General features: G+C 73.5%; 49 protein-coding genes and 2 pseudogenes (1 of these 51 only partly in view). 40 read left to right on the top strand and 11 right to left on the bottom strand.

Going from position 1 to position 57,671, the window contains the following annotated elements:
- On the top strand, positions 1-35 hold the 3' end of the coding sequence (locus ACFOVU_RS01260; protein ID WP_378529393.1) for a hypothetical protein. The gene continues 169 nt to the left of window position 1, outside the view; only the last 35 of its 204 coding nucleotides appear in the window; its start codon lies off the left edge, out of view; the stop codon is at positions 33-35.
- On the opposite strand, the pseudogene ACFOVU_RS01255 reads toward ACFOVU_RS01260, so the two are convergent.
- The 3 genes and pseudogenes from ACFOVU_RS01255 to bla all read right to left on the bottom strand — a co-directional run.
- Positions 32-157: pseudogene (locus ACFOVU_RS01255) on the bottom strand (IS481 family transposase); the annotation flags it as partial. The gene ACFOVU_RS01260 and the pseudogene ACFOVU_RS01255 overlap by 4 nt on opposite strands.
- Positions 158-384: 227 nt before the next feature.
- Positions 385-870, bottom strand: a complete 486-nt coding sequence (locus ACFOVU_RS01250; RefSeq protein WP_378529392.1) for a phosphotransferase — start codon at positions 868-870, stop codon at positions 385-387.
- An 86-nt stretch (positions 871-956) separates the two neighbouring features.
- Complete coding sequence (gene bla, locus ACFOVU_RS01245; RefSeq protein WP_378529391.1) at positions 957-1,880, bottom strand: class A beta-lactamase; 924 nt, start codon at positions 1,878-1,880, stop codon at positions 957-959.
- A gap of 367 nt (positions 1,881-2,247) precedes the next feature.
- Here bla and ACFOVU_RS01240 point away from each other — a divergent pair, with 367 nt between their 5' ends.
- The 13 genes from ACFOVU_RS01240 (at position 2,248) to ACFOVU_RS01180 (ending at position 19,681) form a co-directional block, all read left to right on the top strand.
- Positions 2,248-3,048, top strand: coding sequence for a TlyA family RNA methyltransferase (locus ACFOVU_RS01240; RefSeq protein ID WP_378529390.1), 801 nt, complete (start codon positions 2,248-2,250; stop codon positions 3,046-3,048).
- 555 nt (positions 3,049-3,603) lie between these two features.
- Positions 3,604-4,542, top strand: a complete 939-nt coding sequence (locus ACFOVU_RS01235; protein WP_378529389.1) for an NAD kinase — start codon at positions 3,604-3,606, stop codon at positions 4,540-4,542.
- A 97-nt stretch (positions 4,543-4,639) separates the two neighbouring features.
- Positions 4,640-6,340: a DNA repair protein RecN gene (gene recN / locus ACFOVU_RS01230; protein WP_378529388.1), complete on the top strand. Its 1,701-nt coding sequence runs from the start codon at positions 4,640-4,642 to the stop codon at positions 6,338-6,340.
- Positions 6,341-6,459: 119 nt separating this feature from the next.
- Positions 6,460-7,665 (top strand): putative cytokinetic ring protein SteA, encoded by a 1,206-nt coding sequence (gene steA / locus ACFOVU_RS01225; RefSeq protein ID WP_378529387.1) that lies wholly within the window; start codon positions 6,460-6,462, stop codon positions 7,663-7,665.
- Positions 7,662-8,852: a copper transporter gene (locus ACFOVU_RS01220; protein ID WP_378529386.1), complete on the top strand. Its 1,191-nt coding sequence runs from the start codon at positions 7,662-7,664 to the stop codon at positions 8,850-8,852. Before steA ends, ACFOVU_RS01220 begins: the two co-directional genes overlap by 4 nt.
- Before the next feature lie 126 nt (positions 8,853-8,978).
- Positions 8,979-9,956 carry a hypothetical protein gene (locus ACFOVU_RS01215; protein WP_378529385.1) on the top strand — a complete coding sequence of 326 codons (978 nt, stop codon included), beginning with the start codon at positions 8,979-8,981 and terminating at the stop codon, positions 9,954-9,956.
- Between the two features lie 178 nt (positions 9,957-10,134).
- Entirely contained in the window at positions 10,135-11,769 is a 1,635-nt protein-coding gene (gene murJ / locus ACFOVU_RS01210) for a murein biosynthesis integral membrane protein MurJ (protein ID WP_378529384.1), read from the top strand.
- 68 nt (positions 11,770-11,837) lie between these two features.
- Positions 11,838-12,917: a glycosyltransferase family 4 protein gene (locus ACFOVU_RS01205; RefSeq protein ID WP_378529383.1), complete on the top strand. Its 1,080-nt coding sequence runs from the start codon at positions 11,838-11,840 to the stop codon at positions 12,915-12,917.
- 360 nt (positions 12,918-13,277) lie between these two features.
- Complete coding sequence (locus ACFOVU_RS01200) at positions 13,278-14,288, top strand: TerC family protein (protein ID WP_378529382.1); 1,011 nt, start codon at positions 13,278-13,280, stop codon at positions 14,286-14,288.
- A gap of 269 nt (positions 14,289-14,557) precedes the next feature.
- Positions 14,558-17,392 carry an excinuclease ABC subunit UvrA gene (gene uvrA / locus ACFOVU_RS01195; protein ID WP_378529411.1) on the top strand — a complete coding sequence of 945 codons (2,835 nt, stop codon included), beginning with the start codon at positions 14,558-14,560 and terminating at the stop codon, positions 17,390-17,392.
- A 40-nt stretch (positions 17,393-17,432) separates the two neighbouring features.
- Positions 17,433-18,008: an RDD family protein gene (locus ACFOVU_RS01190; protein WP_378529381.1), complete on the top strand. Its 576-nt coding sequence runs from the start codon at positions 17,433-17,435 to the stop codon at positions 18,006-18,008.
- A gap of 579 nt (positions 18,009-18,587) precedes the next feature.
- Positions 18,588-19,139: an RDD family protein gene (locus tag ACFOVU_RS01185; protein ID WP_378529380.1), complete on the top strand. Its 552-nt coding sequence runs from the start codon at positions 18,588-18,590 to the stop codon at positions 19,137-19,139.
- Positions 19,140-19,285: 146 nt separating this feature from the next.
- Positions 19,286-19,681: a Rieske (2Fe-2S) protein gene (locus tag ACFOVU_RS01180; RefSeq protein ID WP_378529379.1), complete on the top strand. Its 396-nt coding sequence runs from the start codon at positions 19,286-19,288 to the stop codon at positions 19,679-19,681.
- A 66-nt stretch (positions 19,682-19,747) separates the two neighbouring features.
- On the opposite strand, the gene ACFOVU_RS01175 is transcribed toward ACFOVU_RS01180, so the two are convergent.
- Positions 19,748-21,037: a mechanosensitive ion channel family protein gene (locus ACFOVU_RS01175; RefSeq protein ID WP_378529378.1), complete on the bottom strand. Its 1,290-nt coding sequence runs from the start codon at positions 21,035-21,037 to the stop codon at positions 19,748-19,750.
- 204 nt (positions 21,038-21,241) lie between these two features.
- Here ACFOVU_RS01175 and uvrC point away from each other — a divergent pair, with 204 nt between their 5' ends.
- The 10 genes from uvrC to ACFOVU_RS01125 all read left to right on the top strand — a co-directional run bounded on the left by uvrC (position 21,242) and on the right by ACFOVU_RS01125 (position 31,884).
- Positions 21,242-23,341 carry an excinuclease ABC subunit UvrC gene (gene uvrC, locus ACFOVU_RS01170; RefSeq protein ID WP_378529377.1) on the top strand — a complete coding sequence of 700 codons (2,100 nt, stop codon included), beginning with the start codon at positions 21,242-21,244 and terminating at the stop codon, positions 23,339-23,341.
- On the top strand, positions 23,331-24,239 hold the full coding sequence (rapZ, locus tag ACFOVU_RS01165; RefSeq protein ID WP_378529376.1) for an RNase adapter RapZ: 909 nt from the start codon (positions 23,331-23,333) through the stop codon (positions 24,237-24,239). The genes uvrC and rapZ overlap by 11 nt, the downstream gene beginning before the upstream one ends.
- Positions 24,240-24,552: 313 nt before the next feature.
- Positions 24,553-25,479, top strand: coding sequence for a gluconeogenesis factor YvcK family protein (locus ACFOVU_RS01160; RefSeq protein WP_378529410.1), 927 nt, complete (start codon positions 24,553-24,555; stop codon positions 25,477-25,479).
- Positions 25,480-25,539: 60 nt separating this feature from the next.
- On the top strand, positions 25,540-25,917 hold the full coding sequence (locus tag ACFOVU_RS01155) for a DUF488 domain-containing protein (protein ID WP_378529375.1): 378 nt from the start codon (positions 25,540-25,542) through the stop codon (positions 25,915-25,917).
- Between the two features lie 344 nt (positions 25,918-26,261).
- On the top strand, positions 26,262-27,242 hold the full coding sequence (gene whiA / locus ACFOVU_RS01150; protein ID WP_378529374.1) for a DNA-binding protein WhiA: 981 nt from the start codon (positions 26,262-26,264) through the stop codon (positions 27,240-27,242).
- Between the two features lie 429 nt (positions 27,243-27,671).
- Positions 27,672-28,676: a type I glyceraldehyde-3-phosphate dehydrogenase gene (gene gap / locus ACFOVU_RS01145; protein ID WP_378529373.1), complete on the top strand. Its 1,005-nt coding sequence runs from the start codon at positions 27,672-27,674 to the stop codon at positions 28,674-28,676.
- A 122-nt stretch (positions 28,677-28,798) separates the two neighbouring features.
- Entirely contained in the window at positions 28,799-29,986 is a 1,188-nt protein-coding gene (locus tag ACFOVU_RS01140) for a phosphoglycerate kinase (RefSeq protein WP_378529372.1), read from the top strand.
- A 61-nt stretch (positions 29,987-30,047) separates the two neighbouring features.
- A complete protein-coding gene (gene tpiA, locus ACFOVU_RS01135) occupies positions 30,048-30,827 on the top strand; it encodes a triose-phosphate isomerase (protein WP_378529371.1) in 780 nt (259 codons plus the stop codon).
- A gap of 328 nt (positions 30,828-31,155) precedes the next feature.
- Entirely contained in the window at positions 31,156-31,392 is a 237-nt protein-coding gene (gene secG, locus ACFOVU_RS01130; RefSeq protein ID WP_378529370.1) for a preprotein translocase subunit SecG, read from the top strand.
- Between the two features lie 120 nt (positions 31,393-31,512).
- Positions 31,513-31,884 carry an RNA polymerase-binding protein RbpA gene (locus ACFOVU_RS01125; RefSeq protein ID WP_378529369.1) on the top strand — a complete coding sequence of 124 codons (372 nt, stop codon included), beginning with the start codon at positions 31,513-31,515 and terminating at the stop codon, positions 31,882-31,884.
- Between the two features lie 83 nt (positions 31,885-31,967).
- Here ACFOVU_RS01125 and ACFOVU_RS01120 read toward each other — a convergent pair whose 3' ends face one another.
- Together ACFOVU_RS01120 and ACFOVU_RS01115 are read right to left on the bottom strand one after the other, a co-directional pair.
- On the bottom strand, positions 31,968-32,729 hold the full coding sequence (locus ACFOVU_RS01120; protein WP_378529368.1) for an IclR family transcriptional regulator: 762 nt from the start codon (positions 32,727-32,729) through the stop codon (positions 31,968-31,970).
- A 37-nt stretch (positions 32,730-32,766) separates the two neighbouring features.
- Positions 32,767-32,937 carry a hypothetical protein gene (locus ACFOVU_RS01115; RefSeq protein WP_378529367.1) on the bottom strand — a complete coding sequence of 57 codons (171 nt, stop codon included), beginning with the start codon at positions 32,935-32,937 and terminating at the stop codon, positions 32,767-32,769.
- Positions 32,938-33,010: 73 nt separating this feature from the next.
- Here ACFOVU_RS01115 and ACFOVU_RS01110 point away from each other — a divergent pair, with 73 nt between their 5' ends.
- The 9 genes from ACFOVU_RS01110 to ACFOVU_RS01070 all read left to right on the top strand — a co-directional run bounded on the left by ACFOVU_RS01110 (position 33,011) and on the right by ACFOVU_RS01070 (position 43,296).
- Positions 33,011-34,000 carry a LysR family transcriptional regulator gene (locus tag ACFOVU_RS01110; protein ID WP_378529366.1) on the top strand — a complete coding sequence of 330 codons (990 nt, stop codon included), beginning with the start codon at positions 33,011-33,013 and terminating at the stop codon, positions 33,998-34,000.
- A 102-nt stretch (positions 34,001-34,102) separates the two neighbouring features.
- Entirely contained in the window at positions 34,103-35,653 is a 1,551-nt protein-coding gene (gene hutH / locus ACFOVU_RS01105) for a histidine ammonia-lyase (protein ID WP_378529365.1), read from the top strand.
- Positions 35,654-35,686: 33 nt separating this feature from the next.
- Entirely contained in the window at positions 35,687-37,357 is a 1,671-nt protein-coding gene (gene hutU, locus ACFOVU_RS01100) for a urocanate hydratase (RefSeq protein WP_378529364.1), read from the top strand.
- Between the two features lie 91 nt (positions 37,358-37,448).
- Positions 37,449-38,675: an allantoate amidohydrolase gene (locus ACFOVU_RS01095; RefSeq protein WP_378529363.1), complete on the top strand. Its 1,227-nt coding sequence runs from the start codon at positions 37,449-37,451 to the stop codon at positions 38,673-38,675.
- Complete coding sequence (locus ACFOVU_RS01090) at positions 38,675-40,090, top strand: formimidoylglutamate deiminase (protein ID WP_378529409.1); 1,416 nt, start codon at positions 38,675-38,677, stop codon at positions 40,088-40,090. Before ACFOVU_RS01095 ends, ACFOVU_RS01090 begins: the two co-directional genes overlap by 1 nt.
- On the top strand, positions 40,087-41,280 hold the full coding sequence (hutI, locus tag ACFOVU_RS01085) for an imidazolonepropionase (protein WP_378529362.1): 1,194 nt from the start codon (positions 40,087-40,089) through the stop codon (positions 41,278-41,280). The genes ACFOVU_RS01090 and hutI overlap by 4 nt, the downstream gene beginning before the upstream one ends.
- A 153-nt stretch (positions 41,281-41,433) precedes the next feature.
- Positions 41,434-41,658: a hypothetical protein gene (locus tag ACFOVU_RS01080; RefSeq protein WP_378529361.1), complete on the top strand. Its 225-nt coding sequence runs from the start codon at positions 41,434-41,436 to the stop codon at positions 41,656-41,658.
- Positions 41,655-42,068 (top strand): type II toxin-antitoxin system VapC family toxin, encoded by a 414-nt coding sequence (locus tag ACFOVU_RS01075; RefSeq protein ID WP_378529360.1) that lies wholly within the window; start codon positions 41,655-41,657, stop codon positions 42,066-42,068. The genes ACFOVU_RS01080 and ACFOVU_RS01075 overlap by 4 nt, the downstream gene beginning before the upstream one ends.
- Positions 42,069-42,204: 136 nt before the next feature.
- Positions 42,205-43,296 (top strand): GNAT family N-acetyltransferase, encoded by a 1,092-nt coding sequence (locus tag ACFOVU_RS01070; RefSeq protein WP_378529359.1) that lies wholly within the window; start codon positions 42,205-42,207, stop codon positions 43,294-43,296.
- Positions 43,297-43,370: 74 nt separating this feature from the next.
- Here the strand turns inward: ACFOVU_RS01070 and ACFOVU_RS01065 are convergent, their stop codons facing one another.
- Positions 43,371-44,867, bottom strand: coding sequence for an amino acid permease (locus ACFOVU_RS01065; protein ID WP_378529358.1), 1,497 nt, complete (start codon positions 44,865-44,867; stop codon positions 43,371-43,373).
- Positions 44,868-45,222: 355 nt separating this feature from the next.
- Positions 45,223-45,483: a hypothetical protein gene (locus ACFOVU_RS01060; protein WP_378529357.1), complete on the bottom strand. Its 261-nt coding sequence runs from the start codon at positions 45,481-45,483 to the stop codon at positions 45,223-45,225.
- Between the two features lie 345 nt (positions 45,484-45,828).
- Here ACFOVU_RS01060 and ACFOVU_RS01055 point away from each other — a divergent pair, with 345 nt between their 5' ends.
- Positions 45,829-46,287, top strand: coding sequence for a DoxX family protein (locus tag ACFOVU_RS01055; RefSeq protein WP_378529356.1), 459 nt, complete (start codon positions 45,829-45,831; stop codon positions 46,285-46,287).
- 126 nt (positions 46,288-46,413) lie between these two features.
- On the opposite strand, the gene ACFOVU_RS01050 is transcribed toward ACFOVU_RS01055, so the two are convergent.
- The 3 genes from ACFOVU_RS01050 to ACFOVU_RS01040 form a co-directional block, all read right to left on the bottom strand.
- Positions 46,414-46,701 (bottom strand): TFIIB-type zinc ribbon-containing protein, encoded by a 288-nt coding sequence (locus tag ACFOVU_RS01050; RefSeq protein WP_378529355.1) that lies wholly within the window; start codon positions 46,699-46,701, stop codon positions 46,414-46,416.
- Positions 46,702-46,856: 155 nt separating this feature from the next.
- Positions 46,857-48,074 carry a hypothetical protein gene (locus tag ACFOVU_RS01045; protein WP_378529354.1) on the bottom strand — a complete coding sequence of 406 codons (1,218 nt, stop codon included), beginning with the start codon at positions 48,072-48,074 and terminating at the stop codon, positions 46,857-46,859.
- Between the two features lie 201 nt (positions 48,075-48,275).
- The gene (locus ACFOVU_RS01040; protein ID WP_378529353.1) at positions 48,276-48,524 is read right to left on the bottom strand and encodes a hypothetical protein; all 249 of its coding nucleotides are present in this window, start codon (positions 48,522-48,524) and stop codon (positions 48,276-48,278) included.
- A 190-nt stretch (positions 48,525-48,714) separates the two neighbouring features.
- On the opposite strand from ACFOVU_RS01040, the gene ACFOVU_RS01035 reads away from it, so the two are divergent.
- From ACFOVU_RS01035 to ACFOVU_RS01010, 6 genes and pseudogenes are all read left to right on the top strand, one after another.
- On the top strand, positions 48,715-49,641 hold the full coding sequence (locus ACFOVU_RS01035; protein WP_378529352.1) for a hypothetical protein: 927 nt from the start codon (positions 48,715-48,717) through the stop codon (positions 49,639-49,641).
- A gap of 84 nt (positions 49,642-49,725) precedes the next feature.
- Entirely contained in the window at positions 49,726-50,064 is a 339-nt protein-coding gene (locus ACFOVU_RS01030; protein ID WP_378529351.1) for a hypothetical protein, read from the top strand.
- Between the two features lie 796 nt (positions 50,065-50,860).
- Positions 50,861-53,074, top strand: coding sequence for a CRISPR-associated protein (locus ACFOVU_RS01025; RefSeq protein WP_378529350.1), 2,214 nt, complete (start codon positions 50,861-50,863; stop codon positions 53,072-53,074).
- 66 nt (positions 53,075-53,140) lie between these two features.
- The gene (locus ACFOVU_RS01020; protein ID WP_378529349.1) at positions 53,141-55,039 is read left to right on the top strand and encodes a hypothetical protein; all 1,899 of its coding nucleotides are present in this window, start codon (positions 53,141-53,143) and stop codon (positions 55,037-55,039) included.
- Between the two features lie 454 nt (positions 55,040-55,493).
- On the top strand, positions 55,494-56,348 hold the full coding sequence (locus ACFOVU_RS01015; RefSeq protein WP_378529348.1) for a hypothetical protein: 855 nt from the start codon (positions 55,494-55,496) through the stop codon (positions 56,346-56,348).
- Positions 56,345-57,671 (top strand): annotated as a pseudogene (locus ACFOVU_RS01010) (hypothetical protein); the annotation flags it as partial. The gene ACFOVU_RS01015 and the pseudogene ACFOVU_RS01010, both read left to right, overlap by 4 nt.

The following is a 57,671-nucleotide window of genomic DNA, read 5'->3' as shown; positions in this document are numbered from 1 at the left end:
CCAGCGCGCTCTCCGCCCTGGACCGCGAGGACTAGCCGTACCGACCTGAGAGGTCGGGAACGCGGGAGGCGGGAGTGCCGTCGAGTGCGACGTCGAACCGGTGGTGGTCATATCCGTGCAGTCATCCGGGGAACGCCTCCCGCCGTTCCCCCTCGGACCTGTCAGGGCATAGACGCACTCCCGGTTCAGGCGCACTTGAAGCGTTCGACCATGCTGTTGGAGTCTGAAGGGTCTGAAGGGGTCGGCGCCGTTGTGCGCGATCTGGGCCGCCACCGCCGCGGCCCGTCATACGGCCGATCCGCTTGCCGGGGCGACGGTCCCGGAAGGCCAGCGATCGGGTCCCGGTCCGGCCGGCCGGGCTTTTAGCCTCGGGCCAGCGTGGTCTCACAGCCGGGATCCCAGTACGGCGATCTCGGGCGCGGGGTCGAAGCCGTGCTCGACCAGCCAGCGGACCGCCCCCAGGCTTCGCAGCGACCACCATGCGCGGATCACGTCGAGGTCCACATCGGTGCCGTAGCCGGCGACGACGTCGCCGAGGCGCTCCTCGTGTCCGAGTGTCAAGGTGGCGAGGTCGAACAGGGCATCGCCCTGGGTCGCCTCGGACCAGTCGATCACGCCTGTGATCTCGTCACCCTTGACGAACACGTGGGCGACCTGGAGGTCGCCGTGCGTGAACACCGGTGTCCACGGCCGGAGCGCTGCCTCGGCAACCCGACGGTTGCGCGTGACCACGTCGGTGGGAAGAACGCCGTTCGCCTGATCGGCGTCGATCTTCAGGAACACGTCGCCGACGCGCAGGGTCGCCCGCTCGTGATGGGCGACGACGACCTCGACCTTGTCCACATCGGCGATTATCGCGGTGATGGCCACCGGGCGTCACCGGGTTCATCGCGCGCGGCCGCGCGGCCGCCCGCCCACCCCGCCCCTCCGTCGGCACGGCCCGGGCGGGCGGACGGCTACGCCAGGGTGTCGATGACGACCTCGGCGGCCTCGGCGATGAGTGCGTCGTCGTGGTCGGCGTCCTCGGCGTCGCGGCTGGACATGACCGCGAGGACGATGGGGTCGCCGTCCGGCGGCCACAGGATGCCGATGTCGTTGCGCGTCCCGTAGTTGGCGTTGCCCGTCTTGTCGCCGACCTCCCAGCCCTCGGGCACCCCCGCGCGGATCAGTGCGTCGCCGGTGGTGTTGCGCTTGAGCATGTCGATGAGGATCTCGCTCTTCTCCTCCGGGAGCGCATCACCAAGGGTGTAGGCCCGCAGGGTGGTGGCCATGGCCTGCGGTGTGCTGGTGTCGCGGTCGTCGCCCGGCGCCCACTCGCTGAGGCCGGGCTCGATCCGGTCCACCCGGGTGACGTCGTCGCCGACCTCCTCCAGGGCGGCGTCGAGGCCGCCCGGCCCGCCGAGTTCCTCGAAGAGGAGGTTGGCCGCGGTGTTGTCGCTATAGCGGACGGCGGCATCGCTGACCTCCAACAAGGTCATCCCGGTGCCGACGTGCTCCTCGGTGATGGGGGACCAGTTGACCAGGTCGTCCTCGGTGTAGGTGACGACCTCCTCCATCTCCTCCAGCGAGTTCTCGCGCAGCAGGGCGCCGACCGAGAACGCCTTGTGCGTGGAGGCGTAGGCGAACCGCTCGTCGGCGCGGTAGGCGACGGTCTCGTCGCTTCCGGTGTCGACCGCGTAGACGCCGAGCCGGGCGTCGAAGTCGCTTTCGAGCCGCTCGAACCCCTCCTCAAAGGGGGTGGGGGAGCCCGCCGGGGACCCCTCGGGGGTCGCCGATGTGGGCGCGTCGGCGCCGCCGCCCGCCGCGCAGCCGGCGAGGAGGGCGAGCGCGGCGGTGGCCGAGGCCACCGTTCCGGCGCGTCGCGGGTGCGGGATCGGCATGGTTTGATCTCCCTCTTTGGTCCGTTCGTAATGAATCGAACGCTCACGGTCACGGTGTCGTCGGACGGCGTGAGCGGGCTCCGCCCGCGCAGCCGGCCGCCGGAGCCGCGGCCGGTGGCCTCGTGCAGCAGTCTCGCGGCGGGCACCGATGCCGTCCAAGACAAAAAGGAGCGGTTTCATGCGAAAGCGGCATAGGGCCCGGGTGGGGGCACGCGTCGCCGCGGTGCCGCGGCGGGGGAGCGGGCCACGGGCCGGTATCGTCGCGTTGCGCGGTGTCCCCGGTGACAGCGGTATCCCCGGCGGCACACGCGCGCCCCTCACACCACCGCCACGCACACGCACACGCAGATAGGCACGCCGCTCTCCCATGGCCAAACGCAGCCGGCTCGACGCCGAACTCGTCCGCCGCGGGCAAGCCCGCTCGCGCGGGCACGCCGCCGAACTCATCGACGGCGGCCACGTCCGCGTCGCCGGGGTGCTCGCGACCAAGCCCGCCACCCAGGTCGGCACCGACCAGCCGATCGTCGTCAAGACGCCCGACGACGCCCCGGTCTACGTCTCCCGCGGCGCGCACAAGCTCATCGGGGCCCTCGACGCCTTCGGCATCGACGTCCGGGGCCGCCGGTGCCTGGACGCGGGCGCGTCCACGGGCGGGTTCACCGACGTCCTGCTGCGCCGCGGCGCAGCGCACGTCGTCGCCGTCGACGTCGGGTACGGGCAGCTCGCGTGGTCGCTGCGCAGCGACGACCGGGTCACCGTCAAGGAGCGGTGCAACGTCCGCGACCTCACCCCGGACCAGGTCGGCGAGCCGCTGCCGGACCTGGTGGTCGGCGACCTGTCGTTCATCTCCCTCAAACTCGTCCTGCCGCCGCTCGTGGCCTGCGCCGACCCCGGTGCCGACTTCGCCATGATGGTCAAGCCCCAGTTCGAGGTGGGCAAGGACCGGGTCGGCGCCGGCGGCGTCGTGCGCGACCCGCAGCTGCGCGCCGAGGCCGTGCGCGACGTCGCCGCGCACGCGCTCACCCTGGGGCTGGGTACAGCGGGGGTGGCCGCCAGCCCGCTGCCGGGTCCCTCGGGCAACGTCGAGTACTTCCTGCGCCTGCGCGCCGACGCCGCCCCGCTGGAGGAGGCCGACCTGCGCCGCGCCATCGCCGAGGGCCCGCAGTAGCGCACACCGGGAGCCCGGCGGCCGGCGCGCTCCCGGCGCCGCCGTAGGGACGCCCCGGCGCCCCAGCGGGAGGCCCCGAACAAGGGTTCGCCCCGCGGACCGAACCGCTCGCCGCCCGCATCCGTGTGTTCCCCGCACGGGTTCCTCGGCGCGGTACCCGTGCCGTCGCGCCCGGCCCCTGTCCAGGGCCGGGCGCGACGGCGGTTCCAGAGGTCCCCGGCAACGGGCTCACCCGGGCCGCGGGCGGCGCGGCGATCCTGCGGGGTGTGTCCGCGCCGTCTGGAACGATGGACGTTTGCCCGGCCGCCGTCCACCGGCCGGGCACCGGGCGTCCGCGCGTGGTGACCGCTGTTCGGCGGTTCGCCGGCTCGCGGAGGTCCGATGAACCCGTATCCGGACGGGACGCTCGCCTCGGCGGCACCCCGGCCGGGCGCGGATGTGGATAACGTCGTTACGAGCGCACGGCCGTGCCCGCAGGCCCGGCCGCAGTGGCCCGGCCCGCTGGGCCGGGCGGCGCACCCCACGTGTTACCCCAGGCAATGCGAGGAGACGCCCATGACCGGCCCTGGATCGGCTGAACGCAGCGTGCTGCTGGTCGCACACACCGGCCGAGCCGCCGCCCTGCGCAGCGTCGAGCTGGTGCACCGCAGCCTCACCGAGGCCGGGTTGACCGTCAGGATGCTCGACTCCGAGGTGGACGAGTTCAAACGCGAGGGCTTCGTCCTCCACCCGGTCGAAATCGTCCAGCGCAGCGCCGCGGCCGAAGGCGCCGAACTCGTTATGGTGCTGGGCGGCGACGGCACGCTGCTGCGCGCCGCCGAGATCGCGCGGCCCGCAGGGGTGCCGCTCCTCGGCGTCAACCTCGGCCACGTGGGCTTCCTGGCCGAGGCCGAGCGCGAGGACCTCAACGCCACCGTGCGCAGCGTCGTCGCCCGCGACTACCTGGTCGAGGAGCGCATGACCCTCGACATCGCCGTCTACAACGGGGGACGCAACGGCACCGACCCGCCGGTGCGCAACTGGGCGCTCAACGAGGCAACCCTGGAGAAGGCCACGGCGCGCCGCATGCTGGAGACGGTCCTGGAGATCGACGGCCGCCCGCTGTCGCGGTGGGGCTGCGACGGCGTGGTGTGCGCCACCCCCACCGGTTCCACCGCCCACGCGTTCTCCGCGGGCGGCCCCATCGTCTGGCCGGAAGTCTCGGCCCTGCTGGTGGTCCCGATCAGCGCCCACGCGCTGTTCGCGCGGCCGATCGTGGTCTCGCCCGACTCCACGATCGCCCTCGAAGTACTGCCGGATTCCACCGCGGGCGTGCTCTGGTGCGATGGACGCCGTATGGTCGAATTGCCCGCAGGGGCGCGAATCGAGGTGAAGCGCGGCAGGGTGCCGGTGCTCCTCGCGCGCTTGCAGCGGGCGCCGTTCACGGATCGGCTGGTCGCCAAGTTCGCCCTTCCCGTCGCAGGCTGGCGGGGGCGTGTCGACGGCGACGTGTAGTCTGCCCCGGCCGGTCGGCGACGGCTGAACGGCGGCGCCCCGCTGTGGGGCGCCGCGACCGAGCGGTACACCACTGGTGGGAGCAGGAGAGGATTCGGTGCTCGAGGAAGTCCGCATCCAGGGTCTCGGCGTGATCGACGACGCCGTGCTGGAGCTGTCGCCCGGCTTCACCGTCGTCACGGGGGAGACCGGAGCGGGGAAGACCATGGTGGTGACCGGCCTGGGGCTGCTGTTCGGCGGCCGCGCCGACCCCCAGAGGGTCCGGCCGGGGGCCGAACGCGCCGTCGTCGAGGGCCGGCTGTCCGTGCCCGGCGAGGGCAGGGTGGCCGACCGCGTCGCCGAGGCCGGCGGGGAGCTCGACGAGGGCGTGCTGATCCTGTCGCGCGCCGTCTCCGCCGAGGGGCGGTCGCGGGCGACGCTGGGCGGCCGGTCGGCGCCGGTGAGCGTGCTGGCCTACATGGCCGACGACCTCGTCGCGGTGCACGGCCAGTCCGACCAGCAGCGCCTGCTGCGCCCCGAGCGCCAGCGCGGGGCCCTGGACCGCTACGCCGGCGACGAACTCGCCCCGACGCTCAACGCCTACTCCGTGGCCTACCGGCGCCACCGCGAGGTCGCGGCCGAGCTGGAGGAGATGACCACGCGCGCCCGCGAGCGGGCGCAAGAGGCCGACCTGCTGCGCTTCGGCGCCGAGGAGATCGCCGCCGCCGAGCCCCGGCCCGGCGAGGACGCCGAACTCCTCACCGAGGAGACCAGACTCGCCCACGCCGACTCGCTGCGCGTGGCCGCCACTACCGCCCACGAGGCGCTGACCGGCGACCCCGCTGCCGAGGTCCAGGCCGACGTCGTGGGCCTGCTCGCCGCCGCCCGCCAGTCGCTGGCCGCCGTCCGCGACCACGACACCGCGCTGGCGTCGGTGGCCGACCGGCTCGACGAGGCCGGCTACGTCCTGTCCGACGCGGCGACCGAGCTGGCCTCCTACGCCGAGTCGGTCGAGGCCGACCCGGGCCGCCTGGCCGCGGTGCAGGAGCGCCGCGCGCTGCTGACCCAGCTGTCGCGCAAGTACGGCGCTACCACTGACGATGTCCTGGCCTGGGCCGAGGACGCCGCCAAGCGGCTGGTCGAGCTCGAGGGCGATGACGACCGCATCGAGGCGCTGGGCGCTGAGGAGGCGGAGTTGCAGGCCCGGCTGGCCGACCTCGCCGGCGAGCTCACGCGGATCCGCACCGAGGCCGCCGAGCGGTTCGGCGCGGCGGTCACCGAGGAGCTGACGGCGCTGGCCATGCCGCACGCCCGGGTCAGCGTCAAGGTGACCACCGGCGACGCGTTCGGCCCGCACGGCCGCGACGACATCGAGGTGCTGCTCGCCCCCCACCCCAGCGCCCCGCCGCTGCCGCTGAACAAGGGCGCCTCCGGCGGTGAGCTGTCGCGGGTCATGCTCGCCATCGAGGTGGTGTTCGCCGGCGCCGACCCCGTTCCCACGTTCGTGTTCGACGAGGTCGACGCGGGCGTCGGAGGCAAGGCCGCCGTGGAGATCGGCCGGAGGCTGGCGCGGCTGGCCCGCCGTGCGCAGGTCATCGTGGTCACCCACCTGCCGCAGGTGGCGGCGTTCGCCGACAATCACCTGGTGGTGGAGAAGTCCAACGACGGCACGGTCACCGCGAGCGGGGTGACCCGGCTGGATCGCAGCGGGCGCACCCGCGAGCTGTCGCGGATGCTCGCCGGGATGGAGGACTCCGAGCTGGGCCGCGCCCACGCCGAGGAGCTGCTCACCATCGCCGACATCGACCGCTCGCGCTAGCGGCGCCACCCGCCCCGCGCACCCCCGTTCCCCGATGCCGGAATTATCCGTCACCGGACGAACACGCCGGGTAGTGCAGGTAGGGGAGTAGCGCCGCGACCTCTGGCAACATCCGAGCAATGAAGGTCCCGACGGCGCTCGGCGCCCGCCTCACCAGAATCCGCCGCATCAGACCCGGCGGATCCATCGGCATCATCGCACCGGCCCGATCGGACCGTCGGACCAAGAACCTCACCAAGCGGCTCAAGCCCGGCGACATCGCGATCATCGACCACGTCGACCTCGACCGCGTCAGCGCCGAAGCCCTGGTGAACTGTGGTGTGTCCGCGGTCCTCAACGTTGCGACCAGCATCAGCGGCCGGTATCCCAATCTCGGCCCCCAGCTCCTCGTCGAGGCCGGCATCCCGCTCCTCGACGACGTCGACCCCGAGGTCTTCACCCGGATCCACGACGGCGAGCTCGTCCGCCTGGAGGGCAACACCCTCTACCGCGGCGACGAGATCGTGGCCAAGGGCGCCCCGCAGGACACCGAGTCCATCGAGGCCGCCATGGTGGAGGCGCGCGCGGGGCTGTCGGTCCAGCTGGAGGCGTTCGCCGCCAACACCATGGAGTACCTCAAGCGGGAGAGGGACCTGCTGTTCGACGGCGTCGGGGTCCCCGACATCGCGACCAAGATCGAGGGCCGGCACGCGCTGATCGTGGTCCGCGGCTACCACTACCGCGAGGACATCGCGACGCTGCGCTCCTACATCCGCGAGTACCGGCCCGTCAAGATCGGCGTGGACGGCGGGGCCGACGCGCTGCTGGAGGCCGGCTACCGCCCCGACATCATCGTGGGCGACTTCGACTCCGTCTCCGACCAGGCGCTCACCTGCGGCGCCGAACTCGTCGTGCACGCCTACCGCGACGGCCGCGCACCGGGGCTCAAGCGGGTGCACGACCTCGGCCACGACGCGGTCATCTTCCCCGCCACGGGGACCAGCGAGGACGTCGCCATGATGCTGGCCGACGACTCCGGGGCGGTGCTCATCGTGGCCGTGGGCACCCACGCCACGCTGGAGGAATTCCTCGACAAGGGCCGCGCCGGCATGGCCAGCACCTTCCTGACCCGGCTGCGGGTCGGCGGCAAGCTGGTCGACGCCAAGGGCGTCAGCCGCCTGTACCGAAGCCGTATCTCGCCGTGGACGCTCCTCGCGCTGGCCGCGGCATCCTTGCTCACCATCCTGGTCGCCGCCTACAGCTCACCGGCGGGGCAGGTCTATGCGACCTTCCTCGCCGCGCGCTGGGACGCGTTCCTCTACTGGCTCACGGGGCTGTTCACGTGATCGACTTCCGTTATCACCTGGTCTCCATCGTCGCGGTCTTCCTCGCGCTCACCGTCGGCATCGTCCTGGGCACGACCATGCTCCAGGACCCGCTGCTCAACACGCTCCAGTCGGAGACCTCCGACCTGCGCTCGCAGAGTGAAGACCTGCGGGCCGAGAAGGACGTCACCGACAGGTACAGCCTGGGCGGCGACCACCTCGCCGCCGCCTACGCCGACGACATGCTCGGCGACCGGCTCGCCGGCCGCAAGGTCGTCGTCCTGGAGTCGCCCGGGGTCGACGAGGAGCTGCGCACCGGCGTCGTCGAGCGCATCGAGCAGGCCGGCGGCAGCGTCCCCGGCCGGCTGGTGTTCACCGACAAGTACCTCGACCCCGGCCAGGCGACGTTCGTCAATGAGCTGACCGGCCAGCTCGCGGGCGGCTTCGAGCTGCCCCGCGGCAGCGCACACGCGCGCGCCGGGGCCGAGCTGGCCCGCGCCGTGCTCCGCCCGGACCGCGACGAGGCCGGCGACGACCCCGAGGCGTCGCAGAGCCCCGAGACGGGCGAGGACGCCGACGCCGAGGACCCGCCCGGCGGCGGGGCCTCCGCTGTCGAGGACGAGGAGGACCCGGCCGGCTCCGGCGCCGCCGCGGGCGGCGGCTTCGACGCCGAGGCGGTGCTGTCGGGGTTCGCGGGGGCCGGGCTGCTCAGCGTGCAGGGCAAGCCCGCCGAGAGGGCCGACATCGGCATCGTGCTGGCGCCCGCCAAGGCGTTCGCGACCGCCGAGGAGGGGGCCGCCCCGCAGCAGGACGCCCTGCCGCCGGGCAACGACGCGATGCTCGCCCTGGCCGGCGCCCTCGCGGGCGGCGCCGAGGGCGCGGTGCTGGTGGGCGGGCACACCTCGATCGGGCCCGGGGGGCTCATCGCCCAGGCGCGCGCCGAGGAGCCGTCCTTCTCCACCGTCGACACCGCCGGGCGCGCCGCGGGCAACGTCGCGACCGCACTCGCCATCGCCGCCGCGGCCGAGGGCCGCAGCGGGCACTACGGGATCGGCGAAGGCGTCGACGGGTTCCTGCCCGACCCCGGCGCGCGCGACGCGGACCAGGACTCCCAGGACCGCAAGAGCCCGCCTGCCAACCCGTCGGCCCGCGCCGAGCGCGCCGGCCGCGACGGCGAGGAGAGCCGCGCCGACCCTGAGTCGGCCTGACCCGTGACCGCACGGCCATGCCGGGCCCGGACGGCCGTTCCGGGCCCGCATGGCCGTCCTGGGCCATGACCGCCCGGCCGCCCTCGACCGACGTCCACGAACCCGAGAACAGAGAGCACATCCACGATGCCCATCCCCTGTCTCACGGCGGCGGCCCGGCGGCTGCGGTCGGTGTGTGCGGGTGGCGCCGCTGCCGCGTTCGGTGCCTGCGGGGCGCGTGCCGCCTACACGGTGCTGGCCGGGCATCCGGGCCAGGGCACCGTCGACGACGTGTTCCGCGTCGCCGAGCACGCCCGCGACGTGTGGACGCGCACCAACTTCCGCGGGCACGACGTCACCCTGGTCGAGGGCCCTGCCCTGGCCGCGGGCATCTGCGCGGGGACCGCGCTGGCGCCCGGGGTCCCGCGGCCGTGGCGTGCGGCCGCCGTGGTCGCCGCGGCCGGCTCCGCCGTGTTCGGCGCCTATGACGACGTCTCCGGCTCCACGCGCTCCCGGGGGTTCCGCGGCCACCTCGGGGCGCTCGCCCGCGGCGAGGTCACCACCGGCGCGATCAAGATCGCCGGGATCGGCGCGACCGGACTGGCCGCCGCCACCGTCGCCCGGGGCCGTCCGCTCGACGTCCTCATCAACGGGGCGATGATCGCCGGTACCGCGAACCTGCTCAACCTCTTCGACCTGCGGCCCGGCCGGGCGATCAAGGTCGGCCTCGCCGCGGGCGCCCCGGCCCTCACCGGGCCCGCAGCGGGTATCGCGGGGGCGGCCCTGGGGGCCGCGGCCGCGGTGCTTCCGGAGGACCTCGCCGAACGGGCGATGCTGGGCGACGCCGGCGCCAACGCGCTGGGCGCGGCCCTCGGAGTGGCCGCCGCCGTCTCGCTGCCGCGCCGGACGCGCACGGCCCTGCTCGGGGGCGTCGTCGGCCTGACCCTGGCCAGCGAGTTCGTCAGCTTCAGCCGCATCATCACCGAGGTCCCGCCCCTGCGCCGTCTCGACGGCCTCGGCCGCCGCACGTCCCCCGCCCCCGGCCCGGTCCCCGTCGGCGAACCCCTCCCCCCGAGGCCGGCCGCCCCGCCCGCGATCCCGGCAGCGGCGGCCGCCTGCGCATGAAGGTGCCCGATCGGACCGGTCCCACCCCATCCCGCGCCCCCGGGTCCGAGAACCCTCGATGACGCGTCGAGCCCCCGAAAAGGCCTCGGACCGGACCGATTCCCCAGACGCGTCCCTCCCGTCCGACCCCCGACTCGCGCCCGCGACGGGCCCGCTTTGACCGAGGAGCGCAGCCGAGGTGACACCCGATCGGATCCGGCGGCTGGGTGCGGGGGTGGCCGGGGCGGCGGCGCTGATCGCTGTTGCGACCGGGCTCGCGCGGGTCGCGGGGTTCACGCGGACGCTGGTCTTCTCCCAGACCGTCGGCGACACCTGCCTGGGAACCGCCTATGTCACGGCCAACCAGGTGCCCACGGTGCTGTTCGAGATCGTCATCGGGGGTGCCCTGTCGGGCATGGTCGTGCCCGTGCTGGCGGCCGCCGCCGCACGGGACGACCGCGACCACGTGCGCGAGACCGCGTCGGCGCTGGTCACCTGGGTGGTCCTCATCGCCGTGCCGCTGAGCCTGCTGCTGTGCGCGGTCGCGATCCCGGCCATGGTGCTGATGCTCGGCGGGGCGGCGGGCTGCGGCGCCGCGGACCTGCTCGCGCTGTCGATGCGCTTCCTCCTGGTCTTCGCCCCCCAGATCCTCTTCTACGGGCTCGCCGCCGTGCTCTACGGCATCCTCCAGGCGCACCGCCGCTTCCTCGCCCCCGCTCTCGCCCCGCTGGTCTCCAGCCTCGTGGTGATCGCCGCCTACATCGCCTTCGTCCCCCTGGGCGCGGGCCACCGCGACGACCTCTCCCGGCTGCCCCTCGCCGCCGAACTCACCCTCTCGCTGGGCACGACCGCAGGGGTGGTCGCCCTCTTCCTCACGGCGCTGCCGCCGTTCCTGCGGCTGCGCCTGGGGGTGCGCCCCCGCCTGACCTTCCCCGGCGACACCGGGCGGCGCGTGCGCTCCCTGGCGTCGGCGGCCGTGCTCCCGCTGATCGCCATGCAGCTCACCCTGCTGCTCGCCCTCGCGCTCGCCAACCGCGGCGGCGGCACCGGGGCGGCGGTCCTCTACAACTACGCCTGGACCCTGTTCACCCTGCCCTACGGCGTCGTCGCCGTCCCCATCGCCACCAGCGCCTTCACGACCCTTTCGGTGCGCCACGGCGAGCAGGACCGACCGGGGTTCGACGCGGTGCTCGCCGTCAGCACCCGCGCGGTCGTCGTCATCACCGCCGGGCTGGCGACCGCGCTGGCCGCAGCGGCGCGGCCCGTTGCGGAGGTGTTCGCCGCCGACGACCCGGTCCCGCTCGCGCGGGCGCTGCTCGCCTATGCCCCCGGCATCGTGGGGTTCGGCCTGGTCGCGCTGCTCAGCCGGGCCCTGTACGCCTCGCACCGCGGGCGCGGGGCGGCGCTGGCGCAGGTCGTCGGCTGGGCGGCCGTCATGGCCGGCAGCGTCGCCCTGGTCCGCGCGCTGCCCGAGGACTGGGCCGTGGCGGCGCTGGGCGGCGCCGCGTCGATCGGCCTGAGCCTGGGGGCGGCGCTGCTGGCCGCGACGGTGGTGGCGGTGCACGGGCGCGGGGCGTTCGCCGGAGTGGGGCGCGCGGTCCTGGCCACGCTGGCGGGCACCGCAGCGGGGTACGCGGCGGGCCGGTGGGCGGCGTCGGTGCTCGACGTGCACGGCGTGTGGCCCAACGCGGGCGCCGCGCTGGCCGCGGGGGGCACCGCCGCCGCGGCTTTCGGCGCCGTGGCGCTGCTGATCGACGCACGGGCGGTGCGCGCGGGCATCTCCCGGAGCCGCATCGGTGCCGATGCGGAGGGGCGGGGCACGGATGAGGCGTGAACCGGCCTGGGGCGGCCCGGACGACAACGGCGTCGGAGCCGGACGGAACAACGGGAAGGGGACGGCGGATGCGGATCGGGCTGGTCATCGGGGTCAGCAGCGGGGGAGCGGGCCGGCACGTGCACTCCCTGGCCGGAGGGCTCATCGGGCGCGGGCACCAGGTGGCGGTGGTGGGGCCGGCGGCGACCGATGACCGCTTCGGGTTCGCCGCGACCGGCGCCGCGTTCGTCCCCATCGAGATCGGGGCCACCCCGCACCCCGGCCGCGACGCCGTGGCAGCCGCCCGCCTGGGCGTGCGCCTGGCCGGCGCCGATGTCGTACACGCTCACGGCATCCGCGCCGGAGCGCTGTGCGCCCTGTCCCCCGGGCCGCCGCTGGCGGTGACGCTGCACAACGCCGCGCCCGTCGTCACCGGGCCGCGCCGGCTCGTGTACCCCGTTCTGGAGCGCGTGGTGGCGCGGCGGGCCGACGCGGTCCTCGGGGTCTCCGGCGATCTCGTGCGGCGCATGCGCGGCCTGGGCGCCCGCCGGACCGCCCTCGCCGTGGTGGCGGCGCCGCCCAAGGACCCGCCCCGCCGCACCCGCGAAGAGGTCCGCGCCGACCTGGGAATCCCCGAGGACCGCCCGCTGCTGCTGGTGGTCGCCCGCCTCGCCGCGCAGAAGGGCCTGGGGGTCCTGCTGGACGCCGCCCCCGCGATCGCCGGCCGCACCCCGCGGCCGGTCATCGCCGTCGCCGGGGACGGCCCGCTGCACGGCGCCCTGGCGGCCCGCGCCGCGGCCGAGGACCTGCCCGTGCACCTCCTGGGCCACCGCACCGACATCGCCGACCTGCTCGCCGCCGCCGACCTGTTCGTCCTGCCCAGCTTCTGGGAGGGCCCGTCCCTGGTCATCATGGAGGCGCTGCGCGCCGGGCTGCCGGTGGTCGCCACCCGGGTCGGCGGGATCCCCGATCTCTACGGCGACACCGCGCGCCTGGTGCCGCCCGGCGACGCGCGCGCCCTGGCCCGGGCCGTCGGCGACGTGCTCGACGACGCCGCCCTGGCCGGGCTCATGCGCCGCGCCTCGCAGCGCGCGGCTGTGAGCTTGCCCACCGAGGAGGATGCGCTCGACCAGGTCACCGGCCTCTACGACCGGCTCGTAGCGCCGTGACCGGCGACGACTTCCGAACGGCCCGCAACCCCGCCCCCTGCGGGCCGCCCCCGGCACATCCGGTCACGCCCTGACATGGCACGGAACATGCCTGCCCGTGGTGTTCACGGCGAGCGATCGATGGCATCATGAAGGTGATCCGGGAACGCGCGGGGGTTCCTGCACGTTCGCACCTTGGATCACGTGAGGGGAGTATCCCTTTCGCGGCGGTGTCGTCATCACGGAGCGCAACGAAGCGCACCCGGTACCGCCGGTCCACGCGGTGGCCCGCGCACGCGGCCGCCCCGGGGACGGGAGAGACCTCCGGTAGCCGAACATGCCCGAATCGGATCGGGCGGTCCGTACCGGAGGAGTTTTCCTATGGATGTCCCCATGTGGGTGTGGCTTGCCACCATCGGCGCGATGGTGGTGATCCTCGCCGTCGACCTCGCGATCGTCGACCACCCGTGGAGCAAGAAGAGCGGCCCGAAGGAATTCGGGATGAAGCAGGCGGCCTGGTGGGCCACCTTCTACATCGGCATCGCCATCCTCTTCGGGTTCGGCGTCTGGTACTACGGCGGCGCCACGATCGCCGGCGAGTACTTCGCGGGCTTCGTGACCGAGAAGAGCCTCAGCGTCGACAACCTCTTCGTCTTCTACCTGATCATGGGCAGCTTCGCGGTGCCCAAGCGCTACCAGCACGAAGTGCTCCTGATCGGCATCGTCATCGCGCTGATCATGCGCGGTATCTTCATCGCGATCGGCGCCCAGGCGATCAACGCCTGGAGCGAGGTGTTCTACCTCTTCGGCGCGTTCCTCATCTACACCGCCGTCAAGATCGTCCGCGACCACGTCAAGAAGGACGAAGAGGAACAGGACTTCACCCAGAGCTTCGCCGTGCGCATGGTGCGCCAGGTGTGGCCGGTGACCGACGACTACCACGGCGCCAAACTCACCGTGAAGAAGGACGGGCGCCGCTACGTCACCCCGATGCTCATGGTGATCGTGGCCATCGGCGTCACCGACCTCGTCTTCGCGGTCGACTCCATCCCGGCCATCTTCGGCCTCACCCAGGACGCCTACATCGTCTTCACCGCCAACGCGTTCGCCCTGCTGGGCCTGCGCCAGCTCTACTTCCTGCTGGCCGGGCTCATGGACCGGCTCACCTACATCAGCTGGGGCCTGGCCGGGATCATGGTGTTCATCGGCGTCAAGATGATCCTGCACGCGCTGCACGAGAACGGCGTCCACGTGCCCGAGATCAGCACCGGCCTCTCGCTGACCGTGATCCTCGGCGTGATGACCGTGACCGTCGTCGCCAGCCTGCTCCGCAAGACCCCGTCAGCGGGGGAGCGGGCGGGATCGGGCCCGCGCAGCATCGGCGGAGAATGATGGGAAAGTTCGAACGACTGTTCGCCTGACGTCGTCTATAGTGGTGATGCCCGCCGGGGAACCGGCGGGCATCGGGCGTTTCCCGTGTGGAAGTTTCCGCCCCCCGAAATCGTTAAGTTAGAGGTCTGGGGACCAACGACGGATGGCGCGCGCTCCGCGCCGCACCTCCTCCCGCGACCCATCCCGCGTGGCGTGCACCTCATTGGGGCCTGCTGGGGGCCTGCGCGCCCCCGACACGCGAGCCGATGCCGAAAGGGCTGATCAAGCACATGGCCGAGGAGCTGGTGATCCGGGGCGCCCGGGAACACAACCTCAAGGACGTCTCGCTGGACCTCCCGCGCGACGCCATGATCGTCTTCACGGGGCTGTCGGGGTCGGGCAAGTCCTCGCTCGCCTTCGACACCATCTTCGCCGAGGGCCAGCGCCGCTACGTCGAGTCGCTGTCGGCCTACGCCCGCCAATTCCTGGGCCAGATGGACAAGCCCGACGTCGACTTCATCGAGGGCCTGTCGCCCGCGGTCTCCATCGACCAGAAGTCGACCAACCGCAACCCCCGCTCCACGGTCGGCACCATCACCGAGGTCTACGACTACCTGCGGCTGCTGTGGGCGCGCATCGGCATCCCCCACTGCCCCGACTGCGGGCGCGAGATCGCCCGCCAGACCCCGCAGCAGATCGTCGACCGCGTCCTGGAGCTGCCCGAGGCCACCCGCTTCCAGGTGCTCGCGCCGGTCGTGCGCGGCCGCAAGGGCGAGTACGCCGAGCTGTTCAAGGACCTCCAGACCAAGGGCTTCACCCGCGCGGTCGTCGACGGCGCCGCAATCCGCCTCGACGAGCCCCCCACGCTCAAGAAGCAGGAGAAGCACGACATCGCGGTCGTCGTCGACCGGCTCGCGGTCAAGGAGTCCGCCAAGCAGCGGCTCACCGACTCCGTCGAGACCGCGCTCCAGCTGGCCGCCGGCACCATCGTGCTCGACTTCGTCGACACCCCCGAGGGCGACCCGGGGCGCGAGAAAGTGTTCTCCGAGCACCTGTACTGCCCCTACGACGACCTCTCCTTCGAGGAGCTGGAGCCCCGCTCCTTCTCCTTCAACTCGCCCTACGGCGCCTGCCCCGACTGCGCCGGGCTGGGCACGCGCATGGAGGTCGACCCCGAGCTCCTGGTCCCCGACCCCGCCAAGACCCTCAACGAGGGCGCCATCTCGCCCTGGTCGGGCGGGCACGCCACCGAATACTTCGGGCGGCTGATGGAGGCGGTCGGCGACGCCATCGGGTTCGACCTCGACACCCCGTGGGAGAAGCTGCCCAAGGCCGGGCGCAAGGCCCTGCTGGACGGCCACGACACCCAGGTGCACGTGCGCTACCGCAACCGCTACGGGCGCACCCGCTCCTACTACACCAACTTCGAAGGCGTCATCCCCTGGCTCAAGCGCCGCCACTCCGAAAGCGAGAGCGACTCCGGGCGCGAGCGCCTCGAGGGCTACATGCGCACGGTCCCCTGCCCCGTCTGCGAGGGCAAGCGGCTCAAGCCCGTCATCCTCGCCGTGACCGTGGGCGGCGCCTCCATCTCCGCGGTCAGCTCCATGGCGCTGAACGAGGCGGCGGAGTTCCTGCGCGGCCTCACCCTCAGCGATCGCGACCAGGTGATCGCCGGCCAGGTCCTCAAGGAGATCAACGCCCGGCTCGGGTTCCTGCTGGACGTCGGCCTGGACTACCTCAGCCTGGAGCGCGCCGCCGCCTCGCTGTCGGGCGGCGAGGCCCAGCGCATCCGCCTGGCCACCCAGATCGGCTCCGGGCTGGTCGGCGTGCTCTACGTGCTCGACGAGCCCTCCATCGGGCTGCACCAGCGCGACAACATCCGGCTGCTCGAAACCCTCCAGCGGCTGCGCGACATCGGCAACACGCTCATCGTCGTCGAGCACGACGAGGACACCATCCGCGCGGCCGACTGGGTGGTCGACATCGGCCCCGGGGCCGGCGAGCACGGCGGCGACGTCGTGGTCTCCGGCACCGTCGAGGACCTGCTGAACAGCACGGAATCCTCCACCGGCGACTACCTCACCGGGCGGCGCCGCATCGAGGTCCCGGCCAACCGGCGGCCCCGCGTCAAGGGGCGCGAACTCGTGGTCAAGGGCGCGCGCGAGAACAACCTGCACGACGTCGACGTCGCGTTCCCGCTGGGCGTGTTCACCGCCGTCACCGGGGTGTCGGGGTCGGGCAAGTCCACGCTGGTCAACGAGATCCTGTACAAGGTGCTCGCCAAGGAGCTGAACGGCGCGCGCTCGGTGCCCGGCCGCCACACCCGGGTCAACGGGCTCAACCAGGTCGACAAGGTCGTCCACGTCGACCAGAGCCCCATCGGGCGCACCCCGCGGTCCAACCCGGCCACCTACTCCGGGGTGTTCGACCACATCCGCAAGCTGTTCGCCCAGACCGCCGAGGCGAAGGTGCGCGGCTACCAGCCGGGGCGGTTCTCGTTCAACATCAAGGGCGGCCGGTGCGAGGCGTGCGCCGGCGACGGCACCATCAAGATCGAGATGCAGTTCCTGCCCGACGTCTACGTGCCCTGCGAGATCTGCCACGGCGCCCGCTACAACCGCGAGACCCTGGACGTGCACTACAAGGGCAAGACCATCGCCGACGTGCTCGACATGCCGATCGAGGAGGCGGTGGAGTTCTTCGAGCCGATCTCGGGGATCCGCCGGCACATGCAGACCCTCAACGACGTCGGCCTGGGCTACGTCCGGCTGGGCCAGCCCGCCACCACCCTGTCGGGCGGCGAGGCGCAGCGGGTCAAGCTCGCCGCCGAGCTCCAGCGACGCTCCAGCGGGCGCACCGTCTACGTGCTCGACGAGCCCACCACGGGACTGCACTTCGAGGACATCCGTAAGCTGCTGGGCGTGCTGAACCGGCTGGCCGACTCCGGCAACACCGTGATCGTCATCGAGCACAACCTCGACGTCATCAAGACGGCCGACCACGTCATCGACATGGGACCCGAGGGCGGTGCGCGGGGCGGTACGGTGCTGGCCACCGGAACCCCCGAGGAGATCGCGGCCGTCGCGGAGTCCTACACCGGGCAGTTCCTCGCCAAGATCGTCTAGCATCGTCAGCGCCCTCAGCGCCCCCGTTCAAGGAGATCTGATGAGCGTTCCCCCCGGCTCGCCCCCTGCCGCACTCGGCCGGCGGATCGCGGCCCGGCTCATCGACCTGCTCATCACCGGCGCGGCCGGGCTGGCCGTCACCTCGCTGGCGGTGCGCACCCTGCCCGGGGGCGCCGATCCCTCGGGCATCCAGCCGCTGCCCGCGGTGGTGCTGTCGCTCAGCCTGTTCGCGCTCTACACCGGCTACGAGGTCGTCTTCACCGCCCTGTACGGGGGCACCATCGGCAAGTGGGTGTGCCGGGTGCGGATCGCGACCGCCCCGGCCCCCGAGGCCCGTTCGTGGGCCGCAGCGGGCGCCGGAACCGGCGGCGCCGCGCCCGAGGAGCCGGCGCCCGGACCGGGTGAGCCGCCGGTGCCCGTGGCGGTGTTCAAGCGCTCGGCGGTGCTGTATGCGTCGGTGCTGTTCAACTTCGTGCCCGTGCTCGGGATGATCGCGCTCATGGTGTCGGCCTACGCCGTCGTGTCGGTCTTCACCTCGCCGCAGCGGCGCGGGATCCACGACAGGGTCGGCGATACGGCGGTGGTCGGCGAGCCGGCGGGATCGGTATCGTCATAGGCATCGTCGTCGGGCCCGCCGCCCCGGCCCGGCCGGGCCGGCGGAGCTCCGTCCGCCCCGCCTGACGCATCCGGCACGCCGCTCAGGCGCCGAGCCTTCCGCCGTGCCCCCGAGGAGGTATCGCTTCCGATGAGCCACCCGCCGCCCTGGAACGACGGGGCGGGTGTTCCGCAGCAGCCCGCACGCCACGACCAGGGCGGGTGGGCCGGCGGCTCACCACCGCCCTACCGCGGCCCGGACGACCCCGCAGGCCCGTTGCCGACCTACCGCGACCCCGGCCCGGCACCGTACAGGGGCGCCGACGCGACCCCGGACGGGAGCGCCGATCCTCCGCCGTACAGGAACTCCGCCCCCGAACCGCCGCCGCCCTACCGTGGGCCGAACGATCCCGCCACGCCGGCACCGCCGCCCTACCGTGCCGATGAACCGGTCACGCCTGCGCCGCCGCCTTACCGTGGCGCAGATGATCCCGGTACACCCGCACCCCCGCCCTACCGCCCTCCGGGCGGGCACGCGGCCGCCCCGCCCCCTCCCGCCTACCGTGACGCCGCACCGGCGCCGTACCGGAGCGCCGAGCCCATGGCGCCCGTCCCGGTGCCGCCCCCGCCCGCCAGTGGGGTCGAGCCGGAGCGCCCGGTGGCCCCCTGGGGGGCCCGGGCGGCCGCCCGGATCATCGACTGGGTGATCGTGCTGGTGCCCGCGTCCATCGTTGCGCTGATCATCGCGTTGGTCTGGATCGGCGGCCAGGCGCTCGACGGCCTGCGCGACGGCTCCGTCATCTGGCGCAACTTCGTGATCATCTTCAGTGTGGTCAACTTCCTCATCCTCACCATCTACGACACGGTGCTGGTGAAGGGCAGGCGCCGCACGTTCGGCAAGAGCCTCATGAAGCTGGAGGTCGCCCCTGCCGACTCCGGAGGACGACCGGGACCCATCCCGGTCTCCTCGATCATCGCGCGCTCGGCGGTCCTCAACATCGGCAGCCTCACCATGGCGCTGGGCTGGGTGGCGGTGATCTTCCTGGGCCCGTTCGCGCTGCTGGCAGTGGCCCTGTGGCCCCTATGGGACGGCCCACGATGCCAGGGCCTCCACGACAAGGTCGCCCGCACGATGGTGGTCCGAGCCGGCTGACCCGGACACACCGATGGCCCCGGCATCGCGCTGGGGCCATCGTCGTCCTTCAGGCCCCGGTGAGCCGCCTCCAGACCGGTACTACACTGTGTAGTAGTAACGGTCGGACCGAAGGGGATCGCGCGATGTGTGCGGGGGCGTGTGGGATGAGCCGGCGGCGGCTGCTCGGGGCTGCCGGGGCGGCGGGGGCCGCCGTCGTGGGGGCCGCCGCCTGTGGGGCTGAGGAGAACAAGCCCCAGCCGCAGGATGCCCTCCGGGGCACGGTGGTGGCGCAGACCACCGACATCCCCGAAGGCGGCGGCGCCATCATCATCGAAGGGAAGCTCGTCATCACCCAGCCCACCGAGGGGGAGTACAAGGCGTTCAACGCCGTGTGCCCGCATGTCGGGTGCACGATCCAGGAGGTCGAGGAGAACATCCACTGCCTGTGTCACGGCAGTGAGTTCGACATCGCGACCGGGGCCGTCCTGGCCGGGCCCGCTCAGGAGCCCTTGGAGGAGCTGACCATCTCGGTGGCGGGGACCGACATCACCCTGGAGTGACACCGGACCCCGCCCACCCTCGGCACGGTCGGGGCGCCCGCTCCCGCTTCGCGCACCGCCCCGGCCCTACTCGCCGTCGCCGCTTCCGGAGCCGTCGCCATCTCCGTCGCCGTCACCGCGGCTGCCGTTGTCCTCAGACCCGTCGGCCTTGGAAGATCCGCTCTCTGCGCCCCGGGAGCCGGCCACCCCGACCGATCCGTCCGGCCCGGGGGAGCCCGCGCCACCCGGGGAACCCGCCCCGCCCGCGGAGCCCGCCTCGCCGCCCGATGGGCGGCCCCGGCGGAACGCCGACTGCGGGAATGCGGTCGCGTACTCGTCCTCGCCGGCGACGATGAACTCGGTCCGCCCCCGCGGCAGCGCCTCCGGGTAGTTCGCGTTGATGAACCCGATGAGGTGCTCGCGCAGGTCGCAGGCGAGGTCCCAGCGGGCGTCGGAGTCGGCCGTCGTCGCCACCGCGCGCAGCTGCACCACCCCGCCGTCGAGGATGTCGGTGGCCTGGAGCGACCAGCGCCGCCCGTCCCACAGCGGGTGCTCGGTGACGAAGGCGCCCACCTCTTCGCGGACCTTGTCGATCGGCACCGACCAGTCGACCTGGAGCATCACCCAGCCGGTGATCGACGCGCCCTGCTTGGTCCAGTTCTCGAACGGGTTGGTGGTGAAGTGCGAGACCGGTACCACCAGGCGCCGCTCGTCCCACATCCGCAGGGTCACGTTGGTCAGGCTCAGCTCCTCGACGCGCCCCCACTCGCCCTGGAACACCACGATGTCGTTGATCCGCAGCGCATCGCTGAACGCCAGCTGCAACCCCGCGAAGACGTTGCCCAGGGTCGACTGCGCCGCCACGCCGGCCACCACCGACAGCAGGCCGGCCGATGCCAGCAGCCCGGCGCCCAGCCCCTGCACCGCGGGGAAGGTGAACAGGATGGCCGCCACCGCGAGGAACCCGATGATGCTCGCGGTCACCCGGCGCAGCAGCCGCACCTGGGTCTGCAAGCGGCGGGAGCGCCGGTCGTCGTCGGCGTTGCGCTCGGCGAGCTTGACCAGGACGGTGTCGGTCACCGCGTAGGCCACCGTCAGCGCCAGCCAGGTCAGCGCGCCGATCAGCAGGATCGACATCCCGTGCTGGATCAGCGGGAACAGGGACCGGTCGGCCAGTTCACCGCGGGCGGGCAGCGAGACGTTGATGCCGATGACGGCCGCCGCGGCGTAGGCCGAGCCCCGGCAGCGCGCGACGAGCGGCCCGGCCAAGGACCAGACCCGGCCGAGCTGGTGGGTGAGCAACCAGTGCGCGACCGTGACAACGAGCACGGAGACCGCGACGGCGACGCCGATCGTGATCCACTGGACGACATCCACGGATGGACTCCTCGTGAGCTAGTGAAAATTCCGTTCGTACCCGCCCAACCTAGGGCATGTGGATACCGAATCGTGACATCTTCCCGGACGCACCCACTGTCCGCGACCCCGCTGACCTGCCTTTCCCTCCATAGCCGCCGGTCCGGGGCGCCGCCGCGGTGACGGCGAGTGGCCGATGTCCGCGCCGCCTACCACAATGGAGGCATGCCAGCCCAACCCCAGTTGCGACCCCGTCCCGGCTCCATCCCGACCACCCCCGGGGTCTACCGCTTCAGAGACGAGCACGGCCGGGTCATCTACGTGGGCAAGGCGAAGAACCTGCGTGCGCGCCTGTCGACCTACTTCCAGGACTTCGCCGGCCTGCACCCGCGCACCCAGAACATGGTCGCCACCGCCGCCGACGTCGACTGGACGATCGTGGGCACCGAGGTCGAGGCGCTGCAACTGGAGTACTCCTGGATCAAGGAGTACGACCCCCGCTTCAACGTCAAGTACCGCGACGACAAGAGCTACCCCTACCTCGCCGTCACCATGGGCGAGGACTACCCCCGCATCCAGGTCATGCGCGGCGCCAAGCGCAAGGGCGTCCGCTACTTCGGCCCCTACGGCCACGCCTGGGCCATCCGCGAGACCGTCGACCTGCTGCTGCGCGTCTTCCCCGTGCGCACCTGCTCGGCGGGGGTATTCCGGAGCGCCCGCAATGCGGGGCGCCCTTGCCTGCTCGGCTACATCGGCAAGTGCGTCGCCCCCTGCGTCGGCCGCGTCGACGCCGACGAGCACCGCGCGCTGGCCGAGGACTTCTGCTCCTTCATGGCCGGCGACACCGGCCGGTTCATCCGCCGCCTGGAGCAGGACATGCGCGACGCCGCCGTGGAGCAGGAGTACGAGCGCGCCGCGCGCCTGCGCGACGACATCCAGGCCCTGCGCACCGCCCTGGAGAAGCAGGCGGTGGTCCTGGGCGACTCCACCGACTGCGACGTCATCGCCGTCGCCGAGGACCAGCTGGAGGCCGCCGTCCAGGTGTTCTACGTGCGCGGGGGGCGCATCCGCGGCCAGCGGGGCTGGGTCGTCGACAAGGTCGAGGACGTCGGCACCGGCCACCTCGTCGAGCGCTTCCTCGCCCAGGCCTACGGCAACGGCGACGGCGCCCCCGACGGCGAGGCCACCGCGATCCCGCGCGAGGTCCTGGTCTCGGCCGAGCCCGCCGACCGCGCCGCCGTCACCGCCTGGCTCAGCGAGCGCCGCGGCTCCGCGGTCGACCTCCGGGTGCCCCAGCGGGGCGACAAGAAGACACTGCTCGAAACCGTCGCCAAGAACGCCGACCAGGCGCTGGCCCGGCACAAGACCCAGCGCGCGGGCGACCTCACCACGCGCAGCCGCGCCCTGGGCGAGATCCAGGAGGCCCTGGGCCTGGACGAAGCCCCGCTGCGCATCGAGTGCTTCGACATCTCCAACCTCATGGGCGAGCACGTGGTGGCGTCCATGGTGGTCTTCGAGGACGGCCTGGCCCGCAAGCCCGAGTACCGGCGCTTCAGCATCCGCGGCACCAGCCGGGGCGACGCCGAGCAGAACGACGTCGCCTCCATGCACGAGGTCATCACCCGCCGCTTCACCCGCTACCTGGAGGAGAGCCGCAAGCACGGCGAGGTCGCCACCATGGGCGACGACCATGCCGACACTGATGGCCTGCCCGCCCCGGGCGCCGAGGGCGGCCCGCCTGTGACCTCAGGCAAAGAATCCCCGTCGGCGCCCGCCAAGTTCGCCTATCCGCCTAACCTGGTGGTGGTGGACGGCGGACGTCCGCAGGTCCAGGCCGCCAAGCGCGCCCTGGACGAACTCGGTATCGACGACATCGCCGTGTGCGGTCTCGCCAAACGGCTGGAAGAGGTGTGGCTTCCCGACGACGACGATCCGGTGATCCTGCCGCGGACCGGCGAGGGCCTGTACCTGTTGCAGCGCGTGCGCGACGAAGCGCACCGGTTCGCGATCACCTACCACCGGCAGAAGCGCGCCAAGGCGCTCACCGGCAGCGCGCTCGACGACATGCCGGGCCTGGGGCCCACGCGCCGCACGGCGCTGCTGAAACACTTCGGGTCGGTGAAGCGGCTCGCCGCGGCCACGGCGGAGGAGATCGCGGAGGTCCCCGGAATCGGCGCGCGGCTCGCCGAGTCCATCCACGCCCGGCTGAGCGGCGAACCAGGGGGAGGCGTGCGGCGGCCGGGCCAAGGCAACGACGACGAGAGCCGCGTACCGCCCACAGGGCGCGGCCCAGCAGACGAGGATGAGCCACACCATGGGGGATGACAAGACCGGCAACGGCAACGGCAGTCTCAGCGGGAGCCTCCCGCCCGAGATCGTCATCGTCACGGGCATGTCGGGTGCCGGGCGCAGCACCGCCGCGCGGGCACTGGAGGACCTGGACTGGTTCGTCGTCGACAACCTGCCGCCGGGCCTGCTGCCGACCATGATCGACCTCGCCGGCCGCACCCAGGGCGCCGTGCCGCGGGTGGCGGCGGTGGTCGACGTGCGCAGCATGGCGTTCACCGAGGACCTGCTGTCGACCGTCGAGGAGCTGCGCCGGCTCGGCATCGCCGCGCGCGTGGTGTTCCTGGAGGCCGGCGACGACACCCTGGTGCGGCGCTTCGAGAGCGTGCGGCGCCCCCACCCCCTCCAGGCCGACGGCCGCCTGACCGACGGCATCGCGCGCGAGCGCGAGACCCTGCGCGCCATCCGCGGCGAGGCCGACCTCGTCATCGACACCTCCCAGCTCAACGTGCACCAGCTCAAGGCGAAGGTCATCGGCTTCTTCGGCGAGGCCGAGGAGTCCAAGCCGCGCGCCAACATCGTCTCCTTCGGGTTCAAGCACGGGCTGCCCGTCGACGCCGACCTCGTCCTGGACTGCCGCTTCCTGCCCAACCCGCACTGGATCCCCGAGCTGCGCCCGATGAACGGGCGCGACGCCCCCGTGCTGGAGTACGTGCTCGCGCAGAACGGCGCCAAGGAGATGCTCGACTCCTACTCCGAGGTGCTGCGCCTGGTCATCGCCGGCTACCAGCGCGAAGGCAAGCACTACATGACGCTTGCCGTGGGGTGTACAGGCGGTAAACACCGGAGTGTCGCCATGGCCGAGCAGTTCGGCGAGCGGCTGCGTGAACAGGGCCTTGAGGTGCACGTGGTCCACCGCGACCTCGGCCGGGAGTGACCGCGACGGGCCGTTGCCCGCGAGGAGGATCGGCGCACGCCCCTGCGGGCCTTAGCATTGGTCCATTCCACCCGTGGTGCGCATCGGTTCACCTGCCCCGATCCCGGGTCTCCGCGCGGTGCTCATCCGACAACGACCCAGAGGTAAGCGGACTCCGATGGCAGACGACCCCACCGGCGGCGGGCGCGACGCGCATCCCGCCCCGGTTCCCGGCCCCGACCACGGCCTTCGGACCGCCGATGTCGGCTTCGCGGCCGGGCGCCGGCGCAGCGGGCACGGGCACCCCGGGCGCGACGACGCCCCGCCGCCGCGGGTGGTGGCCCTGGGGGGCGGGCACGGGTTGCACGCATCGCTTTCGGCGCTGCGGCGGGTGACCACCGACGTCACCGCGGTCGTCACCGTCGCCGACGACGGCGGCTCCAGCGGGCGGCTCCGCCGCGAGCTCGGCGTGCTGCCGCCCGGCGACCTTCGGATGGCCCTGGCGGCGCTGTGCGGCGACGACGAATGGGGCCACACCTGGAGCGAGGTCGTCCAGCACCGCTTCCGCTCCGAGGGGGAGCTGCACGGGCACGCGGTCGGCAACCTGCTCATCGTCGCCCTGTGGGAGCTGCTGGGCGATTCCGTGGCCGGCCTCGACTGGGTGGGCCAGCTGCTCGGCGCCCACGGCCGGGTACTGCCGATGTCGTCGGTGCCGCTGGACATCGTCGCCGAGGTCGAGGGGGCCGACCCCGCCCGGCCCCACGGCATCACCACCGTCCGCGGCCAGGTCGCCTGCGCCAGCACCCGGGGGCGGGTGCGGTCGATCTCCCTGGTGCCCGAGAACCCGCCGGCCTCGCCCCAGGCCGTCAAGGCGGTGCGCGAGGCCGACTGGATCGTGTTCGGCCCCGGGTCGTGGTTCACCAGCGTGCTCCCGCACCTGCTGGTGCCCGACCTCGCCGACGCGCTCGTCGAGAGCAAGGCGCGCCGGATGGTGGCGCTGAACCTGTCGCCGCAGCGGGGGGAGACCGACGGCTTCCGCCCCGAGACCTACCTGGAGGTCCTGGCCGCCCACGCCCCCCGCCTGGGGGTCGACGTCGTGCTGGCCGACCGCGGCGTCGTCGAGGACTCCGGCCCGCTCCACGACGCCGCCAAGGCGCTGGGCGGCCGGCTGGTCCTGGCCGATGTCGGCGCCCCCGACGGCTCGCCCCGCCACGACCCCGACCGCCTGGCGGCGGCGTTCGACCAGGTCTTCCGCGAGTGAGCCCCGCCCGCTGCCGGGACCGGGAGGGTTGGCCCGGCGCCTGCGGGGCAGTGGCCGCATATGGCAGCTGAGAAGCCACCGCGCATCGATCTGTGCCGGGTCCACGACGCCGTGCACGACCCGCCCCGTGGGCGGGTGTTCCTGGTCGACCGGCTGTGGCCGCGCGGGGTGCGCAAGGAGGCCCTGAGCCTCGACGGCTGGCCCAAGGAGGCCGCGCCCAGCAACGAGCTCCGCAAGTGGTTCGGCCACGACCCCGCCAAGTGGGACGAGTTCCGCCGGCGCTACGTCGCGGAGCTGGAGTCGCGGCCCGAGGCACTCGATCCGCTGCTGGAGGCGGTGCGGCAGGGCCCGGTCACCCTGCTGTACGGGGCCAAGGACCCCGAGCACAACCAGGCCGTGGTCCTGCGCGACCACCTCTTGGAGCACGCCCGGCGCTGAGCCCGCCCGCTGTCTCCGGCCCCGGCCCGGTGGCCAGGTCGGCGGCCGCCCATGGTCGGCCGCCGGTTCCGGCCGACCGTTTTCCCCGTCTGGACCGCCCGGTTCCCGCCGCGATCCCGTCCCGCCGCCCGCGCCCCGCACCCGTCCCGTGCGGCGCCCCCAGCGCATTCCGGAGCAAGATCACCCGAAGCCGGAAACCACGACTCGCCGGATCTAGCAGGGTGATTGGACACGCGGCCGGGCGCGTGGGGTAACCGGCACGGGGCCAGTAGTCTGCGACGGAGGACGGACAGCGTGCACCCACCGCCGCCGGCGGTGGCCAGTTCCAGGGGAGGGCGGCATCCATGGCGATGACCGGCGTGGTGAAGGACGAGTTGAGCCGATTGACCGTTCTGAAACCATGCTGCCGGAAGGCCGAGGTCTCCACGATCCTCCGCTTCACCGGTGGCCTGCACCTGGTGAGCGGGCGCATCGTGATCGAGGCCGAGCTCGACACCGGTGCGGCCGCGCGGCGGCTGCGCAAGGACGTCTCCGAGGTGTTCGGCCACGAGTCCGAGGTCGTCGTCCTGGCCCCCAGCGGCCTGCGCAAGGGCAACCGCTACGTGGTCCGGGTCATCAAGGAGGGCGAGAGCCTCGCCCGCCAGACCGGCCTGATCGACAACAACGGGCGGCCCGTGCGGGGCCTGCCCCGGCACGTCGTCGCCGGCGGCGCCTGCGACGCCGAATCCGCGTGGCGCGGCGCCTTCATCGCGCACGGCTCGCTGACCGAGCCGGGGCGCTCGATGTCGCTGGAGGTCACCTGCCCGGGGCCCGAGGCCGCGCTCGCGCTCGTGGGAGCCGCCCGCCGGCTCAAGGTGCACGCCAAGGCCCGCGAGGTCCGCGGCGTCGACCGGGTCGTGGTGCGCGACGGCGACTCCATCGGCGCGCTGCTCACCCTGCTCGGCGCCCACCAGAGCGTGCTGGCCTGGGAGGAGCGGCGGATGCGCCGCGAGGTGCGGGCGACCGCCAACCGGCTGGCCAACTTCGACGACGCCAACCTGCGGCGCAGCGCCCGCGCGGCCGTGGCGGCGGGGGCGCGCGTCGAACGGGCCCTGGAGATCCTGGGCGAAGAAGCCCCCGACCACCTGGTGGCCGCCGGCCGGCTGCGCCTGGCCCACAAGCAGGCGTCGCTGGAGGAGCTGGGCCAGCTCTCGGCGCCCCCGCTGACCAAGGACGCCATCGCCGGGCGGATCCGGCGGCTGCTGGCCATGGCCGACAAGCGCGCCTGTGACCTGGGCGTTCCCGGGACCGACGCCAACCTGACCCCCGACATGCTCGTGCCCTGACCGCCGGGCGTTCCGCCCGTCCCGGTAACACGGCGTTAACGACAGAAGTTCACGCCGTGCCGGGTGCGGTGCCGCGCCCGGCCGCGGTGCGGTGGGGCCCGCTCCCCGGGCTCCGGGCGGCCCGCCGCCGCCCCCGGCGATCACCCTGCGTGACGGCGGGGCGGGCGAGGGTCCGATGCGGCTGTGCGCTTTTGTGAGGCGCTCCGGACCTGCGAAAACTTCGGAAAATGGTCTAGACCTCCCATGCCGGGCGGTGCCAAGCTGAGAGCGGCGCCGCGGTGACCGGCCAGGCGGCCGGGGTCATCGCCCCTGCCCGCCGACAGGAGCGATAGGCTCGGCCGTGAACCCCCAGCGCTCGTCTTCCGCGATCCGGCGCCCGGCGCCGGACGTGTCATCGCTACCCACGACCACGTGAGGAGATTGGTTACCGTGACCATCCGTGTAGGCGTGAACGGCTTCGGTCGGATCGGCCGCAACGTCTGGCGCGCCGCCCAGGCCGCCGGCGACGAGGTCGAGATCGTCGCGGTGAACGACCTCACCGACAACGCCACCCTCGCTCACCTGCTCAAGTACGACACCGTCCTGGGCACGCTCGACGGCGACGTCGAGGTCGCCGAGGACTCCATCCGGGTGGGCAACGCCTCCATCACCACCCTCGAGCAGCGCGACCCCGCCCAGCTCCCCTGGGGCGACCTCGGCGTCGACGTCGTCGTCGAGTCCACCGGCCGCTTCACCAAGGCCGAGGACGCCAAGAAGCACATCGAGGCCGGCGCCAAGAAGGTCATCATCTCCGCGCCCGCCAAGGGCGAGGACCTCACCGTGGTCCTGGGCGTCAACGACGACAAGTACGACCCCGCGGTCCACCACGTCGTCTCCAACGCCTCGTGCACCACGAACTGCGTCGCCCCCATGGCCAAGGTGCTGCTGGACAACTTCGGCATCGTCAAGGGCCTCATGACCACGGTCCACGCCTACACCAACGACCAGGTCATCCTCGACTTCCCGCACAAGGACCTGCGCCGCGCCCGCGCCGCCGCGCAGAACATCATCCCCACCACCACGGGTGCGGCCAAGGCCACCGCCCTGGTGCTGCCCGAGCTCGAAGGCAAGCTCGACGGCATGGCCATGCGCGTCCCGGTGCCCGACGGCTCGGTCACCGACCTCGTCGTCGAGGTCGAGCGCGAGGTCACCAAGGACGAGGTCAACGCCGCGTTCAAGGCCGCGGCCGAGGGCCCGCTCAAGCAGGTCCTGCGCTACACCGAGGACCCGATCGTCTCCTCCGACATCGTCGGCACCTCGCCCTCCTGCACCTTCGACTCCAGCCTGACCATGACCTTCGGCAAGACGGTCAAGATCATCGGCTGGTACGACAACGAGTGGGGCTACTCCAACCGCATCGTCGACCTCGCCAAGCTGGTCGGCAGCAACCTGTAACGCTGACCGCTCACCGTGCGGGCGCCCGGGGTGGCGCCCCTTCGCAGTGCACGTGAAGGGGCGCCACCGGCGTGTGAGCGCCGGGCCCCGCACGGTCGGCCTCCCGCGGAAGGAAGAGCAACTTGCGGACGATCGATGACCTCGACGTCTCGGGCAAGCGCGTGTTCGTCCGGGCCGATCTGAACGTCCCGCTCGACGGTGAGCGCATCACCGACGACGGCCGGATCCGGGCCAGCCTGCCCACCATCACCACGCTTCGCGACCGCGGCGCCCGCGTCGTCGTGGCCGCGCACCTGGGCCGCCCCAAGGGCGCCCCCGACCCGAAGTTCTCGCTGCGCCCCGTCGCGGCCCGCCTCGGCGAGCTGCTGGGCGCCCCGGTCGCCTTCGCGTCCGACACGGCGGGGGAGTCCGCCCGCGCCGTCACCGGCGCGCTCGCCGACGGCGAGGTCGCGCTGGTCGAGAACCTGCGCTTCGAGCCCGGCGAGACCAGCAAGGACGACGCCGAGCGCGCCGAGTTCGCCGACCGCCTCGCCGGCCTCGCTGACCTCTACGTCGGCGACGGCTTCGGAGCGGTCCACCGCAGGCACGCGAGCGTCGTCGACCTGCCGCAGCGGCTGCCGCACGCGGTCGGCGGCCTGGTCCTCGCCGAGATCGAGGTGCTGCGCAAGCTCACCGGCGACCCCGAGCGGCCCTACGCCGTCGTGCTCGGCGGCTCCAAGGTCTCCGACAAGCTCGGCGTGATCGACAATCTGCTGGGGACCGCCGACCGCCTGCTCATCGGCGGCGGCATGGTCTTCACCTTCCTCAAGGCCAAGGGCTACGAGGTCGGTTCCAGCCTGCTCGAGGCCGACCAGCTCGACACCGTCCGCGGCTACCTGGAGCGCGCCGAGAAGCAGGGCGTGGAGATCGTGCTGCCCGTCGACGTCGTGGCCGCCGAGGCGTTCTCCGCCGAGGCCCCGCACGCGCCGGTCGCCGCCGACGCCATCCCCGCCGACCGGATGGGCCTGGACATCGGCCCCAAGAGCCAGGAGCTGTTCGCGCAGAAGCTGGCCGACGCCGCGACCGTGTTCTGGAACGGGCCCATGGGCGTGTTCGAGCTGGAGCCGTACTCCCACGGCACGCGCGAGCTGGCCCTGGCGCTCACGCAGTCGGCGGCGTTCACCGTCGTGGGCGGCGGCGACTCCGCGGCCGCGGTGCGCGCGCTCGGCTTCGAGGAGAGTGCGTTCGGCCACATCTCCACCGGCGGCGGTGCCAGCCTGGAGTACCTGGAGGGCAAGCCCCTCCCGGGCATCGAGGCCCTCGACGACTGACCCCGTGCGGGGCGCGCCGCCCCGCACGCACCGGCATCAACCGCTTCATCAAGGACGGACCATGGCAGAAGCCAAGCGCACGCCGCTGATCGCGGGCAACTGGAAGCTCAACAACAACCACCTTGAGGCCATCGCCCTGGTGCAGAAGATGGCGTTCGCGCTCAACGACGCCGACTTCGACGCCGCCGAGATCGTGGTGCTGCCGCCCTTCACCAGCCTGCGCAGCGTGCAGACCCTGGTCGACGGCGACAAGCTGCGCATCGGCTACGGCGCGCAGGACATCTCCCAGCACGACAAGGGCGCCTACACCGGCGAGATCTCCGGTGCGATGCTGGCCAAGCTGGGCTGCTCCTATGTCCTGGCCGGGCACTCCGAGCGCCGGGAGTACCACAAGGAGGACGACGCCGTCGTCAACGCCAAGGTGAAGGCGGCGTTCGCCAACGACATCACCCCGATCCTGTGCCTGGGAGAGGGCCTGGACGTCCGCAAGGCCGGCGACCAGGTGTCCCACTCCCTGGCGCAGCTCGACGGCGCGCTGAAGGGCGTCACCGCCGAGCAGGCCGAACGGCTCGTGGTCGCCTACGAGCCCGTCTGGGCCATCGGGACCGGCGAGGTCGCCACCCCCGACGACGCCCAGGAGGTGTGCGGGGCGCTGCGCGTGCGCCTCGGCGAGCTGTACTCGCCCGAGGTCTCGCGCGCGAGCCGGATCCTCTACGGCGGCTCGGTCAAGGCCGACAACATCGCCGGGATCATGGCCAAGAGCGACGTCGACGGTGCCCTCGTCGGCGGCGCGAGCCTCAAGCCCGACGAGTTCGTCAAGCTCTCGCGCCTGGGCAAGTAGCCGCCGGCGCCGGTGTGATCGCCGGCACCGGACGGCGCCGCCGGGCCGCCGCGCAGGCGGGGGCCCGGCGGCCCGGGTATCGTTCCCGGCCACCGGCCGTGCGCGGAGCGCAGCCGAGGCGGAACCGAGCGGTGCGCGGGTCGGGTTAGACTGCCCGAAAGGGTTTACCCTTGGGAACGAGCCGGTGCCCTCGCGGGCGCACGGTAAAATCGAGAACTGTCCCCGGTCCCTCCTCCGCCGGGCCCTTGGCCCAGCCGAGTGGCGATAACGCGGTCTTGGGGCCCAAGGTCGTCAATCCCCTCGTCGGGGTCGAGCTACGGGTGAGCGTGTGATCCTCGGTCTGTCCATTGTCGTGATGCTTTGCAGCGTGCTGCTGATCCTGCTGGTCCTCCTCCACAAGGGCAAGGGCGGCGGCCTGTCCGATCTGTTCGGTGGCGGTGTCACCTCCTCCCTGGGCGGATCCTCGGTGGTCGAGCGCAACCTCGACCGCCTGACGGTCGCATTGGGCCTCATCTGGATCGTGAGCGCCGTCGTTCTCGGGCTGCTGATCAACCGGGGAGCGTAGTCGTCCGAGCCCGTGCCCGTGGACGGCACGGGCGCGCGCCGACCGCACCTTGTCGCTGTGCGTGCGGAGCGCGCATCAGGTTTCCCCTTTTGTGGGGGTATGTCCGCCTAAGGAGTTTTCGTGGGTAGTGGCAGTGCCATCCGTGGCAGCCGCGTCGGCGCCGGTCCGATGGGCGAGGCCGAGCGGGGCGAGTCCGCGCCGCGGGTCCGCGTCCCGTTCTACTGCGCCAACAAGCATGAGGTCGTGCCGAGCTTCGCTCACGAGGCCGCGGTCCCCGAGGAGTGGGACTGCCCTCGCTGCGGCTTCCCCGCGGGCAAGGACCCGCAGAACCCCCCGGCTCCGCCGCGCACCGAGCCCTACAAGACGCACCTGGCCTACGTGAAGGAGCGCCGCAGCGAGGAGGAGGGCAGGCTCATCCTCGACGAGGCGCTCGCCAAGCTCCGCGCGGACCGCGCCGAGGTCCAGGCGTTCATGCGGGCCAACGCGGGCTGACCGTCCCGGCCGCCTCCCGTCCGCCCCGCACCGGGCGGGCGGGGCGGCCGTCGGCGCATCCGGGGCCGCCTTCGGCCCGGCGCTCAGCCCGGGGCGCGCCCGCCCAGGCGGCGGGTGAGTTCGGCCGCGGCGTCGCGCGCCCGGGCGGCCAGTCCGGACGGGCTGACCGGGCGGGCGCTGGGAACGGTGAGCCCGATCGAGGCCACCGGGGCCGCGTTGTGGTCGAAGGCGGCCGCCGCCACCGACGAGAACCCCTCGGTCACCTGGTATTCCTCGGTGGAGAACCCCTGGCGCCGTTCCACGGCGAGGCGCTCGCGCAGGTCCCCCGGTGAGCGGGGACCGCGGCCGGTCCGGTCGACGAAGTGCGCCGCGCCGGGGTAGAGCGCCCGGACCTGAGCGCGCGGCAGGTGCGCCAGCAGTGCGCGCCCCGACGCCGTCAGGTGCGCCGGCAGGCGCACGCCCACGGCGGTGACCAGGGCCGGAGTGTGCGGCGGCTGCTCCTTGAGCAGGTAGAGCGTGTCGGCCCCGTGCAGCACCCCCAGGTGGGCGGTGGCGCCGGTCTCGGCGCTCAGCCGCTCCAGCAGGGGACGCGCCAGGCGCTCCAGGGGGTCGTGGCGCAGGTAGGCGGAGCCGATCTCGAACGCCGCCAGCCCCAGGCCCCATCGGCGCTCCTCGGGCAGGTGGGTCACGAACCCCTCTTCGGCCATGGCCTCCAGCAGCTGGTACACGCTGGAGCGGGGCAGGCCCAGCCCCGCGGCGATCGCGGCGGCCGACACCGGGCCCGGGCGCGCCGCCAGGAACCGCAGCACGCGAAGTACCCGGGTCGCCGCCGGAACATGGCCCATGCGGGAAGTGTGCCACGCACGGGCCGGCGCGGACGGCTCAGGGCACGGTGATGGTGCGGGCGCGCAACTTCCCGCACGGGCACCGGGTATAGATCATCATGCCGGTGGACACCATGTGCCGGGAAACCACCTCGAACACCTCGGAATCGGGCCATCCGCAGGTGGGGCACGTGGTGGTGGCCGCTTCGCGGCTCTCGCATCGTTCCATGTGCCCAGTCTGGGGCCGGTAATCTTTCACGTCCATCTACACTTTCTGCACGCTACCTTGTAGCTTTTCCTTCATGCTGGACCTTCGCCGGCTGCGCGTCCTGCGCGCGGTCCACCACCACGGAACCGTCACCGCGGCGGCCGAGTCGCTGCACCTCACCCCCTCCGCCGTCTCCCAGCAGATCCGCCAGCTCTCGCGCGACCTCGGCGTGCCGCTGCTGGAACCCGAGGGCCGGCGCATCCGCCTCACCTCCGCTGCCCACGTGCTGCTGCGCCATGCCGACGCCATGACCACCAGGTGGGAGGAGGCCATGGCCGACCTCGCCGCGCACGCCGACGGCGAGACCGGTCCGCTGCGCATGTGCGGCTATCCCACCGGGGTGGCGACCCTGCTCGCCCCCGCCACCGCCCTCCTGCGCCGCGTCCACCCGGCGATGGAGGTCTCCGTCACCGAGGCCGAAAAGTCCGAATCCTTCGACCTGCTGCTCGCCGAGGACGCCGACCTCGCCGTTGTCGTGCCCGACCCCGGTGTCCCGCCGGTCGACGACGGCCGGTTCGAGCAGCGGCGGCTGGTGGACGACCCCCAGGACCTCCTGGTCCCGGCCGGCCACCCGCTGGCCGGCCGCGCGTCCGTGCGCCTGGCCGAGACCGCCCACGAGGACTGGGTGGTCCCGCACCTCTCCGATTGCGACTACGGCCGGATAACCCAGGTGGCCTGCGCCGCGGCCGGGTTCGCCCCGCGCATCGTGCACCGCGTCACCGACTGGATCGCCGTCTCGGCGCTGGTGAGCAACGGGCTGGGGGTCTCCCTGGTGCCGCGGCTGCTGCCGATCGCCGCCGAGCACGACATCGCCCGGGTGCGGCTGAGCGGCGACGTGCGCCCGGCCCGGTCGATCCTCACGGTCATCCGCAGCGGGGCCAGCCGCCATCCGGCCGTCCGCCGGGGCCTGAAGGCCCTGGACCAGGTCGTCTACCGCAGCCGGCACGGCCACGCCCTGGACGCCGACCCGGTGGACGACCTTCCCGCCCTGGACACCCGGCCGTCCCCGGACCCGGCCCGGTAGCGACACCGTGGGCCGGCCGCCGGGGGCCCGCGTCTGAAATACCGGACACCAGAGCCGTGTCGGGGGTCGCGGGCGGCGGCCCCGTCGGCGTGGAATGGGGCCATGCCCACGACCCTCGCTCCGGAGATCCCGATCGGCCGCACCCGGCCGGCCCCGGGTGACATCGTCGCCGTCGCACGCGGCGGCGCACGCGTCCGCCTCACCGAGGGCGCCGACCAGGCCCTGCACGCGGGGCGCAAGCGCGTCCTCGAACTCGCCGCGGGGGAGCAGCCCGCCTACGGCGTGAGCACCGGGTTCGGCGCGCTGGCCACCCGCCACATCGCCCCGGAGCTGCGCGCCCGGCTGCAACGCTCCCTCATCCGCTCCCACGCCGCGGGAACGGGGCCCGAGGTCGAGAAGGAGGTGGTGCGCGCGCTCATGCTGCTGCGGCTGGGCACCCTCGCCTCCGGGGGCACCGGGGCGGAGCCGGCCACCGCCCACGCGCTGGCGGGCCTGCTCAACGCCGGGATCACCCCCGTCGTCCACGAGTACGGCAGCCTCGGCTGCTCCGGCGACCTCGCCCCGCTCTCCCACGTCGCCCTCGCCCTGATGGGCGAAGGCGAGGTCCGCGACGCCTCCGGCGCGCGCACGGGCGCCGCCGAGGCCCTGGCCGCTGCGGGGCTGCACCCGGTCGACCTCGCGGCCAAGGAGGGGCTGGCGCTCATCAACGGCACCGACGGCATGCTCGGCATGCTGGTGCTGGCCTGCCACGACCTGAACACCCTGCTGCGGGTCGCCGACATCACCGCGGCCATGAGCGTCGAGGCGCTGCTGGGCACCGACCGCGTCTTCGCCGCCGACCTCCAGGCGCTGCGCCCCCACCCGGGGCAGGCGGCCGCCGCGGCCAACATGCGCGCGCTGCTCGCCGGCTCGGCCATCGTCGCCTCCCACCAGGGCCCCGACTGCGCACGCGTCCAGGACGCCTATTCGCTGCGCTGCGCCCCCCAGGTCGCCGGCGCCGCGCGCGACACCCTCGCCCACGCCGAGGCCGTCGCGGAGCGCGAGCTCGCCGCCGTCATCGACAACCCCGTCGTCCTGCCCGACGGGCGGGTGGAGTCCAACGGCAACTTCCACGGCGCCCCGGTCGGCTACGTGCTCGACTTCCTGGCGATCGCCGTGGCCGACGTCGCCTCCATCGCCGAGCGCCGCACCGACCGGATGCTCGACGTCGCCCGCTCCCACGGGCTGCCGGCGTTCCTCGCCGACGACCCCGGCGTCGACTCCGGCCAGATGATCGCCCACTACACCCAGGCCGCCATCGTCTCCGAGCTCAAGCGCCTGGCCGTGCCCGCGAGCGTCGACTCCATCCCCAGCTCGGCCATGCAGGAGGACCACGTCGCCATGGGCTGGTCGGCGGCGCGCAAACTGCGGCGCTCCGTGGACGGCCTCACCCGCGTCCTCGCCGTCGAGCTGCTCACCGCGGCCCGCGCGCTGGACCTGCGCGCCCCACTCACCCCCGCACCTGCCACCGCGGCGGTCCGCGACGCGCTGCGCACCCGCGTCGCCGGCCCCGGGCCCGACCGCCACCTCGCCCCCGAGATCGCCGAGACCGCCGGGCTGATCGCCGACGGCACGGTGATCGCCGCAGCCGAATCGGTGACCCCCCTCGGCTGAACGGACGCCTCGACGCACCAACGGAGGACCGACATGACCGCCACCGGTACCGGAGGCCCGCGCCAGGTCAGAGCGCCGCGCGGCCCCCAGCGCTCCGCCAGGGGCTGGGCCCAGGAGGCCGCCCTGCGCATGCTGCACAACAACCTCGACCCCGATGTGGCCGAGCACCCCGACCGGCTGGTGGTCTACGGCGGTACCGGGCGCGCCGCACGCGACTGGGCGAGCTTCGACCGCATCACCGCGTCGCTGCTCGACCTCGCCGACGACGAGACCCTCCTCGTCCAGTCGGGCCGCCCGGCCGGCATCCTGCGCACCCACGAATGGGCGCCGCGCGTGCTGATCGCCAACAGCAACCTGGTCGGCGACTGGGCCAACTGGGCGGAGTTCCGCCGCCTGGAATCCCTCGGCCTGACCATGTACGGGCAGATGACCGCCGGGTCGTGGATCTACATCGGCACCCAGGGCATCCTCCAGGGCACCTATGAGACCTTCGGGGCGGTGGCGGCGCGGCGATTCGGCGGCACCCTGGCCGGGACCATCACACTGACCGCCGGGCTCGGCGGCATGGGCGGCGCGCAGCCGCTGGCCGTCACCATGAACGGCGGCGTCGCCCTGGTCGTGGAGTGCGACGCCACCCGCATCGACCGCCGGCTGCGCGGCGGCTACCTGGACGTGCGCGCCGCAGACCTCGACGAGGCGCTGCGGCTGGCCGAGCGGGCGAGCGCGGAGCGCCGTCCGCTGTCCATCGGGCTGCTGGGCAACGCCGCCGAGGCCGTGCCGGAGCTGCTGGAGCGCGGCGCCCCCATCGACATCGTCACCGACCAGACCTCCGCGCACGACCCGCTGGCCTACCTGCCCATCGGCGTGGACCCCGACGAGTGGCACGACCTCGCCGCCGCCGACCCCGCCGCGTTCACCGAGCGGGCGCGGCTGTCGATGGCCGTGCACGTGGAGGCCATGGTCGGCTTCGCCGACGCGGGCGCCGAGGTTTTCGACTATGGCAACTCCATCCGCGGGGAGGCGCGCACCGCCGGCTACCTGCGCGCCTTCGACTTCCCCGGGTTCGTCCCCGCCTACATCCGCCCGCTGTTCTGCGAGGGCAAGGGGCCGTTCCGGTGGGCGGCGCTCTCGGGCGACCCCGCCGACATCGCGCGCACCGACCGCGCCGTCCTCGACCTGTTCCCCGGCGACGACCACCTCGCCCGCTGGATCCGGCTGGCCGGCGAGAAGGTCCCCTTCCAGGGGCTGCCCGCCCGCATCTGCTGGCTCGGCCAGGGCGAACGCGCCGCCGCCGGGCTGCGCTTCAACGAGCTGGTGGCCTCAGGCGAGATCAGCGCGCCGCTCGCGATCGGGCGCGACCACCTCGACACCGGGTCGGTCGCCTCGCCCTACCGGGAGACCGAGGGCATGAAGGACGGCTCCGACGCCATCGCCGACTGGCCGCTGCTCAACGCGCTGGTCACCACGGCGTCGGGCGCCTCCTGGGTGTCCATCCACCACGGGGGCGGGGTCGGGATGGGCCGCTCCCTGCACGCCGGGCAGGTCGGCGTCGCCGACGGCACCGACCTCGCCGCGCGGAAGCTGGAACGGGTCCTCACCAACGACCCCGCCACCGGCGTGCTCCGCCACGCCGACGCGGGGTACTCCGAGGCACAGGAGGTGGCCCGCCGCCACGGCCTGCGCATCCCCATGGCGGACACCTGACCGGGGGCGGCGGGGCCCGGGAACGGGGGGACGCGGGCGCCGGGCCCGGCGGCGCGGCGCGACGACGATCGACGACGGAGGACGGCCGACCATGAGCGAGACATTCGACGACCTGTGGGCCGGGCTGGCGCCCCTGGGCCGCGACCGTGCCGGCGGCGGGTACCGCAGGTTCTCCTGGACACCCGCCGACCGCGACGTCCGCGCCTGGTTCACCGACGCCGCCTCCGGCCTCGGCCTAGACGTGCGCACCGACCGCAACGGCAACCTGTGGGCGTGGTGGGGCGAGCCCGGCCCCGGGGCGATCGTGACCGGCTCCCACCTGGACTCCGTCCCCGACGGCGGCGCGTTCGACGGCCCCCTCGGGGTGGCCGGCGGGCTGGCGGCGGTGGCCGGGCTGCGCCGCCGCGGCGTGGTGCCCGACCGCCCGATCGCCGTGACCGTCTTCGTCGAGGAGGAAGGGGCCCGCTTCGGCGTGCCCTGCCTGGGCTCGCGCCTGCTCACCGGCGCCATCACCGCACACCGGGCCGCCGGGCTCACCGACGCCGACGGCGTCACCTGGTCGGCCGCCATGCAGGAGGCGGGCCTGGACCCCTCGGGGATCGGGCCCGATCCCGACCTCGTCGCCCACATCGGGGCGTTCGTGGAGCTGCACATCGAACAGGGGCGCGGGCTGGCCGACTCCGGTTCCCCGGTCGGCGTGGCCGGGTCGGTGTGGCCCCACGGGCGCTGGCGCATGGACTTCTCCGGCCGGGCCGACCACGCGGGCACCACCCGGCTGGCCGACCGCAACGACCCCATGCTGCCGTTCGCCGCAACCGTCCTGGCGGCCCGCTCCGCGGCCGAGGAGAACGGGGCGGTCGCCACGGTGGGCAAGGTGCGCGTGTGGCCCAACGGCAGCAACGCGATCCCGTCGCGCGTGCGCGCCTGGCTCGACGCCCGCGCGCCCGACGAGGCCGCGTTGCGCGCGGTCACCGACGCGGTCGACGCCGCCGCCCGCACCGCGGCGTCCGAGCACGGCGTCTTCCACGCCACCTACCAGGAGTCCTATTCGCCCGTGGTGGAGTTCCGGACGGGCCTGCGCGACCGCATCGCCGCCCTGGCCGGCCACGACGGCGCCCCCGCACCCGTCCTGCCCACCGGAGCGGGCCACGACGCGGGGGTCCTCTCGGCGGTGGTGCCTACGGCCATGCTGTTCGTCCGCAACCCGACGGGCATCTCCCACGCACCCCAAGAACACGCCGAGGTGGCCGACCGCCACCACGGCGTCGCCGCCCTGACCGACGTCCTGGCCGACCTCGCATGCGACGCGAACGCGTGATGCCGCCGAAGGGAGGAACCGGCGCTGCCCGCGCGGGCTCAGGGCGCGGCCGGTCGGAGCGGTACTGGTGTGCGTGGGCGCTGACCGGTGAGCCCGATACGTCCGGGGCGCGGGCCGGGGTGGTCGTCGAGGTCGACGGCGGGCGGATCGTGTCCGTCGGTGAGAGCGCCGAGCCGCCCCCCGATGCCCGGCGGCTGGCCGGGCTCACGCTTCCCGGGCTGGCCAACGCCCATTCCCACGCCTTCCACCGGGCGCTGCGCGGGCGGACCGGGGAGAACGGGGGCAGCTTCTGGACCTGGCGCGAACGCATGTACCGGGTCGCCGCCCGGCTCGACCCCGACTCCTACCTGCGCCTGGCCCGCGCCGTCTACGCCGAGATGGCGCTCGCCGGGATCACCTGCGTGGGCGAGTTCCACTACCTCCACCACGCCCCCGGCGGCCGGCCCTACGCCGACCCCAACGCCATGGGCGCCGCCCTGGCCCAGGCCGCGGCGGACGCCGGGATCAGGATCACCCTGCTCGACACCTGCTACCTCCGGGGCGGCCTGGCCGCGGACGGCACGCCCCTCGCGCTCGACGGCGCCCAGCTGCGCTTCGCCGACCCCGGCGTCGAGCAGTGGGCCGGCCGCGTGGCCGCATTCCGCCCCGGCGGGCACGCCCGGGTGGGCGCCGCCGTCCACTCGGTGCGCGCCTGCGCGCCCGCCGACATCGCCCGCGTCGCCGAGCTCGGCGCGGACGCCGGATGGGCCGCGGTGCACATCCACCTCTCCGAGCAGCCCGCCGAGAACAGCGCCTGCGGGGCCGCTCACGGGCGCACCCCCGCCGAGCTGCTCGACGACACCGGGTTCCTGGCCCGTACCCGGCCCACCCTCGTGCACGCCACCCACCTCACCCCCGGCGACACCGGCCTCATTCGCGCCTCCGGCGCGGGCGTGTGCCTGTGCCCGACCACCGAACGCGACCTCGCCGACGGGCTGCCCCCGCTGTCGGACCTGGCCGGGGTCCCCCTGTCCCTGGGCAGCGACGGGCACTCCACCATCGACATGTTCGAGGAGGCGCGCGGGGCCGAGATGCACGAGCGGCTGCGCACCGGCCGCCGCGGCACCCTGCCCGCCGCGGCCCTCCTCGGCGCGCTGCACGGCTCCGGCCACACCGGGGCCCTGGGCTGGCCCGATGCGGGCCGCATCGCCCCCGGGTACCGCGCCGACCTCGTCACCCTCGACCTGGACGGCATCCGGCTGGCCGGCGCCGACCCGGCCGGGGCCGCCGCCGAGGCGGCCGTCTTCGCGGCGTCCGCGGCCGACGTCCGCCACGTCATGGCCGACGGCCGGTGGATCGTTCGCGATGGAGGCCACACCCTGCTCCCCGATGCACCCCGCGACCTGCACACGGCCATCAAGGAGTTGATCGCGTGACCGCCACCGTCCCCGGATCGCTGCTCATCGACGGCATCGGCACCCTCGTCACCAACGACCCCGAGGCGGGAGAGGGCATGCTCGGCACGATCAACGGTGCCGCCGTGGTGATCGCCGAGGGCCGGATCGCCTGGACGGGCCCCTCCCCGCTGGCGCCGGAGGCCGACGCGCGCGTCGACGCCGACGGGCGGTGCGTGATCCCCGGCTTCGTCGACAGCCACTCCCACATCGTCTTCGCCGGCGACCGGGGCCGCGAGTTCGCCGCCCGCATGGCCGGGCGCCCCTACGAGGCGGGCGGCATCCGCACCACGGTTGCGGCGACCCGCGCCGCCACCGACGCCGAGCTGCTGGGCACCGCCACCCGGCTGCTGCGCGAAGCCCACGCCCAGGGCACCACCACGGTGGAGGTGAAGTCGGGGTACGGGCTGAGCACGGCCGAGGAGGAGCGCTGCCTGCGCGTGGCCGGCCGGGTGACCGACGAGACCACCTTCCTGGGCGCCCACGTCGTGCCCGCCGAGTACGCCGACGACCCCGCGGGCTACCTCGACCTGGTCACCGGCCCCATGCTGGACGCGTGCGCGCCCCACGCCCGCTGGATCGACGTGTTCTGCGAACGCGGCGCCTTCGACGCCGACGCCGCCCGGCGGGTGCTGGAGGCGGGGCGCCGCGCCGGGCTGGGCGCCCGCGTCCATGGCAACCAGTCGGGGCCCGGCCCCGGCGTGCGGGTGGCGGTGGAGGCGGGCGCAGCGTCGGTGGATCACTGCACCCACCTCGACCCCGGCGACATCGACGCCCTCGCCTCCGGAAGCACCGTGGCCACGCTGCTGCCCGGCGTCGACTTCTCGACCCGCCAGCCCTACCCGCCCGCCCGCGCGCTCCTCGACGCCGGGGCGCCGGTGGCGCTGGCGACCGACTGCAACCCGGGGTCGTGCTTCACCTCCAGCATGGCGTTCTGCATCGCCCTGGCGGTCCGCGAGATGCACATGACCCCGGAGGAGGCCCTCCACGCCGCCACACAAGGCGGCGCCCGCGCCCTGCGCCGCACCGACATCGGCCACCTCGGCATCGGAGCCCGAGCCGACCTCACCCTGCTCGACGCCCCGGACCCGGTCTACCTCGCCTACCGCCCCGGGGTCCCATTGGTGGACGCGGTCTGGAAGGACGGAGAACTGGTGGCGGGCGGCGCGTGAGGCCGCTTCCGCGTACATTCGGGGGTATCAGACGCTCTACCGCGCACTCTTACCGCCACGGTGACGTGACCGAATCCGGCTGGCGATGGCCGGAAGTGAGGGTGAACGCGGTTTCGCAGGCGAAGGGGGAGGTCGATCACTATGGTCGAGCGCGTGAGCATCACTATCGAATTGACGAGAACCACGAAAGAACGAATCCGCGAGAAGGCGGATGAGCAGGGGGTGAGCGTCGAGGAATTCGTCGCTCGGCAAGTGGAGGAGGCCAACGACGACAGGCCGGTCCGCAAGTTTCGCTCGGCGGGAATAGGAAATAGCGGGCACCATGACACAGGAGCCCGCATTCGCGAGATCCTCCGGGGAGAGATAGGGGAGTCGTGACACTGATCGTCGATGCCGGCCCGCTGTATTCTCTGATGGATGTTGCGGATAACGATCACGAGGCCGCAACCCGTCTGCTGGAGCGCTACAAGGGGGGTCTCGTGCTTCCGGTGCTCGCCATCGCCGAGGTGACGTATCTCTTGGCGAAGCGCCTGGGGAATAGGGCGGAGGCGGCTCTCCTCGGCGACATCGAGGACGGATTGTTCGAGGTCGAACATGTCCACGATCAGGACTGGCCGCGGATTCGCGAACTCGTCGAGGTGTATGCGGATCTCCCGCTCGGAGCGGCGGACGCCTCGGTGATCGCGGCTGCCGAACGGCACCGGGCCACGGAGGTCGCCACCCTCGACCGGCGGCACTTCTCCGTGGTACGGCCCAAGCACATCCCTGCCTTCACACTCCTGCCGTGATCGAATGTCCGGGAAACTAACAGATGCGTAGCACGTCCGAAATGTTCCACCTGCACCCTTGAGGGGAGTCGGCGTATGCCGCCGGGGGACAACGGGGTCCCCCGGCGGGTGTACGCCCTTCCGCGAGGGGGCACGCGTGGCACTGTGGCGGATCCGTACCGTCGTCGAGGACCGGCCGGGCCAGTTGGCCGCCGTTGTCGACGCCATGGCCGCCGAAGGCGGCAACATCGTGGGGCTGTCCATCCACGCCGACGCCTCCGGTGTCGTGGACGAGTTCGTGGTGGACGTGCCCGGTGAGCACCGCACCCTGCTCGCCGAGGTCGCGCGGCGCAGCGTCGGTGACTCCGTGCTCGCCGTCCCCGCCCAGCCGCGTGAAGTGGGCGACGACGTCACCCGCGCCCTGCTGCTGACCGCCCGGCTGCGCAGCGAGCCCAACCGGCTGCCCGAGGCCCTGCGCGAGCTGCTGCTCGCCGACGAGGCACGGTGGACCAACCTCACCCGCTCGGTGCCGGAGTTCCCCGAAGAGCCCGAGACCACGCTCGTGGTGCCCGTGGGCCCGCTGCGCGGGGTGCGGCTGCGCCGCGCCGACCAGCCCTTCACCTGGACCGAGACCGCCCGCGCCGACGCGCTCGTCCGCTCGGTGCTGCCCCCGACCGGGCCCGCGCCCATCGACGGGGAGATCGTCACCCACAAGGGCACCGGGCTGCACGTCTTCCAGGTCCGTTCGAGCGACGCCGACGCCATCCAGCGGCTGCACCGCCGGTGCTCGGCCGAGACCTCGCGGCGGCGCTACTTCTCCAGCGTGCGCGAGCTGACCCCCCGGATGCTCGGCGTGTTCTGCGACCCCGAACTCGGGCTCACCCTGGCCGCGCGCCCGCGTGAAGGCGGCGAGCCGGTCGCCCTGGCGCACCTCATGTACACCCTCGACCCCGGGGTCGGCGAGATCGCGTTTTTGGTCGAGGACTCCTGGCAGGGGATGGGGGTGGGCACGGCGCTCACCCGGGCGCTCACCGCCATCGCCGCGGACTGGGGACTGGCCGAGGTCCGGGCCGAGACCGTCGCGGGCAACGGCGCGATGCAGCGGATCATGCGCCGCATGGGCGCCACGATCGGCCCGCCGCGCGACGGCGTGGTGCAGGCGCGCCTGCCGGTCGCCGGGGCCGTGCCGTCGCGGCGGCCCGGGCGGTTGATGAACCTCATGAGCCAACCGGGAGCCGCAGGGGGCTGATCCCGGTGGGGCGGCGGGGGAGACCGGCGAAATGGGGCGCCGGTCTCCCCCGCTGAACTTTCCGCGGAGCGGCGTCAGCCCTCGGTGGACGGCGCCGGGCCCGTCGACTCCGGCGCGGGCACCCCTTCTCCACGGGCCAGCCGGCTGTTGCGGCGGCCGTAGAGGAAGTAGACCGCCACGCCGAGCGCCATCCACACCAGGAACCGCAGCCAGGTGTCGACGGTGAGGTTGAGCATCAGCCACAGGCAGGCCAGAGCGGCGATGATCGGCAGCACCGGCACCCACGGGGCGCGGAACGCACGGGGCAGGTCCGGGCGCGTGCGGCGGAGCACGATGACCCCGATCGACACCACCACGAACGCGAACAGCGTGCCGATGTTGACCATCTCTTCGAGGGTGCCGATCGGCACGAACCCGGCGAGAAAGGCCACCGCGACGGTGGTCACGATGGTCATCACGTAGGGGGTGCCGAAGCGCGGGTGGGTCTTGGACAGCCCGCGCGGCAGCAGGCCGTCGCGCGACATCGCGAACGCCACGCGCGACTGGCCCAGCATCATCACCAGGATGACCGTGGTGATGCCGATGACACCGCCCAGCGAGATCAGGTTGCCCGCCCAGTCGGCGCCCACGGCGCGGAACGCCTCGGCCAGTGGTGCGTCGGTCCCCAGCTCGGTGTAGGGGCGCATGCCCGTGACCACCGCGGAGACGGCCACGTACAGGACCGTGACGATGATCAGCGACCCGAAGATCCCGACCGGCATGTCCCGCTTGGGCTTCTTGGTCTCCTCGGCGGTCGTGGCGACGACATCGAAGCCGATGAAGGCGAAGAAGACGACCGAGGCGGCGGAGATGACGCCCCAGATGCCGAACTGGCTCGGCTCCAGCCCCAGGAGGACCTGCGTGAGCGGGGTGTGCCCGATCGACGCGGTCTCGGCGGCGCGCTCCTGCGCCGGCGGGATGAACGGGACCCAGTTGGCGGCCTTGATGTAGAAGACGCCCACGCCGATGATCAGCAGCACGATGCCGACCTTGATGGCGACGATGACCGCCGAGACGCGGCCCGACAGCTTGGTGCCGATGACGCCCATGATCCCCAGGAGGATCACGATGGCCATGGCCCCGATGTTGACCGGCCAGCCCGCCACCTCCACCGAGGTGGGGACGCCCGTCAGGTCGGCGAAGTAACCCGACCAGCCCACCGAGACCACCGCGGCGGCGAGGGTGAACTCCAGGATGAGGTCCCAGCCGATGATCCAGGCGATGAACTCGCCGAGGCTGGCATAGCCGAAGGTGTACGCGCTGCCCGCCACCGGGACGGTGGAGGCGAATTCGGCGTAGCACATGGCCGCCAGTGCGCAGACCAGGCCGGCGATCAGGAACGACACCACGATCGCGGGGCCGGCGTTCTCGGCGGCCTGGCGTCCGGTGACGACGAAGATGCCGGTACCGATGATCACACCGATACCGAAGACGATGAGGTCGAACCCGTTCAGATCCTTCCGGAGCTTGTGCCCCGGCTCGTCGGTGTCACGGATCGATTGCTCGATGCTTTTTGTGCGCCAGATACTCAACAGCGGCTCCGCGCCCGGTATTGGCCCTTGTGGGGCGCTTGGGTTAGATACGACGCGTGATCTTACCTCCGTTTTAAGGCGTACTGAAAACGAGGGGTAAGCCGCCGTGAAGGCGGGCCGGTGGGGCGGGTGGGAGGGCGGGATCCGGGGCACTGACGGGAGCCGGTTGTCAGTAGGGCTTCACACCGGCGGCCGGTGGATCGGGCGGCCTGGTGGCCCGGTTTCGCGCGAGGGAGCCGTTCGCCGATGGCGAAAGCGGGGCCGGTGCGGCCGGCGGGGGAGCGGGGCGCCTTTCCTTTCCTTGGCGGACGACCGGCACGGCCGGGGGGCGGCGCCGGTCGTCGTGGGCCACGGGTCAGGCGTCGGAGTCGGTGCTCTCGGTGTCGTCGGCCTTGGCGTCGTTCTTCTTGGTGACGCGACGCTGCTTCTTGAACGGGCGGGAGTAGTCGACGAGCGGCTCGTAGAGCGCCTCGTGCTCCTTCTTGCACTCGGAGCAGGCGTCGACCTCGCGCACGGTGCCGTCCCAGGCGAACTGGATGACCTCGGACGCCTCGACCTTCTCCTCGCGGACGGCGTGCGGATCGCAATACTTGAGCGTGAAGACCTCGGTGACCACGGCGGTGGCATCCCTTCGGATCGGTGTGGGTGCTGGCGCGAAAATCATACACGCGTTCGAAGGCCGAGGTCGGCCGACCAGTGGATCTGTGGTGCAAAGGGTGCGTGCCGCCCTAACCGGAAGCCTAGCGAAGGCCGCGACCCCCGGCGTCCGCCAAGCGCGAGAGCGGGTTTCGCGCAACTCCCCTTCCCCTGTGGTTCTCGCCACAGAACGTGTGCGATCGGTAGCGGATATGATCTAGTTTCCAGGGAAGATTTTTCCGGCTTCCCCCATGGGCGGATCGGAGCGCCGCGCAGCCTGTCCCCGCACCATCGCCGCGATACCCGCCAGAGAATGAGAGAGACGATGACCGGAACAGCGCTCAAAGCAGGCAACCCGCTCACCGACACCGTGACCCTGATCGCGCGCATCGCGATCGGCGTCATCTTCATCGCCCACGGCTGGCAGAAGATCCAGTCCGGCGTCGCCGCCACCGGCCAGGGGTTCGCGTCTATGGGCGTCCCGCTGCCCGAGATCGCGGGGATCGTCGCGATCGCGATCGAATTCGGCGGCGGCATCGCCCTGGTGGTCGGCTTCGCGCTGCCCGTCACCGGCGTCCTGCTGGCCGCACAGATGGTCGGCGCCTACGTGTTCGGCCACTTCGGCACGCCGCTCTTCGTCAGCGAAGGCGGCTTCGAGCTGGTGCTCGCGCTCGGCACGGCAGCCCTGGCGCTCGGTTTCACCGGCGGCGGCTTCGCCCTCGACCGCTTCCTGCCCTGGGGCCGCTCCACCGCCGCCGCCCCCGCGACCGCGCGCGTGGCCTGACACCGGGTCCCGGCACCCGGTTCTGAGAAGGGGGCGACTTCCCGGGCGCCCCCGCCCCCGATACGCCGAAGGGCCCGTGCGCCCGCCTCACCGGGGCGGCCACGGGCCCTTCGGCGTTCGGGCGCGTCAGTCGAAGATCTCGTCCAGGAAGCTGGACTGGCGCCGGCGCCGCTCGCCGTGGTAGCCCTCCGCGGCGTCCGGCTCGTAGGCGCCGTCCTCCTCCCGGCGCCTGCGGCCCCCGCTGTACTCGGCCTCGTGGCCGCGGCTCCAGCGGTGCTCGGCCTCCAGCAGCTCCTCGAGCTCGCCGCGGTCCAGGAAGATCCCCTTGCACTTCTCACACTGGTCGACCGTGACGCCGACCAGGACCCGCCGCGACAGCGGGCCGGGGCACTTGGGGCAGTTGAGTTCGTTCATGGCCGATTAGATACCGCAGCCGCCGCACCGGTTCCACCCGAAGCGTCCGATATGGCGCGCGGCGCCGGACCCGAAACCCGGGGACAGCGGCGCGCACCGCGGACATGGGCCGGCCCCCGGTCCGCGCGCGACGGCGGACGGACGGGGGCCGGGACTCACTCGGTGTTGGCGACGACGTCGACCAGGGCGTCGAGCAGGTCGGCCCGGGTATCGTCGTCGTCCAGCGCCTTCGACCACACCGCCGGTACCGCCCACGAGCGGGTGCGGAGGTGGTTGTCGAGGAACCGGTCGAGAGCCGCCACAGGGTTGGCGGCGTAGAACACTGGGCTGCGGCGCGCCTGGTTGACCAGGGTCCACGCGGTCCACCGCAGCCACGCCATCTCGCGTTCGGGCAACGGAACCTGCCGGGTGCGCTCGGTGCCGGGCGGAGGGACCGGCGAGGGGCGGGGGTCGGCGACGGGACGGTAGGGGGCGCTGCGGGCACGGCCGCGGGCCCGCTCCAGCAGATCGAAGTGCTCGGGCATGCGCTCGGCCAGCCGCCGCAGCACCCCGGTGAGCAGGCGGGCGAGCTCCTCGGGGCTGATCCCGCGGAGTTCGCCGGCCAGCACCACCCGGCGCTGTTCGTCGACGGTGCGCGCCCGGGCGGGGTCGACCCCGCCGGAGAGTTCGGCGAGCTTGCGCAGCAGGTAGTCGCCGGTGGGCACCGAGACCAGGGGCCGCTCGCGGGTGGCCAGGACGGCCCGGCCGGCGCGGTCGGCCACCGGCACGGCGCCGGACTCCTGGGTGAACCCGTGGTCGGAGACCAGGCCGCCGGCCACGAGGTCGACGGAGTCGTCGGACTGCTCGTCGGGCAGGTCGACGGCCGGGTGGCCGAACCCGGCCGCCAGGACCAGCGCGGCCAGGGCCTCCTGCTCCAGCACGCTCGGCGCGATCTCGGCGGCGACCGCCTGCTGGCGCGCCCAGCGGCGGGGCCGCTCGGAGAACGCGCAGCGCAGGGTGCGCCCCGACCACTGCGGGTAGACCAGGCGCAGCCGGGCGAAGGCGCGGTCGGTCTCGGTATCGCGCAGGGCGAAGCAGAGCCGGCGCACCGCGGCCGGGGCGGGGGTCCCGCCGTCGAGCGAGGTATGGACCTCGGACATGCGCTTGGTGATCTTGGCGTTGGGGCTACCGCCGTGCGCGGGGCAGGGGCAATGCTCGCTCAGCAGCGTGACGGCGGAGTCGAACTGCGCGGCATGGCGCTCGCAGGTCTGCATGGTCTGGACCGCGTGGCGCTGCGCACCGGCGTCGCACCGGCCGCAGCCGAAGGCGCGGGTGAGCGCGTTCAGGAACGCGGTCGAACCGAAAAGGTCCGAGAACAGGCAACGCGTGCTCAAGATCCTTCTTCTCCCCGGGGCACGGGGCTGAGGCTCTTCCCCAGCTCTCCGGGAAAGGCAATCGAAGAAGGTTGCAGGCGCTGTCGACACACCCACGCCGGCTGGTCCCCGAAGGTGCCGCCATCGTGGCGCGCGTGGTCACCTTCGAAGGTAAAGCGCCGGTATGCGCTGAGTCAACCCCCTTGGGGCGGGCGATCCGGATCAAGCGGTCCTGCTTCGGTAGCGCTCGGCGAGTTCGGCGAGGTAGGGCGCGAGTTCACGCGCGGTGATATGGGGAGCGGGCGGCGGTGGAATCCGGTTGGTCCCGAGGTCGGTTCCCTCGGTGTCTCCGGCCAGCTCCCGGCCGATCCCGGCCAGCCGGTGATCGACGTAGGCGTCCAGCCACGCCCGGTGGGCGGGCGGGGACACGTCGCTCGGTGGCGGGTCGGCGTGGTCGTCTCCGGGGTTCATGCGGCGGAGGCTCCGTTCTATCGCGTCGAGGCTGCCAGGTCGCGCCTGCCTCGTCTCGCGGATCTCGGTGATGGTGTGCCGACACTTCTCGGACGGGGCCGCGCATCCTGTCCGAGAGCTATGGGTGCTCCGGCCCGGTGCCGGAGCCGCGCCCACGACGGTCGAGACCCTCGACAAAGGGAGAGTGACGATGCCACGACGCTGGACGCTGGTGCTGCGTGATCACGCCGACGCCGCCCGGCCCGTGCGCGCCGTCGACTGCCACGGGCTGCTGAACTCGTGGTGGCCGCAGCCGGGACCCGAGCACGGCGCCGCCAAGAAGTGGGCGATGAACGGCTGGCCCCAGCCGATCGCCGACCGCCTGTGGGTGTGGTCGCTGACCTGGCTCGACGACGAATCCCCTCCCGGCACTGATCCCGCCGACCTCATCGGCCGCGTGCAACGGGTCGGCGACCACCTGTTCGAACCGCTTTCGGTGACGGCCGTGCACGCCCGCGGCTACGCCGCGATCCTGGCCCATCCGCAGCGGGCGCCCGTGAGCGCCACGCTGCACACGCTCAGCCCGGTCGTGTCGCTCGCGCGCAACTATGACGGCGAGGACAGCTTCCAGGCGTGGCCGGGGCCGCGGCTGCTGTTCGGCGTGGTGCACAGAACATCGGGCGGTGTGCTGGGCGGGAGTGGTGCGGTGGGGGCGGTGGCGCGGTTCGCGCCGCGCGAGATCGCCGAACCCTGGCTGCGCCGGATCGACGATGTGACGGCGCGGCTCAGGCGCGCCCCCGATGACTCCGCGCCGATCCGCGCCACCGAGCACCCCGGACCCGCGGGGCGCACGGTGCCGGGTTGGGAGGGCGGGCTGCGGTTGAGCCTGCCCCACGGTTCCGACGGCGAACGCCTCTCCGACTTCGGCGCGCTGCTGGAACTCATCGAGCTGACCGGTGTGGGCAAGTACACCGCGCAGGGCTTCGGCGCGCTGCGCGTGGACACACTCACGACCGGCCGCGAAGTGGCCGCTGGACGGCGTCGTCCGCCCGCGCGGGACCGCCGGCGGTCCCGGCCTCCGCGTCCGGTGTACGCGGAATACCAGGAACAGGAATTCGACGGGTTGCTGTTCGACTGACTCCGCACGCCGCGGGCGATGGATGCTCCGCTGCATGCCGGGTCCGGCGGGCCAGCCGGTCGGCTCGGGATGTGAGAGGGAAGAATGCGACTTCCGCTGGTCAACCTGACACCGCATGAAGTGACCATCTTCGACGCCGACGACAAGGTGGTCGTCCGCTGCCCGGCCGCGAGCAAGCCCGTGCGCGTCGCCGTCGACCGCTGCGAGATCGGCCGCATCGGGGGGATCCCGGTGTTCGCCGAGGACTACGGCAAGGCACCGCTGCTGCCCGAACCCGCGCTGGGGGTGTGGTACATCGTGTCGTCGACGGTGGCGGTGGCCCATCCCGAACGCCATGACCTCCTCGTGCCCACTGATCTCGTCCGTTCGCCCGACGGCACCATCCTCGGCTGCAAGGCTCTGGGGCGCCGCAACGGCTCCTGATCCCATGGCAATGGCCCGGCGCGCTCGGCGTGCCGGGTTCGGCTTGTGTGCGCCATGGCGAAGGGCGGCTCCGGTCGTGGGGGATCGGGTGTCCCCCGCGGCCGGAGCCGCCTCTCGTGCAGCGATTCGGCGCCGTACGGCGCTCGCCCCGGCCGTGGTCATTCCGTCTTCCGGTGATGCTGAGCCGGGCGTGCACTTTCGCTTCGCAGGCGAGCCAGATGTTGTTGTGATTCCGTCTGCCGGGGAGGATCGACCCTGGACGGAGCGCCCGTCAACAACTGGCGTTGTTATCCCGTCTGCCGGGGGTGGACGACGAAGAATTCCCCAGGGTCGTGCTCGGCGTGGTCGCTATCCCGTCTGCCGGGAGGTGGTCTTCCCTGATCGACGCGCGAGTTTTGTGGTGATCGCGGCTATACCGTCCGCCGGGTGGAGGGAAGGGGAAGGGCGGGGTCGGGTCCGGTTCGTATGCCGGCCGCCGCGCCGTAATGCGGAGGGGTCCGCTGCGCCGGCGGGTCCGATGCCCTTGTCCGTTCCGTCCTGGTCACCGCTCCTCCTTTTCGGCTGCCGGTCGACGAGGGGCGCCTGCGGCCTCGGCGACGGGCTCCGGTGAGGGGTTTGGTAGTCGGTCTGATTGATCGGTGTTGGTCGTGGTGTGCAGTGGTCCGCGAGGATCATCACCCCGCTGGACCACTTCTCTCGGACACGCCTCCCGGACGAGGGGACCGCTGCCGGGCACGGGGGTCCCTACCGGTCGCGCCGCCCAGGTACTAGAACAAGAGATGTGCGAAGTGGACCCATGGGACCCACACCGGATCGCCCCGCCGACCCGGGCGCCGAGCGCGCCCCCGACACCCTCGTCGCCCTCGCCGGCACCAGCCCGACCCCCGCACTGCTGTCCGCCCTGACCTTCGCCCCGCGCCGGCTGGTCGTCGTCCACGGCGGCGACACCGCCCAGCGGGCGGCCGCCATTGCCGGCACCGCGCGCCGCCTCTGCCCGGGCATCGAGGACGCGCGCCTGGTCGACCTCGGCCGCGACACCTACGACTTCGCCGCCGTGCGCGCCGGCTTCGACCGCATGGCCGCCGGGCTCACCGGCGACTGGCGGCTGTGCTACACCGGCGGCACCAAGGTCATGAGCGTGCACGCCGTCCTCCAGCACGCCCGCCGCTTCCCCGGCAGGCACCGCTGGCGCAGCTACCTCGACGCCACCTCCGAGTCCCTGCGCTTCACCGACGGCTCCCTGCACCCCGGGGGCATCGACAGCAGCGCCCTGACCATCGACGCCCTCGCCGGGCTGCACGGCATCGAGCTGCGCCCCGGCGACCGCCTCCCCGAACAGCAAGCGTGGCTGCGCGGCCGCCCGGTCCCGCTGGGCCCCGGCGACATGGCCGAGGCGCGGGTGCTCGACCTGTTCCGGCGCCGGCTCGCCGACACCCCCGGCGCCGAGGTCATGGGCAACCGGGTCATGCCCGACCCCCGCTCGCCCCGCGAATCCATCGGCGACTTCGACCTCATCGTCCGCTACCGGCACCGCGTGCTCTGCGTCGAGGTCAAGAAGGACCCCAGCCACATCCTCGACGCCGCCGGGTGGACCCTGACCAAGGCGCAGCGGGCCTTCGGCGGCGCCGCTCGCGTGCTGTTCGTGCACACCGGGGACAAGGGCGACTGCTCCATCGAGCAGCTGGCCACCTACGACCCCGAACTGAGCGGCGCCCCGCTGCACGTGCGCGCGCTGTCGGAGCTGGAGCGCGACTTCCCGACCGCCGACCACGTCGTCCAGGGGTTCTTCCCCGCCGCCGCCCCCGCGGGAAACGGCGGCACCGGCGCCGTCGCCCCCGTTCCCGATGGAACCGCCCCGGCGACCCACCCCGGCCCCTCCGCGGGGCCCGTGCTCCTGCTCGGGCTGGGCGGGAGCCGGCTCTCGGTCCTCGCGGCGGCCCGCGCCTGCCTGCCCGCCCGCACCGTCATGCTGTTCACCCGCCAGAGCGAGAAGGAGATCAGCGCCCTCGACCTCGCCGTGCGCCGCACGCTCTTCGCCGCCGAAGCGCCCGATGAGTTCCGCGCCACCAACCGGCGCCGGCTCGCCTCACGCCTGCGCCACGACGGCTACCCCGAGCGGGTCAAGTTCGCCGACACCGCGGTCGACGGCGCCGACGCCGCCGAGGTCGCCGCCTACGCCCGCGCCAAGATCGACCAGTACCGCAGCGAACCCGCGCCCGTGATCGCCGACATCACCACCGGCACCAAGGCGATGAGCATCGGCCTGGCCATGGCCGCACACGAGCGCGGGGGGTGCGTCACCTTCGTCTCGCCGCTGACCCGCCGGGTCTCCTGCCACGCGCACGGCGACGTCGGCCGGCACGGCCCCGCGGCCGTCGACTGGCGCATCGTGCTGCGCGGCTACCGGGTCCTGCACGGGCCGCTCGGAGCCGAGATCGCCCCGGAGATCGCCGCCCGCCAGATCGACACCGAACTCATCGACGCCGCCGCCGACGCCATCGGCGCCGCAGCGGGCGGCCACGAGGTCGCCGCCTGGGTCGACCGCACCGTCACCGCCGACGCCCCGCCCCTCCCGCAGTACTCCGCGCCCCAGCGGCCCACCGTGATCCTCACCGTGGCCGACCGCGCCCTGGGGCTGAGCGCCCCGCGGCGGCAGCGGCTGCGCCACTTCACCACCGACGGCGTCCACCGTGAGCAGGACGTCGGGGCCGGCGGCTGGGCACACGACGTGTTCGCCGCCGCCCGGATCCTCAATGTCCGCTGCGGCACGGCCGGACTCACCCTGGCCCTGCACCGCCCCGGCGACGGCGACCCCGCGCGCGCCCTCGACCTCATCGACTGGTTCGCCTGGTGGCACACCGGCCGGCCGGGCGCCGGCGACACCGGCGCCCCCGAGGAGGCGATCACCGGCCACGAGGACACCCGGCGTCCGAGAGTGGTATCAGCAGAGCCAGGCACGCCCGCCTTCCACGGCGCCCTGGCCGCACACGTGACCGCACTCCGGCTCTGACCCCCGGGAGACCCGCCGCATGACCCCCCGCCGACCCGCCCGCGCCTCCCGCTCGGGAGGGGCGCGATGACCGGTGCCGCCGGGCCGCCCCCTGACGCCGGTCGCGACCGCGGCGTCCTCGTCGGCGTGGACCTCGCCGGAATCCAGCGCTTCGTCTTCGAGGGCCGGCGGCTGCTCGACGCCATCGGCCGCGCCACGCTCGTCGCCGACCTCACCGACACCGCGCGCCCGCACCTGAAGAGCCTGCTCGCCGACCCCGCCACCGGCGCCAACCGCGTTCTCCGCGACGCCGGAGGGGCCCTCTACATCGCCTTCACCGACCCCACGCCCGGCGGCGCGGCCCGCAACGCCCGCACCTTCACCGGCCGCTACACCCGGCGGCTGCGCGACGTCTCCGACCAGCTGAGCCCGGTGGTCGCGCACATCGCCTACGGCCCCGACCCCGACACCCCCGGTGCGCCCGCCACCCAGGGCGAGGCGCTGAAGCTGCTGCCCGTCGCCCTCCAGCAGGCCCGCTCCCGCCTCACTGCCGCCCACCAGCCCGTGCCCGGGCTCGGGGTCACCGCCCTGTGCGACGTCACCGGGCGCCCCGCCGAACTGCTCGACCACACCCGCGACCGCGGCCCCGTCCGCGAGCGCGCGGCACGCGACATCGTCGCCGCCCGCGTCCGCGCCCGGCGCTGGCACCAGGACAACAGCACCGCCTGGCTGCGCGGCATCGCCGCGCCCGCCGGCTTCGACCACCTCGAACTCCCCACCGACGTCGACCACCTCGGCCGCGAGATCGGCGACATCAGCCGGCTGGCGGTCATCCATCTGGACTTCAACGGCCTCGGCGACCTGCTCAAGCGCTACCACCGCGCCTGCGCCGACTCCGGCGCCGACGTCGTCGCCGCCATGCGCCGCGTCTCCGCCGACATCGCGCGCCTTACCGACGGCCTGGCCCGCGCCATCATCCGGTCGGTGGCCGCCGCCATCGACACCGACCGCGCCGGCGGCGACCCCGTGATCACCGGTGCCGGAGCGGGGACCCGGCTGCGCCCGCGCACCGACCGGCGCACCGTCTACGTCCCGGTCCGCCCGGTGGTGGTCGCCGGCGACGACCTCACGATCATCTGCGACGCCCGGCTGGCCTGGAGCGTCACCCGCTTCGCGCTGAGCTGGCTCGACACCGACCCCGCCGGACTCGCGCCCACCGACCCCCGGGCGCCCATGGCGGCCCGCGCGGGCCAGGAACCCTGGGGACGGATCATCGGCGGCGCCGGGAATGGCACCGGGGCGACGTCAGCCGGGACCGGATCCGCCACCGGGGCGCACTCTGCGGAGTGGGGGAACGCCACCGGGGTGTCCACCGAGACCGCTACCGGCGTGCCTTCGGCGGGATCGGGGGCGCCCTCGGCCGGGTCCGGGATCGTCACCGGGGTGCCCTCGGCGGGCATCGGGATCGCGGTCCAGCCGGTCGGCGCGCCGCTGTCCGTCGGCTACGACATCTGCGCCGCACTGTGCGAACGCGCCAAGGAGCACCGCAAGGCCGCCGAGCACCGGCGCGACGACCACGTGGTGGCGTGGTCGCACCTGTTCGACGCCCCCGCGCGGGTCCTCGCCCGCCTGGAGGACGCGCGCAACCCCGCGGGCGCCGTGCCGCCTCTGACCACCCTGCCCATGACCGGTGCTGAATTCCACGCGTTCCTGGGCGACTACCTCGATGACAGCGCCCCGCGCGGCCTGCGCGCCCCGGCCATGGCGGCGCAGCGCTCGTGGCTGCTGTCCCGCCTGGAGCCGCTGCTGCGCGACGGCCTGGACCCCGCCCCCGAACTCGCCCGCCGGCGCGACCTCGGCCTGCCCGCCCGCCTGCCGGAGCCGTTCGACCGCGCAGCCCTGCTCGACGCCCTCAGCCTCCTCGACATCCACCTCGACGTCCCCCTCGCCGACCCACCGGTCCCGGCCCGGGCGGGTGCCCGATGAGGGCCGTCGTTCCTGCCCGCGTCGGGCTCGGTGCTTTAGCTCCTGCCGTCGCTTCCAGCGAGCGGGCCGGGGAGTTCCGGGCGGTCGTGTATCAGGGGCGGCCTCGTCGGCGCCGGGTCGCGTGTCCTTCCCGCGGAACCTTCGGTTCCGGCCTTGACGTGGGCCTGACGATGAACGTTGCTTCCATCGGCCTCCGGACCGGAGCCACCGCTCCTGCGGCCGGTGCGTGCCCGGTCGCCGTGGTCCACCGGTGGCACACGGCCCGCCGCCGGACGCGTGCGCGCACGCGGTACAGACCCCGCGGACCGTCGGACCGCGCCTAGGAGGCCCGACCCGTTCCCCGGCCACCGCCGGGCGGGCGTGGACCCCGGGCGGCCGGCGCACCCCCAGCCGAAGGACGTGTTTGCTCCCTCCTCCCCGGGCCTAAGCCGGGGCATCCACACGAGGAGACCCAATGAACGAGGGCGAACCGCAGGCGGCCGCCTCCCGCTACGGGGGCGGCCAGGTCCGCTACCTTTCCGGCGGGAACCGGACCGGGGTCCGCGAACCCCGCCGGCCGGCGTCCATCCTGCGCGTACCCGAGGCCGCGCGGCGGCGGCGCGGCTCCACCCCTGCCCCCGCGGTGCTGATCGTCAGCCTCGCGGCCCCCGCGGTCTTCGCGGGCACCAGCGCCTCCGGGTCCGCCGCCGACGCCGATGTCGTCACCGACGCGCACGGCCTGCCCTACCTGCCCCGCCACCGCGTCGCCGCCCGGCTGCGCGACGCCGCCGTCAGCGCCGTGCGCGCCGACCCCGCACTGCTGCCGGCCGCCCGCGCCCTGTTCGGGGCCTCCCGCGAGCACGGCCCTGACCGCATCCTGCGCATCGGCCACGCCCTCCCGCCCGAATCCGTGCGCGCCGCCGTCGCCTGGGCGCTGGAGCAGCGGGCCGACGACCCCACATCGGCGCACGGCCCCACGCTGCTGCGCGCCGTCACCGACGCGTTCACCTCGCTCGAGAGCGGCGTCGAGATCGACCCTGGCGGCGCCGCCGTCGAAGGCCGGCTGCGCACCGTCCGGGTCCTCGACCCCGGGCTGCGCCTCACGGCCGCGCTGCGCTGGGCGCGCCCGCCGGATACACGCGAACTCCGCTGCCTGGCCCGCGCCGCTCTCGCCTTCACCCAGGCGGGCCTCAAGGCCAGCCGGGGCCGGGGCCGGATCGACGCCCGCTTGGCCGAGACCCCCGAGACCGACCGCGATAACGCCCACGCGGCCACGCTGACCTGGGCCGGAATCGGCACCGGGGGCGCTGTCCGAGAAGAAGAGGTGTGACGATCTCGGCTCTGGTGCCCGATGACCGGTCCAGCGGTACCGGCAGAGCCGCATACGCCTATCTGGCGTTGCGCTATGTGCTCACCGAGTCACTCGTCGTGCGCTCGCGCTACGACCCGCTGCGCATCACCACCGACCCGGTGATCAGCGGCCGCGCACAACGGGGGATGCTCGCCGCTGCGCTGCGCCATGCCGGCCGCGACGACCTCGTCGAGGGCTGGATCGCGCGCGGCGACTCCATCCGCTTCGCGCCCGCCTTCCCGCGCCTGGAGGACACCTCCGGCGCGGCCATGACCGTGCCCGCGCCGCGCTGCTGGCATACCCACGTACCCCCAGGCGACGACCTCCAGGAGTTGGCCGACCTCGTCGCCGCCCCCGGAGCGCCCGGCATCGCCTACCGGTCCCTGGGCGGCCTGGTCACCCCCGACCTCGCCCACCGCGCGGTGCCGCTGACCCGCACCGAGCAGTACCTCGGCGTCGCCCGTGGCGACGCCGGGCGCAACGCCATGCCCTTCTTCACCACCAGCCTCGAACCCGGTCAGGTCTTCGAAGCCCGCTGGCAGCTCCGCGCCGCCACCGGCGCCGATCTCCGCGTCCTCGCCGGGCGCGTGCTCGACGTCCTGGCGGCCGCCGACGGCCTGCTCTCCCTGGGATCCGGCGGCAGCCGGGCCCACGGCGGCGGCATCCGCATCACCCCGGCCCAGGGCGGCGCCGAGCCGCTGGTCGCCGATCGCGTCGACTCCGGGCGCGGCCCGTGGCTGCGCGGCCGGTCACGGGATCTCCTGGTCCTGGCGCCCGCGCTGATCGACGACGACCTCGGCCGGCCCTCCCCGGGGTCGCTGCGCGCGGCGGCGGCCGCCACGTTCCACGCGGTGCTGGGTCCCGGCGCGGCAGAGGTCACCGGCGCCCACATCGACCAGCAGGTCGTCGGCGCCTACCACCGGATGTACCGCGGCCCCATGGCCGAGCGCTGGGCGGTGGCCCCGGGTTCGCTCGTGCGGCTGCGCGCCCTGCGCGACCTCTCCCTCGACGAGATCCGTGCGGTCGAGGCCCGCCCCCTGGGCCGCCGCGCCGCCGACGGCCACGGCGCCGCGGCCCTGCTCCCGATCGCCGAACCGGCCGGGGTCCCCGCCGACCGGTCCCCGCTGTCCCGCCCGGGGGGTGCACACCCCGAACCCGGGCGCCGCTTCGCGGTTCCCGGCGGGCGGCCGGGTCCGGAGGGGACGGAACTCCGGACCCGGCCCGTGCCCCTGGCCGACGGCTCCCCGGCATGGGTGGAGCCCCGGTGGGTGGCGACCGAGGCCGGCGCCGACCCCTCGGCGT

Source organism: Nocardiopsis sediminis (assembly GCF_042650565.1).
In the GTDB taxonomy this organism is placed as follows: domain Bacteria; phylum Actinomycetota; class Actinomycetes; order Streptosporangiales; family Streptosporangiaceae; genus Nocardiopsis_B; species Nocardiopsis_B sediminis.
This window is presented reverse-complemented; position numbering and strand designations above follow the sequence as displayed.

Excerpts from the sequence above, each read along its gene's own strand:
- bla (WP_378529391.1), bottom strand. The coding sequence starts at position 1,880 with ATGCCGATCCCGCACCCGCGACGCGCCGGAACGGTGGCCTCGGCCACC.
- ACFOVU_RS01240 (WP_378529390.1), top strand. The coding sequence starts at position 2,248 with ATGGCCAAACGCAGCCGGCTCGACGCCGAACTCGTCCGCCGCGGGCAA.
- ACFOVU_RS01235 (WP_378529389.1), top strand. The coding sequence starts at position 3,604 with ATGACCGGCCCTGGATCGGCTGAACGCAGCGTGCTGCTGGTCGCACAC.
- steA (WP_378529387.1), top strand. The coding sequence starts at position 6,460 with ATGAAGGTCCCGACGGCGCTCGGCGCCCGCCTCACCAGAATCCGCCGC.
- ACFOVU_RS01215 (WP_378529385.1), top strand. The coding sequence starts at position 8,979 with ATGCCCATCCCCTGTCTCACGGCGGCGGCCCGGCGGCTGCGGTCGGTG.
- ACFOVU_RS01205 (WP_378529383.1), top strand. The coding sequence starts at position 11,838 with ATGCGGATCGGGCTGGTCATCGGGGTCAGCAGCGGGGGAGCGGGCCGG.
- ACFOVU_RS01200 (WP_378529382.1), top strand. The coding sequence starts at position 13,278 with ATGGATGTCCCCATGTGGGTGTGGCTTGCCACCATCGGCGCGATGGTG.
- uvrA (WP_378529411.1), top strand. The coding sequence starts at position 14,558 with ATGGCCGAGGAGCTGGTGATCCGGGGCGCCCGGGAACACAACCTCAAG.
- ACFOVU_RS01190 (WP_378529381.1), top strand. The coding sequence starts at position 17,433 with ATGAGCGTTCCCCCCGGCTCGCCCCCTGCCGCACTCGGCCGGCGGATC.
- ACFOVU_RS01185 (WP_378529380.1), top strand. The coding sequence starts at position 18,588 with ATGGCGCCCGTCCCGGTGCCGCCCCCGCCCGCCAGTGGGGTCGAGCCG.
- ACFOVU_RS01180 (WP_378529379.1), top strand. The coding sequence starts at position 19,286 with ATGAGCCGGCGGCGGCTGCTCGGGGCTGCCGGGGCGGCGGGGGCCGCC.
- uvrC (WP_378529377.1), top strand. The coding sequence starts at position 21,242 with ATGCCAGCCCAACCCCAGTTGCGACCCCGTCCCGGCTCCATCCCGACC.
- rapZ (WP_378529376.1), top strand. The coding sequence starts at position 23,331 with ATGGGGGATGACAAGACCGGCAACGGCAACGGCAGTCTCAGCGGGAGC.
- ACFOVU_RS01155 (WP_378529375.1), top strand. The coding sequence starts at position 25,540 with ATGGCAGCTGAGAAGCCACCGCGCATCGATCTGTGCCGGGTCCACGAC.
- whiA (WP_378529374.1), top strand. The coding sequence starts at position 26,262 with ATGGCGATGACCGGCGTGGTGAAGGACGAGTTGAGCCGATTGACCGTT.
- tpiA (WP_378529371.1), top strand. The coding sequence starts at position 30,048 with ATGGCAGAAGCCAAGCGCACGCCGCTGATCGCGGGCAACTGGAAGCTC.
- ACFOVU_RS01120 (WP_378529368.1), bottom strand. The coding sequence starts at position 32,729 with ATGGGCCATGTTCCGGCGGCGACCCGGGTACTTCGCGTGCTGCGGTTC.
- ACFOVU_RS01115 (WP_378529367.1), bottom strand. The coding sequence starts at position 32,937 with ATGGAACGATGCGAGAGCCGCGAAGCGGCCACCACCACGTGCCCCACC.
- ACFOVU_RS01110 (WP_378529366.1), top strand. The coding sequence starts at position 33,011 with ATGCTGGACCTTCGCCGGCTGCGCGTCCTGCGCGCGGTCCACCACCAC.
- hutH (WP_378529365.1), top strand. The coding sequence starts at position 34,103 with ATGCCCACGACCCTCGCTCCGGAGATCCCGATCGGCCGCACCCGGCCG.
- hutU (WP_378529364.1), top strand. The coding sequence starts at position 35,687 with ATGACCGCCACCGGTACCGGAGGCCCGCGCCAGGTCAGAGCGCCGCGC.
- ACFOVU_RS01095 (WP_378529363.1), top strand. The coding sequence starts at position 37,449 with ATGAGCGAGACATTCGACGACCTGTGGGCCGGGCTGGCGCCCCTGGGC.
- ACFOVU_RS01090 (WP_378529409.1), top strand. The coding sequence starts at position 38,675 with ATGCCGCCGAAGGGAGGAACCGGCGCTGCCCGCGCGGGCTCAGGGCGC.
- ACFOVU_RS01055 (WP_378529356.1), top strand. The coding sequence starts at position 45,829 with ATGACCGGAACAGCGCTCAAAGCAGGCAACCCGCTCACCGACACCGTG.
- ACFOVU_RS01050 (WP_378529355.1), bottom strand. The coding sequence starts at position 46,701 with ATGAACGAACTCAACTGCCCCAAGTGCCCCGGCCCGCTGTCGCGGCGG.
- ACFOVU_RS01040 (WP_378529353.1), bottom strand. The coding sequence starts at position 48,524 with ATGAACCCCGGAGACGACCACGCCGACCCGCCACCGAGCGACGTGTCC.
- ACFOVU_RS01035 (WP_378529352.1), top strand. The coding sequence starts at position 48,715 with ATGCCACGACGCTGGACGCTGGTGCTGCGTGATCACGCCGACGCCGCC.
- ACFOVU_RS01030 (WP_378529351.1), top strand. The coding sequence starts at position 49,726 with ATGCGACTTCCGCTGGTCAACCTGACACCGCATGAAGTGACCATCTTC.
- ACFOVU_RS01025 (WP_378529350.1), top strand. The coding sequence starts at position 50,861 with ATGGGACCCACACCGGATCGCCCCGCCGACCCGGGCGCCGAGCGCGCC.
- ACFOVU_RS01020 (WP_378529349.1), top strand. The coding sequence starts at position 53,141 with ATGACCGGTGCCGCCGGGCCGCCCCCTGACGCCGGTCGCGACCGCGGC.
- ACFOVU_RS01015 (WP_378529348.1), top strand. The coding sequence starts at position 55,494 with ATGAACGAGGGCGAACCGCAGGCGGCCGCCTCCCGCTACGGGGGCGGC.